Origin of the sequence: Streptomyces sp. NPDC059696, assembly GCF_042733745.1 — a bacterium.
Classification (GTDB): Bacteria; Actinomycetota; Actinomycetes; order Streptomycetales; family Streptomycetaceae; genus Streptomyces.
Map to the genome: position 1 here is coordinate 54,220 of NZ_JBHWFG010000029.1, position 56,370 is coordinate 110,589.

A 56,370-nucleotide genomic window follows, 5' to 3' on the forward strand; every position below is an offset into this window, starting at 1 on the left:
CGCGGCCGCCGCGGCCCCCGGGGGTCGGGGGGCCCCCGCGGGGGCCCCCGCCCCAGACCTCGCCCCCCCCCACACCCCGGGGGGGGCGGGCCCCCCGCCCGGGGGCCGCCCCCCCCCGGCCGCCACCCACACCGGACGAGGCCGTCAGGGGGCGCGAGGAGGTCCGGTGCGGCTCACCGCCGCACCGGCCCGATTCCCTCCAGCGTCGGCACCACCGGCTTGATGGTGCCGTCGGCCGCGAACTCCATGCGGTCGACGGTCGTCTCGCGGTGCATGCCGTCGCCGCCCGGCCGACCCGGGCCGTTGAGGGCGAAGCGGTGGTAGACCAGGTACCAGTCGTCCGTGCCGGGGGCGTTCACCACCGAGTGGTGACCGGTGCCGAGGATGCCGTACTCCGGCCGCTTCTCGAGGATCGTCCCGCGCTTGGTCCACGGGCCGAGCGGGGACGGCCCCGTCGCGTACGCCACGTGGTAGTTCTCGCTGCGGGTGTCGTCCTCCGACCACATGAAGTAGTACGTGCCCTTCCGCTTGATCACGAAGGAGCCCTCGCGGAAGCCGTCCGGGGTGATGTCCTTCACCTTGGACGCGTCGAAGGACACCATGTCGTCGTTCAGCGGCACCACATAGCCGTGCCCGTTGCCCCAGTACAGATAGGCCTGGCCGTCGTCGTCCGTGAAGACCGCCGGGTCGATCATCTGACCCTTCAGCGAACCGCCCTTGGCGACCAGCGGCTTGCCGAGCGAGTCCTTGAAGGGGCCCGCGGGGGAGTCGGCCACTGCCACCCCGATCTGCTGCTCGGCGCAGAAGTAGAAGTAGTACTTGCCGTTGCGCTCGGCGATCGCGGGTGCCCAGGCGTTCTTGTCGGCCCAGCTCACGTCGGGGCCGAGGTCGAGGATGACGCCGTGGTCCTTCCAGTCGACCAGGTTCTTCGACGAGTACGCCGTGAACTTCGTCCCGCTCCAGCCCTGGAAGCCGTCCGTCGTCGGGTAGATCCAGTACCGGCCGTTCAGGTAGTGCACGTCGGGGTCGGCGTTCAGGCCCGGCAGCAGGGGACTGCGGGTGGGCACCGCCTCGACCGTCCAGGTGCGCCTGCTGCCGTCGGCGGCCGTCACCGTGTACTTCTGCGGTGTGCGGAAGTCGCGCCGGGTGCCGGACTTCGGGCTCAGCCGCGCGCCCTCACCGACCCACAGCTTCGGGGCGAGGCTGCGCAGAGCCGCGCCCGGCTTCATCGGCAGGACGACCTTCGCGGCGCTGTCCGTGACGATGGCATAGCCCTTCTGGTGCTCGGCCGTCGCGTCCACGACCGAGGTGGGGGCGGAGGGGTACGCGGCCAGCAGGCGGTCGTACTCCTGCTGCGTCACCGGCAGCACGGTGCCGTGCCGGGGGCTCGCCGGGAGCTGGTAGTTCGTGGACGGGGTCCATCTGCCGGAGGCGAGGTCGGTGGTCTCGAAGGGCACGTAGCCGCGGCCCCCGTACTCGTCGATGAACAGGTACCACTTCTTCTCGGTGTTCGACTTGAACACCGTCGGGCCCTCACCGCGGTCCATCGCGCCCCTGCCGATGCAGTCGGCCACGAAGTCGTACCTCGTCGAGGTCAGCGACCGGGACGTCTCGCCGGTGATGAACTTCGAGCAGGGGCTGGAGGAACTCGGGTCCCGCTCGTCCTTGGTGTAGCGGTAGTACTGGTCCCGGTACTTCACGACCGTGGAGTCGATCACCGAGTAGCCCGGGTCGTTCCAGACCTTCGGCTCGCTGAAGGTGCGGAAGTCCTTCGTGGTCGCGTACAGCATCTTGTTGTACGTGTCGCCCTTGTGGTCGGGGTCGTCGTCGGCGTACAGCTTCGACGCCCAGAAGACGACGTACGCGTCGAGCTCGTCGTCCCAGTAGGCCTCCGGGGCCCAGGTGTTGCCCGCGTTGCCGGGGGAGACCTTCACCAGGCGCTGGTCGGTCCAGTGGACCAGGTCGGTGGACTCCCAGACCATGATCGACCGGCTGCCGTGCCGCTGCACCTGGTCCCAGCTGCCGCTGGAGTTCTGGTACATCCGCAGGTCGGTGGCGATCAGATAGAACCTGTCGCCCTCGGGGGAGCGGATGACGAACGGGTCGCGCAGGCCCTTCTCGCCGATCGTCGACGTCAGCACCGGCTTGCCGGCGTTCAGCTCCCGCCAGTGCAGCGGATCGTTGCCGCGGCTGAGGGCGTAGCGGATCTGCTCGCCGTCGGCGGTGCCCTCACCGGTGAAGTAGGCGAAGAGGTAACCGGCGTACGTGCTGTGCTTGCTGTGCTTCACGGGTGGGGCTCCGGGGTCCGCGATGCTGGGCGGTGCCGTGAGGAAGGCCAGGAGGAGGCCGGCCAGGGCCAGGAACGGGAGCAGGAGCGTGCGGGCGATGCGGGGGCGCATGACACTTCCTGTCGGAGTGTGGGGGATTCTGTTTGATAGTGGCTCTCGGAGTTTCACCGGAGGGACGCGGAGCGTCAACGGGTGTGCGTGAGGCCGGTGTTTCCGAAACTTTCGGAGCGTCCGGGCAGCGCGCCGCGTACAACGCCTGCGGCGGCCACCGGGTGCGCCGACCGGGGGCGGATACGGCGACGCCCCCGCCGGTGCGTATCGGCGGGGGCGCCTTGCCGGCCGGCCGAGGGGGGCTCGGCCGATACCGTCCGGCCGTCCGGAGGGGGGCTCCGGCGGACCGAGGTGCCGGGGTGTCCGACTGGGGGGTCGGGCACCCGGCGGTTCCGGTCGGCCCAAGGGGGGACGAGGGCCGGCCGGAGTCACTGGGGCCGAGGGCCTACTGGCAGCAGATGTCGGAGGCCGTGAACCTGCAGCTCTTGCAGGAGCGGACCGGCTTGCCGGCGTTGCGCACCTGGAAGCCCGACACGTTCGGCGTGCCGGCGCCGTTGCCCTCGCCGACGTCCGTCCACCACAGGTTCTGCAGCGTGCAACTGCCCCTGCAGTGCACGCCGTCCGCCGCCGGAGTGCCGATGACGACGTTCTTCAGGACCGCGCCGTCGGCCGATTCGAAGAACGGGTCCTGGCCATCGTCCTGGCTGCCGCCGCCGAGAGCGGTCACCGCGGCGACCGCCGTCCGCCGCCTGGTGGCGCTGCGGCGATGGCGGACGCGCTGTTCTGCTGGTGCGGTCATGTACCGGATCCTCGGATGGGGGTGGCTCTTGCGCCCAGGTGTCGCCACCGGTGCGGAAAGGGTTGCCGCCACCGCGGGATTTCCTCACGAGCCGTCGCCGCCGTCGTCCACGGCGGCGAAGCCCCCGCCCACCGACAGGTGCCGCGCACCGGCGGCGGCCGTCACGGCATAGGTGTCCCCGCCCGCGTCCCGCCCGCCGCGGGAGTGGTCGTACTGGCCGGCGAACACCCACTCACCCGCCGGGACCGTGCGCCCTTCTCTGAGGGTCCAGGTGTAGACGAGGAAGCCGTCCCGCTCGGCGACCGTCAGGGTGAAGTCGTTCTCCGGCAGGGAGCGCCAGGCACCCGCGTCGGAGATCCCGCCGGTCTGCGCGACCTTCAACCGCACGGTCAGCGCGGTCAGTTGCTCACGCACCTTGAGCGTGATGTTGCTCTGCGCCCAGAAGTCGTTGCTGTGCGGGTCGACCGAGCCGTCCGACCACAACGGGCCGTCCTCGACGGTGGTGCGCACCCGCTCGCCGGACGGGGCGCTCGGCGTCCTCGACGGCGGGGGGCCGGACGGACGGCGCTCGGGCGACCGGCTCGGCGACGGCCGCACCGGCGACGGCGCCGGAGGCTCGGGGGCCCGGCTCGTCTTCTCGGGGGACGGCGCGGGCGTCGGCGACGTCGCCACTTCACGCTGCCGCGGGGCGGCCTCGTCCCGCACCGCGGACGCCACCGCGTAGCCCCCCACCACCAGGACACCGGCGACCGCGGCGCTCGCGCCGGCCACCCGCATCCAGCCGAACACCGGCGGACGCGTGGCCCGATGGCCGTGGGCGGCCTGTCCGGCCATGCCGCGTTCGACCCGGGCCAGCATGCGCTCCCGGTCGGGCTCGTGCGCCCCGGCCGCCTCGCGCAACCGGGCGCGCACCTCCTCGTGCACGTCCCGCGTGCTCATCGGTCCCGCCCTCCGCCCTCTGAGGTGCGCACGCCCTCCATGGCCGGCGCGCAGCGGGGAGCACCCAGCGCCGCGTGCATCCGCTGCGGCACTCCCTGCGTCCCCAGCAGCCGGTGCAGTTCGGCCATTCCCTTCGAGGTCTGGCTCTTCACCGTACCCACCGACACACCCAGTGCCAGCGCGGTGTCCTTCTCCGACAGGTCGAACGCGTGCCGCAGCACCACACAGGCCCGTTTGCGGAACGGCAGCCGGCGCAACGCCTCCCGCACGTCGACCACGCCGGCGACGTCCGGGTTCTCGGTGTTCTCCTCGCGCTGGGACCAGAACAGGGCGATGCGCCGCCGCTCGCGCACCGCGCTGCGGATGCGGGTACGGGCCAGGTTGGCGACCACACCGCGCGCGTACGCCGCCGGATGATCCGCCGCGCGCACCCGGTCCCAGCGGTGCCACAGCGCCAGCAGCGCGTCCGCGGCCAGGTCGTCCGCGGTGTCGGCCTCACCGGTCAGCAGGTGGGCGAGGCGGGACAGTTCGGCGTAGTGGCGCTCGAAGAAGGCGTGGAACTCCACGGAGGCGGCGTCGTCGACGACCGTGCCCACGGGCGACCTCTCCTCCAGCGGCTGCGGGCGCTCCGGGCCGGCGCACCCTGTGGCTGTCATGTAGATGACATGTGAGCGCCCGGGGGAGGTCCGGACGCGATCGGGAAGCGTAGCAGCGATCGTCGAACAGTTCGTACGGGGCTTCGAACGGCGTATGGCGGGCCGGACTTCGATTTCGTAACACGAAGAACACCTGAACGTGGTTCAACGCGACGACAATCCAGCCAGCATCCGCACACCGATCACCCAGGCACCGAGGAGTACGCGCCATGTCCGAATCGCAGAAGGTGGCCGACCGGTCCGACGCCGCGCCACCGGCAGCGAACAGTGTCGACCGGTTCTTCAAGATCTCCGAGCGGGGCTCCACCCTCGGCCGGGAGATCCGCGGCGGCTTCGCCACCTTCTTCACGATGGCCTACATCCTTGTCCTGAATCCCATCATCCTGGGCAGCGCCAAGGACAAGTTCGGACACCAGCTGGACGCCGTCCAACTCACCACCGCCACCGCCCTGGTGGCCGCCGTCATGACCATCGTCATGGGCGTCGGCGGCAACCTGCCCCTCGCCCTCGCCGCCGGCCTCGGCCTGAACGCCGTGGTCGCCTTCCAGATCGCCCCGCTGATGAGCTGGGACGACGCGATGGGCCTGATCGTCCTCGAAGGCCTGCTGATCTGCGTCCTGGTGGTGACCGGTCTGCGCGAGGCCGTCATGCACGCGATACCCCAGCCGCTCAAGCAGGCGATCAGCGTCGGCATCGGCCTGTTCATCGCCTTCATCGGCTTCGTCGACGCCGGGTTCGTCAGCCGCATCCCGGACGCCGCCAACACCACCGTGCCCGTTCAGCTGGGCGGCACCGGCACCCTCGCCGGCTGGCCGATGCTGGTCTTCTGCCTGGGCGTGCTGCTGACGATCGGGCTGCTCGCCCGCAAGGTCAAGGGCGCCATCCTGATCAGCATCGTCACCATGACCGCACTGGCGGTGGTGATCGACTCCCTCGCCGACATCAAGTCCTGGGGCCTGACCACCCCCGCCTGGCCGGACCGGCTCGTCGGCGCCCCCGACTTCGGGCTCATCGGCGACTTCGACCTGTTCGGTGCCTTCAGCGCCCCCGGCGTCGGCGTCATCACCGTCGTCCTGCTGATCTTCACCCTGATCCTGTCCGACTTCTTCGACACCATGGGCACGGTCGTCGGTATCAGCGCCGAGGCCGGCCTGCTCGACGAGGACGGCGAGGTCCCGAACCTCGGCCGGGTGCTGCTCATCGACGGTGCCGCCGCGGTCGCCGGCGGTGCGGCCTCCGCCTCCTCGGCGACCTCCTACATCGAATCCGCCGCCGGTGTCGGGGAGGGCGCGCGCACCGGCTTCTCCAACCTCGTCACCGGCGGCCTGTTCGGCCTCGCGCTGTTCCTCACCCCGCTGCTCACGATCGTCCCGCTCCAGGCGGCCGCCCCGGCCCTGATCGCCGTCGGTTTCCTGATGATGACCCAGGTCAAGCACATCGACTGGGACCGCTACGACATCGCTGTCCCGGCCTTCCTCACCATCGCCGTGATGCCGTTCACCTACTCCATCACCAACGGCATCGGCGCCGGTTTCCTCGCCTACGTCGTCATCAAGACCGTGCTCGGCAAGGCCAAGGAGGTGCACTGGCTGCTGTGGGGGACCTCGGCGCTGTTCCTGGTGTACTTCGCGATCGACCCGATCGAGCAGCTGCTGGGCGCGAAGTGACGCCGGACGCGCCGTGACACGAGGACGGGCCGCCCCCGGGGGGAAGGGGGCGGCCCGTCTCGTCCGTACAGACGGCGGATCGGCGGCGGAGGTTCAGTGGGGGAGCCTCAGTCCTTCAGCGCCGCCTGCATCATGGCCTTGGCGACCGGCGCCGCGAGGCCGTTGCCGCTGACCTCCGAGCGGGCCGCGTCCGACTGCTCGACCATGACCGCGACGGCGACCTCCTTGCCCGACGAGTCGGACGTGCCGTACGAGGTGAACCAGGCGTACGGCACCTGGCTGTTGTTCTCGCCGTGCTGGGCCGTGCCCGTCTTGCCGCCCACGGTCGCGCCCGGGACCTGCGCGTTCGTGCCCGTGCCCGTGCTGACGACCGTCTCCATCGCCGACCGCAACTGCTCGGCGGTCGAGGAGCTGACGATCTCCTTCGAGCCGGCGTCGTCGTCGTAGTCCCGCAGCACATCGCCCCCGCTGTCGGTGATCTGCGAGACCATGTGCGGCGACACCAGCTTGCCGCCGTTGGCGAGGGCCGCCGACACCATGGCCATCTGCAGCGGCGTGGCCGTGACGTCGAACTGGCCGATGCCCGTCAGGGCCGTCTGCGCCGGGTCCATGTCCGACGGGTACACGCTCGGGTAGGCCCGGACCGGCACGTCCAGCCTGTCGTCGTTGAAGCCGAACTTCTCGGCCATCGCCTTCACCTTGTCCTGGCCCAGCTTCACGGCCATCTTGGCGAAGACGTTGTTGCACGAGTACTCCAGCGCCGTACGGATGGTCGCGTTCGTGCAGGGCGCGTTCGGGTTCTCGTTCGTCAGGTCCCGGCTGGTGCCCGGCAGCGTGTACGGGTCCGGGCTGTCCGTCCGCTCGTCCACCGACGAGTACAGCCCGTCCTCCAGCGCGGCCGCCGCCACGACCAGCTTGAACGTCGAACCAGGCGGCAGCGGCTGCCGCAGCGCGCGGTTGACCAGCGGCTTGTCCGGGTCGGTGGTGAGCTTCTGCCAGGCCGCCCCCGCCGTGTTGGCGTCGGTCAGCGAGGAGGGGTCGTACGACGGCGTCGACACGACCGCGAGGATCCTCCCCGTCTTCGGGTCGACCGCGACGGCACCGCCCTTCTTGTCGCCGAGCGCCTCGTAGGCCGCCTTCTGCACGTCCGGGTCGATGGTCGTGACCACGTTGCCCGGCTCGGCCCGCTGGTTGGTGAGCGTGTCCATCACGGACTTGAGCCGGCTGTCCGTGCCGTTGAGCAGATCGGTGTAGATGCCCTCCAGCTGGGTCGGGGCGTACGCCTGCGACGCGAAACCCGTCACCGCCGCGTACAACGGGCCGTCCGTGTACGTCCGCTTGTACCTCAGGTCGCCCGTCTTCGTCGGCGCCGAGCCGGTGACCGACCGGCCGCCCACGATGATGTTGCCGAGCGGCGCCGAGTACGTCGCGATCGCGTTCCGCCGGTTGTCCTTGTCGTCTGCCAGCGCCCGGCCCTCGTAGAACTGCACCCAGGTCGCCCTGACCAGCAGAGCGAGCACCAGGAGCAGCGAGAAGACCGAAGCGCGCCTGATCGTCTTGTTCATTCCGAACAGGAGGACGAGCCACACCGGGCGGATCGTTCCCGTCCGTCCCGGTTTCTCATCCGGAGGGCCGGTTTTCTCATCCGCCGTTCAGAAAGCCGGCCTCGTACGCGGCGATCACCGCCTGCGTCCGGTCCCGGGTGCCGGTCTTGGCCAGGACCGCCGCGACGTGGGATTTCACCGTGGCCGGGCCGACCTCCATCCGGCGGGCGATCTCCGCGTTGGTCAGCCCCCGGGCCATGTGCCGCAGCACCTCCCCCTCGCGTCCCGTGAGGTTCGCCACCCACGCCGGGGGCGCCGGGTGCGCACGGGCGTGCTCGGTCGCGAGGGCGCGCACCGCCGCCGGGAACAGCAGGCTGTCGCTGCGCGCCACCAGCCGGACCGCCTGCACCAGCGCGTCGGCGTCCGCCCGCTTCAGCAGGAACCCGGCGGCCCCCGCGCGCAGCGCGTCGTACACGTAGGAGTCGTTCTCGAACGTCGTCACGACGACGATCCTGGGCGGCTCGTCCAGCGTGGCCAGTATCTGCTCGGTGGCGCGGATCCCGTCGGTCTCCGGCATCCGGACGTCCATGAGGACGACGTCCGGCCGCAGCTCCCGCACGACCGCCACCGCCTGCGCGCCGGTGGCTGCCTCGCCCACCACGGCCAGGTCCGGCTCGGCGGAGAGGATGGCGCGCAGCGCGGTGCGCACCATGCGCTCGTCGTCGGCGAGGACGACACGGATCGGGGCCGGGCGGGTCATGCGGGTCCTCTCGTCGGCGGTCGTGTCAGGGGCAGTCGTGCGTGCAGCCGCCAGGTCCGCGCCGGGGTGGCTCCCGCCGTCGCGGTGCCGCCCAGCAGCCTCGCCCGGTCCGCGATGCCCCGCAGACCGTGGCCGCCGCCGGTGCGGGAGGGGGCCGGACCGCTCACCGGGTTCTCCACGGTGATCTCCAGCTCCCCGCCCGCCGCGGCGATCCGCACCGTCACGGCGGCCCGTTGACCGGCGTGCTTGAGGGCGTTGCTCAGCCCCTCCTGCACGATGCGGTAGGCCTCACGGGACAGCAGCGGCGGCAGCGCCTCCGGGTCGGCGTCCACGGTGGCGCTCACCCGCTGCCCGCCCGCCCGGGTGCGCCGCAGCAGACCGTCCAGGTCGGCGGCGAGGGTGGGCCCCGGGGCCGTGCCGGGGGCGTCGCCCTCGCGCAACACACCGAGCACGGCGTCGAGTTCACCGACCGTACGGCGGGTCGTGTCCTCGATCGCGGCGAGGGCCTCCCGGACGAACTCCGGGTCGGAGTCCAGGACCCGGCGGGCCGCGCTCGCCTGCAGGGTGACCGCGCTCAGGGCGTGCCCGACCGAGTCGTGCAGCTCCCGCGCCAGCCGGTTGCGCACGGCGAGGTCGGCCGCCCGCGCCTCGGCCGCCGCGAGCCGCTCCCGGGGCGTGGGGCCGAGCAGCAGGGGCGCCCAGCGGGCCAGCAGCGCACCGCAACCGGCCGCGCAGCCGGCGAGGGCCACCAGCGAGAGCGCCCCCACGACCGGGGCGAGCGCCAGGACCCAGGCGTGGTCGAAGACGCCGGGCAGCCCGAGCCGGTCGCCGCGCACCCCCACGAGGACCGGCAGCACGATCAGCGTGACGGCGAACGGCGGCAGTGCCAGCGACATCCCCGCGATGATTCCGCCGAACCCCAGATGCAGCGTGAACCACGCGGCCGTACGCCCCTTCTCGCCTCGCGTGCGCGCCGGACCGGAGGCGAGCCGGTCCGCGTCCACCCCGCACAGCCAGCGCACGGTGCCCGACTCCAGCGGCCGGGTCAGCGGGAACAGCGAGGTGACGGCCGCGAGCGGCAGACCCAGGCCGAACGAGGCGAGTTGCAGGGGGAGGGAGCCGAAGACGTCGTCGGAGCCGATGGCCGGGCCGACGACCACCGAGCCCACCAGGACGTACGGCATGGCCAGCGCACCGCCGAGGATCAGATGGATCCAGCGCAGGCGCGCCCGTCGGCCGAACAGCAGCCGGGCGACCGCGCTCACGCCGCCCGCCGCGCGGCCCCGGCCGAGCGCTCCGCGCAGTGGTAGGCGCCGAGGGCGGCGACCAGGAGGCCGACGAGCATCTGGCCACAGTAGGCGAGGTTCATCAGTGGCGTGGCACGGTCGGCCAGGTCCGCCGGGCCGCTGAGGGAGGCCAGCGTCAGCCAGCCGCCCCAGCAGGCCACGGCCCCCGAACCGACCCAGGCGAGCGCGAGCGGCACCGCCACGGGCAGGGCCCGGCCGCGCCGGAAGGCCAGCAGCACGGCCCCGGTGACCGCCGCGAGCAGGAACACGACGTACAGGGCCTCCAGCACGTGGAACTCCCCGCCCCGGCCCGCGGCCCCGCCCTCGCCGAGCCCGGCCGAGATGCCGCAGGCCCACAGGGCGTGGAGGGTGAACGGCGGCAGAGCGAGCACGGCGGCGGCCACGGCGAGGGCCCGGTGGGCCGGCCCGACGGCGCCGGCCGGCAGGTCCCACACCCGCCCGCGCCACAGGTGCCCCCAGCGGTCACGCGCGTACAGCACGAAAAGGCCGCCGAGGGCGAGCCCCTGCGCGATGAACCCCGTGTACACGACGCTGAACACCCACTCGTCCAGGAAGGCCTCCCGGCCCGCCGACGAGGCGCCGCCCCCGCCGGACGCCCGCACCACCAGCTGCGCCGGGAACCCGGCCATGACGGGCGCGAGCAGCCCGGTGGCGACCCACACGGGGAACGCGAGCAGCCACGCGGGGACCTTCCGCCCCCACGGCCGCGTCAGCACCAGCGCCAGCACGATCACCGCGCTGTCCAGCAGGACCGAGAGGCCGTTGATCACTGCCATGGTGAGACGGTCGTCGAGCAGCGGGCTGCCCTCGGGTATCCCGACGCGACTCCCGGCGATCCAGGCGGCCTTGAGGGCGAGGTAGGGCACGCAGGAGACGACGGCGACGGCACAGAGGATCCGCCGGGCGCGGCCGGGACCGGAGGCCGGGCGCGCGGCGGTGAGCGGAGCGGGCGACTGCGTCATGCGAACAGGCTCCCGCGCGGGCGGCCTCGGGCGCCTCATGCCCGGCGACGATCCGTCTCCGCCGGGCGGGGGAGAGACCCTCGGCGCCTCAGCCCTCCAGGACGAGCACCGTTTCGTCGATCTCGGCGCCCCGGGCCGGGGCGTACCCGCGGGCCGCCGCCGTCGCCCGGAACCCGCACTTCTCCAGCACGCGCAGCGACCCCGCGTTGTCCGACGCGGCCCGCGCGTAGAGCGGGCGCTCGGGCACCTCGGCGAGCAGCGCCCGCAGGGCCTCGGTCGCGATTCCCTTCCCCCAGTACGCGCGGTCGACCCAGTACGTCACCTCGCGCTCGCCCGGCACCCCGTACACCCCCGCGCTGCCGACCACGTCCCCGTCGGCGAGGACCGTACGGACGACGACGTCGGGCGAGGAACGCATCCGGGACCAGCGGGTGTCGAAGGCGGCCCGGTCGGACGGATCCTCCGGGGTGAAGGCCGCCATGCTCAGGGACTCGGGGTCGTTCATCTGCCGGAAGAAGACCGGCAGATCGCTGTCGTGGACCGGGCGCAGCTCGACGTTCATGCCTCAGAGCCTACGGGTGGCCAGTGTCAGCCGGTCCCGCGCGTCGAAGAGGGCGTCCTTGACCAGCTGTTCGTGCGCCGGGGTCAGCCGAGCCACCGGCACCGAGCAGCTGATCGCGTCGCGCGCCGGGGTGCGGTACGGGATCGCCACGCCGAAGCAGCGCAGCCCCAGCGTGTTCTCCTCGCGGTCCACGGCGAAGCCCTGCTCCCGCACCTGGCGCAGCTCCTCGATGAGCTTCTCGCGGTCGGTGATGGTGTGCTCGGTCAGCGCGGGCAGCGTCTCCGGGAGCATCTTGCGGACCTGCTCGTCCGAGTACGTGCTCAGCAGGGCCTTGCCGAGGGACGTCGAGTGCGCGGGCAGCCGGCGGCCGACCCGGGTGAAGGGGCGCAGGTAGTGCTGTGACTGGCGGGTGGCGAGGTAGACGACGTTCGTGCCGTCGAGGCGGGCGAGGTGGATCGTCTCGGTCGTGTCGTCCGAGAGCCGGTCCAGCGTCGGTCGGGCGGCTGCCACGACCTCGTCACCGTCGATGTACGACGTGCCCACGAGCAGCGCCCGCACGCCGATGCCGTACCGCGTGCCCGTCGCGTCCGTCTCCACCCAGCCCAGTTCGACCAGGGTGCGCAGCAGCATGTAGAGGCTGGACTTGGGATATCCGACGGCCTCCTGGACCGCCGCGAGGCTGTGCATGCCGGGGCGTCCGGCGAAGTATTCGAGCAGTTCAACCGTTCGCACCGCGGACTTGACCTGCGCCCCGCCGCCCGTCTCGCCAGCCGACATCGCCCTTGACCCCTTCGTTGGACGGGAAATAGTCTCCACAGCATATTCATCATCAGAGACAGCGTTCAGTATATCGAACATGCCTGGTGGATGACCCCGTACTGCGGCATGACATGTGTGGAGGGACCCGCGGTGGCAGCAGCACCAGTCTGGAGTGTCGACCCCCGAACCGGGAAGCAGCGTGAACAGGTTGCGGTGGAGGCCACAGCCCAGGAGGTGGACGCCGCCGTCCGTGCCGCGCACGAGGCCCGCGGGGCGCTGGCCGACCGCACGGTCCGCGCGGCCTTCCTCCGCGCGGCCGCGGACGAACTGGAGGCGGCCCGGGACGGCCTGGTCGAGACCGCCGACGCCGAGACCGCGCTCGGCCCGGTCCGGCTGACCGGCGAACTCGCCCGCACCTGCTACCAGCTGCGCGCCTTCGCGGACATCGTCGACGAGGGCGCGTTCCTCGACGTCGTCATCGACCACCCCGACGACACCGCGACCCCGCCCATCCCCGACCTGCGCCGCTACAAGGTGCCCCTCGGTGTCGTCGCCGTCTACTCCGCGTCGAACTTCCCCTTCGCCTTCTCGGTCGCCGGCGGCGACACCGCGAGCGCCCTCGCGGCCGGCTGCCCGGTCGTCGTCAAGTCCCACCCGGACCACCCGGCCCTGTCCGAGTACGTGGCCAAGCTGCTGCGCCGCGCCGCCGCCCGGCACGACATCCCCGAGGGCGTCGTCGGTCTGGTCCACGGCTTCGAGGCGGGCGTCGAGCTGATCAAGCACCCGCTGGTCGCGGCGGCCGGTTTCACCGGTTCCGTGCGCGGCGGCCGGGCGCTGTTCGATGCGGCGGCGGCCCGCCCCGTCCCCATCCCCTTCCACGGCGAGCTGGGCTCCCTGAACCCGGTCGTCGTCACCGAGGCCGCGGCGGCCGAGCGGGCCGAGGCGATCGGCGCCGGTCTCGCCGGTTCCATGACCCTGGGTGTCGGCCAGTTCTGCGTGAAGCCGGGCCTCGTCCTGGCACCGGCCGGATCCGCGGGCGACGCCCTGCTGAAGTCCCTGACGGACGCCGTCAGCGACACCGACGCGGGAGTCCTGCTCGACCACCGCATGCGGGACAACTTCGTGGCCGGTGTCGCCGAGCGGGCCGAACTGCCCGACGTCGACACCCCGGTCACCCCCGGCGCGGGCGGTGAGCACACCGTCAGCGCCGGCTTCCTCACGGTGCCGGCGAGCAGGCTGGCCCAGGAGGGCGAGCACGACCTGCTGCTGGAGGAGTGCTTCGGACCGGTCACCGTGGTGGCCCGCTACGAGGACGAGGACGAGGTCAAGGCCGTGCTGTCGCGGCTGCCGGGCAACCTGACGGCGACCGTGCAGCTGTCCGAGGAGGAGGCCTCCGGGCAGGGCCGCGGTGCGGAGATCCTCGCGGAGCTGACGCCGCTGGCGGGACGCGTGCTGGTCAACGGCTGGCCGACGGGTGTCGCCGTCGCGCCGGCGCAGCACCACGGGGGGCCGTACCCGGCCACGACGTCGACGTCCACGTCGGTGGGCGGGACGGCGATCGAGCGGTGGATGCGGCCTGTTGCGTATCAGAACGCGCCTTCTGCTTTGCTCCCCGCCGAGTTGAGGGACGAGAACCCGCTGGGGCTGCCTCGTAGGTTCAACGGGCGTCTGGAGCGTTAGCGCCGTGGGGGTGCGGTGGATTGCGGGCTGCCGGTTCGTCGTGGTTGATCGCGCAGTTCCCCGCGCCCCTGAAGGCCGGAGCTGAAAGACTCGGTTGAATGGATCTGGAATTTCCCGAACTTCCCTTCGGCTTGCGTACGTACGGGCCCGACGGTCACTGGTCCTACGAGGACGGGGTGCTCACCGGGTGGGCCGGGGCGCGGCAGGATCGGTTCGTGCCGCCCACCGGGGAAGGGCTGGACCCCGCCTCCGACGCGCCCCGGCTGCTCGGGGCTCCCGAAGGGGACTTCCAGCTGATCGCCAAGGTCACCGTCGGGTTCGGCGCGGCCTTCGACGCCGGGGTGCTCTACGTGCACGTGGGGGAGCGGGCCTGGGCCAAGCTCTGCCTGGAGTACTCCCCGGACGTGCCCACCGTCTGCACGGTGGTCACCCGGGGGCACTCCGACGACGCCAACTCCTTCACCGTGGACGGCAGTTCCGTCTGGCTCCGGGTGAGCCGCACCGGCCGGGCCTTCGCCTTCCACGCCTCCCGTGACGGCGAACGGTGGACCTTCGTGCGCCTGTTCACCCTCGCCGGCGAGAAGGAGACGGACGCGGCCCTGGTCGGCTTCATGACCCAGTCCCCGATGGGCGAGGGCTGCGTGGTGACGTACGACCACATCGAGTTCAGGCCGAGCTGGCCGGACGATCTGCGCGACGGCAGCTGAGGGGCGGCCGGGAACCGCGTCCCGGCCCGCTCTCGTCCTCCGTTCCATGATCAGCAACCGAGTGGTTCCGGGCCGTGTGATCCGTACCGTCCTGCCCGCCGAGGTGGCGGACGTCGTCGCGCTGCACGCCCGGGCCCGGGCGACCTACTACCCCGGCGGTGTCCCCCAGGACGGCACCGACTGGACCGAGGCCTGGCGCGGTGCCCTCACCCGGCCGGACGGGCGGGTGCTGTGCGTGGTGGAGGCGGGGCGCATGATCGGCCTCGCCTCCTTCCGCACGCCCGAGGAAGCCCCGGCGGACGAGGTGAAGCTGTTCCAGTTCCACGTCGACCCCGGTCACTGGCGCCGCGGTGTCGGCACCGCGCTGCACGCCGCCTGCGTCGAGGAGTGGCAGGGCGACGGCAGGCGGACCGCCGTGCTCGACGTGCATGTCGGCAACCTGCGGGCGCAGGCGTTCTACCGGCGGCAGGGGTGGGTCCCGGAACCGGCCGGGCCGGGGGACCACCACCTGCGGATGCGGTGCGCGGTGCCCGGGGAATGAAGCCCGCTGCTTGAACGTTCATCCACCTGGCGGAGGGAGTCTCCGTACCCGTACGACCTGGAGAGAGCCGAGACATGCGCGTCGAGATCTGGAGCGACATCGCCTGCCCCTGGTGCTACGTGGGCAAGGCCCGCTTCGAGAAGGCGCTGCGGGACTTCCCGCACCGCGACGACGTCGAGGTGGTGCACCGCTCCTTCGAGCTGGACCCGGGACGCGCCAAGGACGACATCCAGCCCGTGATCACGATGCTCACCAAAAAGTACGGGATGAGCGCCGCACAGGCCGAGGCCGGGGAGGACAACCTCGGGGCCCAGGCCGCCGCCGAGGGCCTCGACTACCGCACCCGCGGCCGCGACCACGGCAGCACCTTCGACATGCACCGCCTGCTGCACTTCGCCAAGGAGCAGGGCCGCCAGGACCAGCTGCTCGACGCGCTGTACCGGGCCAACTTCGCCGAGGAGCGCTCCGTCTTCAACGACGACGAGCGGCTGGTGGACCTCGCCGTGGCCGCCGGGCTGGACGCCCGGGCCGTGCGCACGGTGCTCGCCGACCCGGACGCGTACGCCGCCGAGGTCCGCGCCGACGAGCGTGAGGCCGCGCAGCTCGGGGCGAACGGCGTGCCCTTCTTCGTGCTCGACCGGAAGTACGGCGTCTCCGGCGCCCAGCCCGCCGAGGTCTTCGCCCGGGCCCTGGCCCAGGCGTACGGCGAGCGCCCGGCCCTGCGGATCGTCGACGGCGACGCGGACGCGGACGCCTGCGGCCCGGACGGCTGTGCCGTGCCCCAGCACTGAAACGCCCAGCTCGGAGCGCATGCATAAGCGTTCCTTGGCGGCATCACGCAGAAAACGGCAATGGACGGGGAGATCCCGGGGACGCAGAGTGGTCCCATGGAGACCTTCGAGAACCTCGTCCGTGCCGAGTTCACCCCGAAGCACACCTACCTCAACACCGCGAGCAACGGGCTCCTGCCCGCCCGTACCGTCAGCGCCGTACAGCGGGCGGTGCGGATGCGGGCCGAGGGCACACCCCTGGGTCCCCTGTACGAGGACGTGGAGTCCGCCCGGGCGTCCTTCGCCCGGCTGGCCGGCGTTCCGGCCGAGCGGGTCGCGACCGGTGCGTCGGTCGCCGAGTACGGCGGCCTGATCGCCGCCTCGCTGCCCGCCGGTGCCGAAGTCCTCACGGCTGAGGCCGACTTCTCCTCGCTGGTGAACCCGTTCCACACGCGCGGCGACCTCAAGGTACGGGCCGTTCCCCTGGAGCGGCTCGCCGAGTCCGTCCGCCCCGGCACCGCGCTCGTCGCGGTCAGCGCCGCGCAGTCCGCCGACGGCCGTCTCGCCGACCTGCCCGCCGTGCGGGAGGCGGCCCGGGCGCACGGCGCCCGCACCTACGTCGACGCCTCCCAGTCGGCCGGCTGGCTGCCGATGGACGCCGACGCCGACGACTTCCTCGCCGCCGTCGGATTCAAATGGCTTCTGGGCCCGCACGGGGCCGCCTTCTTCGTCGCCCCGCCGGACTTCGGCGGACTCACCCCGCTGCTCGCCGGCTGGGTGGCCGGCGAGGTCCCCTGGGACAGCTGCTACGGCCCCGTCGAGGAACTCGCCCACTCCGCACGGCGGTTCGACGTCAGCCCCGCCCTGTTCACGTACGCGGGGCTGCGCGCGTCCCTGGAACTGCTGGAGGAGATCGGGGTGGACGCCGTGCACGCCCACGACGTCGGCCTCGCGGACCGCTTCCGCACCGGACTCGCCCGGCTGGGGCACGAGCCGGTGGCGGCGCCGGGCTCGGCGATCGTGTCGGTGCCGGGGCTCGGGCACCGGCAGGGTGAGCTGAGCCGGTCGGGCATCGAGGTCTCCGACCGGGCCGGGAACCTGCGGGCCGCGTTCCACCTCTACAACACGGCGGCGGACGTGGACCGGCTCCTGGACGCGCTCGCGGCATGACAAAACCGGGTGGGGCCTCCCGTCCCACACGAGGAGGCCCCACCCGGCAGCTCTGTCACACAGCCGTCCCGCCGGTGACCGGGTCACCGCCGACACCCGTTACTTCACCGGCGTGAAGTCCCGCGCACCGATGCCGTGTCTTCCCGGGGGCCACCCCCCGGACCCCCGGCCGGAAAGCATCTACCGGACGGGCGTGAAGTCCCGCGCACCGATGAACTCCGGGCGGCGGATCGGGGCCGCGAAGGGCTCCACGGCCGTGTTCTCCACGCTGTTGAACACGATGAAGACGTTGCTGCGCGGGAACGGCGTGATGTTGTCGCCGGAACCGTGCATGGCGTTGCAGTCGAACCAGGTCGCCGATCCGGCCTTGCCGGTGAACAGCCTGATGCCGTGCTGCGTGGCCATCTGGGTCAGCGCCTCGTCGGACGGCGTGCCCGCGTCCTGCATCTGCAGCGACTTCTTGTAGTTGTCCTTCGGCGTCTCACCCGCACACCCGAGGAACGTCTTGTGCGACCCCGGCATGATCATGAGACCGCCGTTGGTGTCGTAGTTCTCGGTCAGCGCGATCGAGACCGACACCGTGCGCATCCGCGGCAGTCCGTCCTCCGCGTGCCACGTCTCGAAGTCCGAGTGCCAGTAGAAACCACTGGCGCCGAACCCCGGCTTGACGTTGATCCGCGACTGGTGGACGTACACGTCCGAGCCGAGGATCTGCCGGGCGCGGCCGACGACCCGCTCGTCACTGACCAGTTTGGCGAACACCTCACTGATGCGGTGCACCTCGAAGACCGAGCGGATCTCCTTGGACTGCGGCTCGACGATCGACCGCTCGTCGGCCCGGATGTCCGGGTCGTTGACCAGCCGGTTCAGCTCGTTGCGGTAGACGGCGACCTCGTCGTCCGTGATCAGCTGATCGATGGCGAGGAAACCGTCGCGCTCGAAGGACAGCAGGTCGCCGGGCACGATCGGCCCGGGCGCGTCGGGCGCGCCCCAGACGACCGGGTCCTGCCGCGGGGTGGGCACCTCGGTGGCACCGCGGGTGGGGTAGAGGTCCGGGATACCGGCGGTGGTGGTCGTGTCGGTGGTGGCGGTCATGGAAACGTCACACCTCCTCGGTGAGCAGCGGGTAGACGCCGTTCTCGTCGTGGTCCTCCCGTCCGGTCACGGGCGGGTTGAACACGCAGAGGCAGCGGAAGTCCTGCTTGACCCGCAGCGTGTGCCTCTCGTGCCCGTCCAGGAGGTACATCGTGCCGGGCGTGATCGTGTGGGTCAGCCCGGTCTCGTGGTCGGTCAGCTCGGCCTCGCCCTCCACACAGACGACGGCCTCGATGTGGTTCGCGTACCACATCGACGTCTCCGTACCCGCGTACAGGATGGTCTCGTGCAGGGAGAAACCGACCTTCTCCTTGGCGAGGACGATGCGCTTGCTCTCCCACGTACCGGACGCCGCCTTCACGTGCCGGTCGGTACCTTCGATCTCCTTGAACGAACGGACAATCACGGTGCTGCGATGCCTCCTAGATGAATGGTGCTCTTGGTTCGGTGTCAGGCGGTCTCTCGGACGGCGCGGGCCAGCACACTGAGGCCCTCGTCCAGCTCCTCGGGCGTGATGGTGAGCGCGGGAAGCAGCTTCACGACCTCGCTCTCCGGGCCGGAGGTCTCGATGAGCAGCCCGAGTTCGAAGGCGCGCTTGGCGACCTTGCCGGCACGGGCCTTGTCGTGGAACTCCATGCCCCACACCAGGCCGCGGCCCCGGTACTCCTTCACGTCGGCCAGGTTCTCCTCGGTGATGGAGATCAGCGCCTGCTCGACCTGCTCACCGCGCTTGCGGGTCTGCTTCTCCATCGCGGAACCGTCGGCCCAGTAGGTCTCCAGGGTCGCGGTGGCCGTGACGAACGCCGGGTTGTTGCCGCGGAACGTGCCGTTGTGCTCGCCCGGCTCCCAGACGTCGAGCTCGGGCTTGAACAGGCACAGCGACATGGGCAGGCCGTAACCGCTGATCGACTTCGAGACGGTGACGATGTCCGGCACGATGCCCGCCTCCTCGAAGGAGAAGAACGCGCCGGTACGGCCGCAGCCCATCTGGATGTCGTCGACGATCAGCAGCATGTCCTGCCGCTCGCACAGCTCGGACAGGGCGCGCAGCCACTCGGCCCGGGCCACGTTGATGCCGCCCTCGCCCTGCACGGTCTCGACGATCACCGCGGCGGGCTTGTTGAGGCCCGAGCCCTGGTCCTCCAGCAGCCGCTCGAACCACAGGAAGTCCTCGACGGTGCCGTCGAAGTAGTTGTCGAACGGCATGGGCGTGCCGTGCACCAGCGGGATGCCGGCCCCGGCCCGCTTGAAGGCGTTGCCGGTCACGGCCAGCGAGCCCAGCGACATGCCGTGGAAGGCGTTGGTGAAGGACACGATCGACTCGCGCCCCTTCACCTTGCGCGCCAGCTTCAGCGCGGCCTCCACGGCGTTGGTGCCGGTCGGGCCCGGGAACATGACCTTGTACGGCAGGTCGCGCGGGCGCAGCAGCAGGTTCTGGAAGGCCTCCAGGAACGTGCGCTTCGCGGTGGTCGACATGTCGAGCCCGTGCGTGACGCCGTCGCGCTCCAGGTAGTCGATCAGCGCGCGTTTCAGGACCGGGTTGTTGTGCCCGTAGTTCAGTGACCCGGCTCCGGCGAAGAAGTCGAGGTACTCATGACCGTCCTCGTCGTACATGCGGCTGCCCACCGCACGGTCGAAGACGGTGGGCCAGCCGCGGCAGTAGCTGCGCACCTCGGACTCGACGGTCTCGAAGACGCTCAGGTCCGGCTGGGTGATGGTCACGACGAATCGCTCCTCGGTACGTGGGGGAAGTCTGTGGGACGGGAGTGGGGTGGGACGGGAAGTCTCAGTGGGGCAGCGGGCCGATGCGGTAGAGCACCTCGGGGTCGTGCGGCCCGTCGGGGAACACGGCCGTGTCGAAGAGCACCTCGCGCTCCAGCGGCGCGCCGTGACGCTCGGCGAACGACGTGAACAGACGCTCCGAGGCGGTGTTGCCCGGGGTGATGGTGGTCTCCACCGTCGTCACCCCGCGCTCGGCCGCGGTCCGGGCGACCAGGCCGTCGAGCAGCGCGGCGGCCAGTCCGCGCCCGCGGTGGGCCTCGTCCACCGCCACCTGCCAGACCAGCAGGGTGTGCGGGCTGTCCGGCCGCACGTACCCGGTGATGAAACCCATCGGCTCACCCTGCTCGTCGCGGGCGACGGCCGTGGTGGCGGCGAAATCCCGGCACCACAGCAGATAGCTGTAGGACGAGTTCAGGTCGAGAACCTTCGAGTCCTTCGCCATCCGCCAGAGTGCGGCTCCGTCGGCCACGGTGGGGCGGTCGATTTGCGGATCTGCTTGTACGGCGGTCATGCAAATCGAACTTACCCAGCGAAATTCAAAATTGCATCGTCGATCGGGGTTACATATAGGGCTCGTCTGTGTTATCGCGCGAGCGCGAGGACGCGGGCGACGAGGCGGGTGTATGCCCGATATTGTCCCGGAAATACCGGGCATAATGGTCACGATGTGTAACGCGTCACAACCATGTAAGCCCCCCGGAGTCCGCCGGGATTTCCCCTCCGAGTGTCCTCAAAATCTGCGCGTTTAGGACCAGGAAAAGCGGGCAGAAGAATACGGGAAGCTTTTCTTGAGGGAATTCTTTAATTGTGTGCCAGCTTACATGCGGGACGCCGCGGAAAGAACGTGGAATTCAGGCCCCGGTCACTCCGTCGATACGCTCCCGCAGGAGATCGGCGTGACCGTTGTGCCGCGCGTACTCCTCGATCATGTGGATCAGCACCCAGCGCAGGCTGACCTCCATGCCGGGCACCGGCCCCTCTTCGACCCGCCCGATGTGGTCCAGCGGCAGCCCCGCGCACAGCTCCCGCCCCCGCGCGATCTCCCGCCGCCAGATCCCGAGCGCCTCCTCCAGACCGCGCGCCGGATCCAGCGCGTAGCCGGTCGCGTCCTCGAACAACGGTGGTGCGGCATGCCCGACGGCGACCCGCTGGAACCAGTTCCGCTCGACCTCGGCGAGGTGCTGCACCAGCCCGAGCAGGGTCAGCGACGACGGCTCGGCCGCCGCGATCCGCACCTGGGCGTCGTCCAGCCCGGCGCACTTCAGCTCCAGCGTCGCCCGGTGGAAGTCCAGCCAGCTCTCCAGCATGGCCCGCTCGTCGCCCGTGAGACGCGGGACGGGACGGCCGTCGGGCAGGACGGACGGGGTGTCGGCAGGTGTGGCGGCAGGTGTGTCGGCAGTCATACGGGGAGCATGGCACGGGGCACTGACAACGGTGTCCCGGCAGGCGGCAGCCGACGGTTACCGCCACGCCCCCTCGACGGCGCGCAGTGCCGCCTCCACGTCCACCGGCAGCCGACGGCTACCGCCACGCCCCCTCGACGGCGCGCAGTGCCGCCTCCACGTCCACCGGCAGCCCCTGCTCGGAGAGCGCCACCCCCAGGGCGGCCAGACTCGCCCGCACCGCACCGGGCGTCGCGTCCGCGCCGTAGTGGTTGACCCGGATCATCTCCTTGGCCAGCGCACCGCCGCCGGCCGCGAGCGGCACCGCCGGATCCGCCTCCAGCGCCCGCCGGACCAGCTCCGACGCCACCACCTGGGACGGTGCCCGCAGCGTCGTGGCCACCGGCGCCGCGTCCCGCGCCTCGTACACGTACGGCTCCAGCCCGCCGCCCAGCGCGACGGCTCCGGCCCGGGTCGCCGCCGCGGCGGCCGCGTGCCGGGCCGTCACGGCGTCGAGACCGGCGGCCTCGATCCGCTCCACGCAGGCCTCCAGCGCCAGCATCTCCAACTGCGCGGGCGCGTGCAGCAGCGCCTTGCGGCCGGCGTCGATCCACCGCTCCTTCCAGTCCAGGAGCGACAGGTACGACCGGCGCGGCGCCTTCGGGTTGGCCGCCATCCGCGCCCAGGCCCGCTCGCTCACCGACACCGCCGAGACACCCGCCGGACCGCCCATCGCCTTCTGCGCCCCGATCACGCACAGGTCCACGCCCCAGGCGTCCGGCAGCACCGGCTCGGCCCCGATCGACGCCACGGCGTCCAGGTAGAACAGCGCCCCGTGTGCCCGGACGACCTCGCCGATCTCCGCGACCGGGTTGGTGTTGCCCGTCGCCGCCTCCGCGTGCACCAGGGACACGAAGTCGATCTGCGGGTGCTCGGCGAAGGCCTGCCGGATCTGCTCGGCCGTGACCGCCGTGTGGAAGGGCACCGCCAGGTCGATCACCGTGGCCCCGCAGTCCCGCAGCCAGTCGCCGAAGGTCTGGCCGTACGGCCCCGTGATCACGTTCAGGGCCGTCGTGCCCGGGCCGGCGGCGGCTCGGATCGCGCCCTCCAGCGGCAGCAGCGCCTCACCCTGCATGATCACGACGTCCTGCCGGGTGCTCAGCAGCCGCGCCACGCGGTCCTCGATCGCGGCGAAGCGGTCCGCGCCGAGCGGGGCCAGGTCCAGAAACGGGTGCGTCACGGCAATGCTCTCTTCACTCACAGCAGGATCGACCGCATCGAGAGTAACCGGCGGCCACCGGCCCCCCGCGCGGCGAGTCCCGCCCACACCGGCCCCCGTCGATCGGCCGCGCCCGGCTCACTAAGGTGCGGTGCATGAGCGATCAGGTGGTGCTGCACGTGAAGGGGCGGGTGCTCGTCGGCCCGGAGGACGTCCGGGACGAGCTGTGGGTGGTCGACGGCCGCGTCTCCTACGACCGTCCCGCCGGCGCCCGCGACATCCGCACGGTCGTCGGCTGGGCCCTGCCCGGACTGGTCGACGCGCACTGCCACGTCGGACTCGACCGGCACGGCCCGGTCCCCGCGGACGTCGCCGAGAAACAGGCCCTGACGGACCGGGACGCCGGCACCCTGCTCATCCGCGACGCCGGGTCGCCCTCCGACACCCGCTGGATCGACGACCGGGAGGACCTGCCCAAGATCATCCGTGCCGGGCGGCACATCGCCCGGACCCGGCGCTACATCCGCAACTACGCCTGGGAGATCGAGCCGGAGGACCTGGTCGCCCATGTCGCGCAGGAGGCCCGCCGCGGGGACGGCTGGGTCAAGCTGGTCGGCGACTGGATCGACCGCGACCTCGGCGACCTGTCGGCGTGCTGGCCGCGCGAGGCGGTGGAGGCGGCGATCGCCGAGGCTCACCGCCTGGGCGCCCGCGTGACCGCGCACTGTTTCGCCGAGGACTCCCTGCGGGACCTCGTCGAGGCGGGCATCGACTGCATCGAGCACGCCACGGGCCTCACCGAGGACCTCATCCCGCTGTTCGCGCAGCGCGGTGTCGCCATCGTCCCGACCCTGGTCAACATCGCGACGTTCCCGCAGCTCGCGGACGGCGGCGAGAGCAAGTTCCCCCGCTGGTCCGCCCATATGCGCCGGCTCCACGAACGCCGCTACGACACCGTGCGCGGCGCCTACGACGCCGGGATCCCCGTCTTCGTCGGCACCGACGCCGGCGGCAGCCTCGCCCACGGTCTGGCCGCCGCCGAGGTCGGTGAACTCGTCACGGCCGGCATCCCGCCCGTCGCGGCCCTCGCCGCGGGCACCTGGACGGCCCGCGCCTGGCTCGGCCGCCCCGGCCTGGACGAGGGCGCCCCGGCCGACCTCGTCGTCTACGACGAGGATCCGCGGGCCGACGTACGGGTACTGGCATCGCCGCGCCGGGTGGTGCTGAACGGGCGCGTGGTCGGCTAGCCGCGAGCGGGACGGCCGGGCGGCCGTGAGAGTGGGGGCTCGCGGGACCGCGAAGGGGGGCTGCCGACTGCGAGCGGGAGGGCCGGGCGGCCGTGAGGGGGCGCGGGACCGCGAAGGGGGGCTGCCGACTGCGAGCGGGAGGGCCGGGCGGCCGTGAGGGTGGGGGTTCGGGGGACCTCGAACGGGGGCTGCCGACTGTGAGCGGGAGGCCGTGAGGGTGAGGGTGGGGAACGCCTGTGCCGAGGGAATCGAATGGATCCTCGGTGTCGCCACGTTGGAGTGAAGCGGCGTCGGATCGCTGACGCCGTGCGCGCGGTGCGGCGATTCTTTCCGGGTCCCGAGCCTGTCTCCCCAGGAGTCCCACCGTGAACAGCCCTTCCTTCCGCATGCCCGCCCGCCGACTGGCGACCGTCGCGACCGCCACGGCCCTCGCCGCCGGGCCCGTGGCACTGACCGGCGTGAGCCCGGCGCACGCCACCGGCGACCACGGCCGCGCGAGCGCCGTCGTGCTGCGCACCGGCCTGGACGTCTCCCTGCTGAACAAGTCGGTCAACGTCCCTCTCGCCGTCTCCCTCAACGACGTCTCGGCGCCGCGCAGCGCCGACAAGACCTCCCTGACGGCCACCCTCGACGCGGTGGACGGCGGCCGGCCCTTCAACGTGCTGAGCGCGAAGGTGGCCGAGGCGAGAGCCACGACGTCCGCCACCGAGGCCGAGGGCAGCAGCACCCTGGCCCACGCCCGCCTGCACGTCCCCGGGCTGCCGCTGCCGTCGGTCATCGAGGTCGACCAGGTCACCGCGAAGGCCACCTGCGCGGTGGGAAAGAAGCCGTCCGCCACGACCCGACTGCCCGGCTCGGTGACCGTGCTGGGCAAGCGCGTGACCCTGACCGCCGGCGGACCGACGGACGTCAAGGTGCCGGGCGTCGGCGAGGTGCGCCTGGACCTGGCCCGGACCCGCACGACCACCCGGGACGCCGCCGCCACCGCCCTCGAACTCAAGGTGTCCGTCAACCCGTTGAAGCTGAACGTGGCCGAGGTGGACGGCACCCTCACACTGGCCGAGGCGACCTGCCGCACACCGAAGACCGAGCCCGCCGCCCAGCCCCCGGCCGAACCGTCGGCCGCACCGGCCGACGTCAAGCCGCAGGGGGAACCCGCCCAGGCGGGCCTGGCCGAGACCGGCGGCGGCTCGACGACGCCGTACGCCGTGGCCGGCGCACTCGTCCTGCTCGCGGCGGGAGGAGGGGCGGTGGCCCTGTCCCGCCGCCGCGGCTGACCCCGCGGGCAGGACGCCACGTGGTGCTCTCAGGCCTCCAGCGCCTGCTCCAGGGCCCGGAGGAACCCGTCGGTCGTGGCGCGGTCCCGTACCGCCAGCCGTAGCCACTCCTCGTTCAGGCCGGGGAACGTGTCGCCGCGGCGGACGGCCCAGCCGAGGTCGCGCAGACGCCGGCGGACCGCGGTCGCGCGGGGCAGGCGGATCAGGACGAACGGGCCCTGCGCGGGGCCTGCCACGCGCAGCCCGGCCGGGGTGAAGCGGGCGAGGCCGGTCAGCAGGTGCGCACGGTCCGCCGCCACGCGGTGCGCCGCGTGAGCCGCCTCCGCCACCGCACGCGGCCCCACGCACGCCTCGGCCGCGGCCAGCGCCGGGGTCGACACCGGCCACAGGGGCTGCGCACGCTCCAGCTCCTCTATGGTCTCCGGCGCCGCCAGCACGTAGCCGATCCGCAGCCCGGCCAGTCCCCACGTCTTGGTCAGGCTGCGCAGCACCACGAGGCCCGGCACGTCGACCCGCCCGGCCAGGGCCTCGCGCTCGCCCGGCACCGCGTCCATGAACGCCTCGTCCACCACCAGCACCCGCCCGGGCCGGGCGAGTGAGGCGAGCGTGTCCGCCGGGTGCAGCACCGACGTCGGGTTCGTCGGGTTGCCGATCACCACCAGGTCCGCGTCCTCGGGGACCGCCGCCGGGTCCAGCCGGAAACCGTCCTCCTCCCGCAGCAGCACCCGGCCGACCGTGTGCCCCGCGTCCCGCAGCGCCGCCTCCGGCTCCGTGAACTGGGGGTGCACGACGACCGGCCGCCGCACCTTCAGCGCCCGCGCCAGCAGCACGAACGCCTCCGCCGCGCCCGCCGTCAGCAGCACCCGCTCCACCGGCAGCCCGTGCCGCGCGGCCACCGCCGCCCGCGCGGCCCGCCCGTCCGGGTAGGCCGCGAGCCCGTCCAGGGACGCGGCGATGTGCTCCCGCAGCCAGGCGGGCGGCGTGTCCGCGCGGACGTTCACGGCGAGGTCGACGAGCGAACCGCCGTCGTCCCGGACCTCCGCGTCCCCGTGGTGGCGCAGATCGTGCCCGTGCTCAGTGCGCATGCGAGTGAGCGCCGTGGTGGTGCCCGTGCCCGTGGTGGTGGTCGTCGTCGTCCGGGTGGAAGTGCGGCTGCTGCGGCATGCCCACCTTGTCCTCGAAGCCCGGCAGCGCGATGCGGTAGACGCAGGAGTCGCAGTTCATCCGCAGATCGCCCTTGACGGCCTCCTCGTACCGCTCCCACACCAGGTCGAGCAGCTCCGGCTCCGGCCCGATGACGTCGGCCGACAGCACCTCGGCCTCCGGATGCGCGGCGGCCCAGCCCTCCGTCTGGTGCCGCACCCGGTCCGGCAGGATGCCCGTGAACAGGAAGTAGGGCAGGACCACGATCCGCCGCGCGCCCAGCCGCACACAGCGGTCGAGCCCGCTCGGCACGTCCGGCGCCGCCAGCGACACGAACGCCGTCTCGACACCCGCGTAGCCGCGCCCCTCCCACAGCAGCCGGGCCGCCTTGTGCACCTCGGCGTTGGCGTCCGGGTCCGTGGAGCCGCGCCCCACCAGCAGCACCGTCACGTCGGACCGGTCGCCCGGCGAGCGGTCCGACGAGCCCAGGGCCTCGTCCAGCCGCCGCTCCAGCACGTTCAGCAGCGCCGGGTGCGGGCCGAGCGGACGCCCGTACGTGTACGAGATGCCCGGGTGCCGCTCCTTCTCGCGGGCCAGGGCCGCCGGGATGTCGCCCTTGGCGTGCCCGGCGGACACCAGCATCAGCGGGACGGCGGCGAAGCGCCGTACGCCCTGCTCGACCAGTTCGGTGACGGCTTCGCCGAGCGGCGGCGGGGACAGCTCGATGAAGCCGCCCGCGACGGGCAATTCGGGGTGCCGGGCCCCCAGCTGCCGTACGAAGTCGCGGAACGCCTCGGCTCCGGCGTCGTCCCGGGTGCCGTGGCCGGCGATGAGCAGGGCGGGCGGGGTGGTCACAGTTTCTCCTCGGCGGAAGTGGGGTGGTACAGCAGGGCGTTGAGCGCGGCGGCGGCGACCGCCGACCCGCCCTTCTCGGACACGTTGCTCACGGCGGGCAGTCCGCTCTCGCGCAGCGCGGCCTTCGATTCGACCGCTCCGACGAAACCGACGGGCAGGCCGATGACGAGCGCGGGGTCGGCGTCGAGCGTCAGCAGTTCCTCCAGTGCGGTCGGCGCGTTGCCGATCACCCAGAGGGCGCCGGGCCCGACCTGTTCGTAGGCGAGCCGGATGGCGTGCGCGGACCGGGTCAGACCGGGCCCGGACTCGGCGTCCTTCAGACGGCAGACGGTCTCGCGCCGGGTGATGCCGGCGCCGACCATCTCCACGTCGACGACCACGGGAGCCCCGGCGTGCAGCGCCGCGTGCGCCTTCTCCAGGGCGGCCTCGTCCATGACGAGGTCGCCGGCGTAGTCGAGGTCGGCGGCGGAGTGGATGACCCGCTCCACGACCGCCCGGGTCAGCGGCGGGAAGTGCGAGGTGTCCAGCCGGGCCCGCAGACGCCGGTAGGACTCCACCTCGATGGGATGGACGACGCGGTTCACTCGGCACCCTCCTGCGCTGTCTGCCAGCGGTAGCCGCGCGGCGTCACCATGCGCCCCGCGATGTCCCGGGTCGCGGTGTTGCCCACGGTCACGACCGTCATCATGTCGACCGTCGCCGGGTCGAGGGAGCCCAGCGTGGTGAGCCGGCTGGACTCGTCCGGCCGCGAGGCGTTGCGCACGACACCGACGGGCGTCACCGGGGACCGGTGCTCGGCGAGGATGCCCAGCGCCTTGGGGAGCTGCCAGTCACGGCCGCGTGAACGGGGGTTGTAGAAGGTGACCACGATGTCCGCCTCGGCCGCCGCCCGCACCCGCCGTTCGATGACCTCCCACGGCGTGTGCAGGTCGGACAGGCTGATCGACACGTGGTCGTGGCCCAGCGGCGCGCCCAGGATGGCACCGGCCGCGAGTGCGGCCGTCACCCCGGGCACACCGACCACGTCGATGTCGTCGGAGGCCTCGGCCAGGGCGGGGGAGGCCATGGCGTAGACGCCCGCGTCCCCACTGCCGATCAGTGCGACGGCCTGACCCTTGCGGGCCTCCTCGACGGCCGTGCGGGCCCGCTCCTCCTCGGCACCGAGCCCCGACTCCAGGATGCGGGTGCCGGGCCGCAGCAGATCACGGATCTGGTCGACGTACTGGTCGAGCCCCACGAGCACGGACGCGCGCCGCAGTTCGGCCTGCGCGCGCGGCGTCAGCAGGTCCCGGGCGCCCGGCCCGAGCCCGACCACCGCGAGCCGCCCGCGCCCCGGCCGCCGTACGACGGCACAGGTCGCCATCGCCGGGCTCGCGGCCGACTTCCGCTTGGGGACGAGCAGTTCGCCCCCGCCGACGAGCGCGGCGGCCTCCGCGACGGAGGGGGTCCCGACGGCGGCGAGCGGCGCGTCGGACGGGTTGGGCACGTCGACGCCGGCCAGCTTCTCGGCCGAGTGCGTCACCAGGGGCACCCCGAGCCGTTCCGCGGCCTCGACGATGCCCTGCTCCCCGGCCTTGGCGTCGACGGTGGCGAGTTCGGCGACGGACGCCCCCGACAGACCGGCCTCCCGCAGGGCGGCCTCGACCAGCCCGAGGATCTCCTCCGCCGGCGCGCCCTTGGACGCCCCGACCCCGACCACCAGGGTCGGCGGACGCAGCACCACCTCGCGCTCGGCCGCCTCGACGAGCCGGTCGGTCAACCGGATCGCGTACGACCCCGCCTCGGCGACCGGCAGCGGCGGCAGGGACCAGGCCACCTCGGCCCGCAGTTCCACCGCCTCACCGTCCAGCAGCGCCCGCGACACCGCGGCGACATCGCCCTCCACGGGCAGGCCGAGGGTGTCCAGACCCGGCAGGTCCACGGCGTCCGTGGCCGTCGTCACCACCGGCTCGGCACCGAGCAGGTCACCCACCTCACGGGCCAGTTCGTTGGCGCCGCCCGCGTGCCCGCCCAGCAGGGACACGGCGAACCGCCCGCCCTCGTCGACGCACACCACGCCCGGGTCCTCGGTCTTGCCGGACAGCAGCGGTGCCACCAGCCGCACCACAGCCCCCGTCGCCAGGAAGCACACGAGCTGCTCGCACTGCGCGAACGCGGTCCGTACGGCGTCCCCGACGGGACCCTCGTACACCCGGGTGCGGTCCGGCCACGCGGCGGCCAGCCGGTCCCGCGCGGCAGCTCCCGCCGCCGTGGCGGAAATGAGGCCGATCACTGAGCGACTCCTTCTTCGACGGCTGCCGGGGGCCGGACGCCCCACAGCAGGAAAACGGGGTTGGTCGCCGCGAGCCGGGTCACGTCCCCGGGCAGCGGCGCGAGCCGCGACGACTGCAACAGCACGCCGTCGCAGCTGAGACCGGCGCTCGCCAGGGCCTCGCGCGCGGCCGGCACCCGGTCGAGCGCCGCCATGGCGACGACCACCGTGCGCCGGGCACGCCGTGCGCACGCGGCGACGATCGAAGGCAGTTCGCGCCCGCCGCCCCCCACGAACACGGCGTCCGGGATCTCGGCGAGCTCCGCGAGCGCCTCCGGTGCCGCGCCCCGCACCACCCGCACGTCCACACCGTGCGCGGCGGCGTTGGCGCGGACCCGGTCCGCGCCGTCCGCGGTCTTCTCCACGGCGGTCACGGCCGCACCGAGCCGCGCGCACTCCACGGCCACGGACCCCGAGCCCGCGCCCACGTCCCACACCAGGTCACCCGGGCGCGGTCCCAGCCGGGCCAGGGCCAGGGCCCGCACCTCGAACTTGGTGATCATCGAGTCCCGGTGGGCGAACTCCGCCTCCTCCAGGGCCCAGCCGGCGGGCCGCTCCCCGGGCCCCGCGACCGTCCGCACGGGGCCGAGCGCCCGCGCCCGGTCCAGGCACAGCACCACGTTCACCGCCGTGCCCCAGTCCCGGGCGGCGGCCTCGGCGGGCGTCACCCGCTCCACGCGCTCCGCGTCCGAGCCGAGCCCGGAGGCGACGACCAGCACCCGTGCCGTGTCCCGCAACGCGGCACCCAGCTCCGCCGGACCCGCGCCCGGCCCGGTCAGCACGGCCGTCTTCGCCTGCGCCCGGCACACGTTGACGGCCGTGCGCAGCTCCCGCCCGTGGGCGCTCACCACCACGGCGTCGTCCCACGGCAGCCCGATCCGCGCGAACGCGGCCGCGACGGACGACACCCCGGGCCGCACGTCCAGCCGCTCCGGCCCGAACCGCTCGGCCAGCACCCGCACGATCCCGAAGAACCCGGGGTCGCCGGAGGCCAGCACCACGACGGGACGGTCCTTCGCGAGGTACTCGCCGACGGTGTCCAGGGCCGGGGCGAGCGGCCCGAGCACGACCCGCTCGGCCGTCTCCGGCAGCCGGGCGGCGTCGAGATGCCGCCGCCCGCCCACGACCAGCTCGGCATCGGCGAGGACGTCGTCGGAAGGCGCCGCCCCCGTCCCCGTGCCGACCACCGTGATCACGTACTCGCCCCCCGCTCGCGCAGCGCCCGCCGGGCCTCCGGGTCGGCCTTGCGGTAGCCGTGGAAGTGACCCGGGTGGTACAGGTGCGAGCGCGTGCCGTGCGCGTCGAGCGCCGGTCCGACCAGGAACAGGGTGTGCTTCCAGAGCTTGTGCTCCTTGACCGTCTCCTCCAGCGTGCCGATCGTGCACTTCACGACCAGCTCCTCCGGCCAGGTCGCCTGGTACGCCACCACGACCGGCGTCGTCGTCGGGTAGCCGCCCTCCAGCAGCTCCCGCACGAGCTGCCCGCTGCGGGCGGCCGAGAGGAACACCGCCATGGTGGTGCCGTGCTTGGCGAACTCCCGGACCTCCTCCCCGGGCGGCATCGGCGTCTTGCCGCCGCCCAGCCGGGTCAGCACCACCGACTGCGCCACCTCCGGGATGGTCAGCTCGCGCTGCGCGAGGGCCGCGACGGCCGAGAAGGAGGACACCCCGGGCACGATCTCGGTCGCGATGCCGATCTCGGCACAGCGGTCGACCTGCTCCTGCGTGCCGCCCCACAGGGCCGGGTCGCCGGAATGGATCCTGGCCACCTTCAGCCCCTCGCCGCGGGCCCGCTCGTACACGGCGACGACGTCCTCCAGGGACATGGTCGCCGAGTCGAGGATCTCCGCGTCCTCGCGGGCGTGTTCGAGGACCTCCTCCTGGACCAGGCTGGCCGCCCAGATCACGACGTCGGCCTCGGCGATGGCGCGGGCGGCACGGAACGTCAGCAGGTCGGCGGCGCCGGGGCCGGCACCGACGAAGGTCACTTTGCCGGCAGGGGCGTCGGCCATGGGATGGGTCCTCTCGTACAGGGGGTGGAACGGGGGAGGGGCGGCGGTGGGCGGACGGGTCAGAGCTTTCCGCCCCGGCCGCCGTCGCGCCGGGCGGGTGCGATGAGCGTCGACAGGTAGGGAAGGGGCGCGTCGTCGAGGTCGGCGGCCCGGCGCACGGACTCCTCCGGCAGCCCGAGCGCCGATCCCCACACGGCGTCGGCGAGCCGCCCGGTCTCCCGCAGCGCCTCGGCGACCTCGTGCGCCTGCCGCCCGAACTTGTAGGCGACCACGGTCCCCGGCCCGGCCAGCGCGTCCTTCAGCACGCCCGACCCGGCGGTGACCGGCACGAGCGTGAGCGGCTCGGTTCCCTCGGTCAGCACGGCACCCGACCGGGCGGCCAGGTCCTGCATGGCGGTGATCCCGGGCACCGTCGAGACGACCGTCCCCGGCACCAGTTCGGTGATGGTCTGCGCGAGGTAGGTGAACGTCGAGTAGACGTTGGGGTCCCCGATCGTCGCGAAGGCCACCGACGCGTGCCGCCGCAGCAGCTCGGCGACCCGCTCGCCGGCCGCGTCCCAGGCCGCCTCGCGCCGCGCCCGGTCGCTGCGCTCGTTCAGCGCGAACACGACCCGGACGACCTTCTCCCCGGGCACGTAGTGCAGGACGGTCGCCTCGGCCCGTCCGGGCTCGCCGCCGTCCCGCCCGTCGGGAGCAGCCATCACGGGCACCACCACGACATCCGCCGCGCGCAGGGCGTTGACTCCCTTGACGGTCACCAGCTCCGGATCCCCGGGCCCCACCCCGACTCCGACCAGCCTGCTGCTCATGACGTCCGGCACCTCTCGACGAACCGACGGGCGACACCGGGCTCGGACGCCCAGTGCGTGTGCAGATAGCTCGCGTGCACACCGCGCTGTACAAAACCCTCGACCCGCGGCCGGGGGCTGCGGACCCCCCAGGCGGGCTCCGCCCCCGAGCCGGGCTCCGCCCCCGAGCCGGGCGCTACGGCGGTCCGGTGGAACTCGTGCCCGCGCATCCGCGTCCCGGCCGCCGCGAGCACGCTGTCGCTCACGGCCACGGCGTCCCGGTAGCCCAGCGTGAGCCGCTCGGTCATCCGCGCCGAGGCGTCCAGTACGCCGCACATCGGCAGCCCGTCCAGCTCCCGGCACAGATACAGCAACCCGGCGCACTCGGCGGCCACGGGAGCGCCGCTCGCCGCGAGGTCGGCAACGGCCTTGCGCAGGGGTTCGTTGGCGGACAGCTCGGCGGCATACACCTCGGGAAACCCGCCCCCGATCACCAACCCGGCGGTCCCCTCGGGCAGCTCCTCGTCCCGCAGCGGATCGAAGGTGACGACCTCCGCGCCGGCGGCGGTGAGCAGTTCGGTGTGCTCGGCGTAGGAGAAGGTGAACGCGGACCCACCGGCAACAGCGACGACGGGCGCCCGCGTCGCATCCGACCGCGTCGGGCCGCCGGGGGTGCTGCCCCAGGTGTCCGACCGCGTCGAGCCGATGGGAGTGGCTAGCGTTTCGTCCGACCGCGTCGGGCCGTCGGGGAGAGGGCCCCGTGCGTCCGGCCGCGTCGGGCCTGCAGGGGCCTGACGTCTGTCATCCGACCGTGTCGGGTGGTGGGCGGGCGAGGCGGGGGTCCAGGGGGCGGAGCCCCCTGGCACGGCCCCGGCTGCACGTGCCAGGGCTTCCAACGCCCCCAGGTCACAACCGTCCACGACCTGCGCGGCCATCGCGGCAACGGCCTCGACCGCCGCCCCCCGCCGCTCAGCCACAGGAACCAGACCAAGATGCCGCGACGGCGTGTCCACCTGCGGAGCCCGCCGCAACACCCCCAGCACCGGCACCCCCGCCTGCTCCAGCGCCTCCCGCAGCAGCTCCTCGTGCCGGTCCGAGGCGACCTTGTTCAGGATCACGCCCCCGACCCGCATCTGCGGGTCCCAGGAGGCGAACCCGTGCACCAGTGCCGCCACCGACCGTGACTGCGACGACGCGTCCACGACCAGCACCACCGGCGCCCCGAGCAGCTTCGCGACATGCGCCGTGGACGCGAGTTCTCCCTCGCCCGCGGCCCCGTCGTACAGCCCCATCACGCCCTCGACGACGGCGATGTCACACCCCCGCGCCCCGTGCAGGAACAGCGGCCCGACCAGCTCGGGCCCGCACAGGTACGCATCCAGGTTCCGTCCCACTCGCCCGGTCGCGAGCGCGTGGTACCCGGGGTCGATGTAGTCCGGCCCGACCTTGTGCGGGGACACGGCGAGCCCCCGCGCGGCGAACGCGGCCATCAGCCCCGTGGCGACGGTGGTCTTGCCGCTGCCCGAGGAGGGCGCGGCGATGACCAGCCGTGGGACGGAAGCACTCACCACTCGATGCCCCTCTGGCCCTTCTGGCCCGCGTCCATGGGGTGCTTGACCTTGGACATGTCGGTCACGAGGTCGGCGAAGTCCACGAGCTTCCCGGGCGCGTTCCGCCCGGTGATGACGACGTGCTGGGTCCCGGGCCGGTCCCGCAGCACCGAGATCACCTCGTCCGTGTCCACCCAGCCCCAGTGCATCGGGTAGGCGAACTCGTCGAGCACGTACAGCTTGTACGTCTCGGCCGCCAGGTCCCGCTTGACCTGCTCCCAGCCCTCCCGGGCCTTCTCCTCGTTGTCCATCTGCTGATCGCGCTGCACCCACGACCAGCCCTCGCCCATCTTGTGCCAGTCGACGGACCCGCCCTCGCCGGAGGCGCCGAGCACCCGCAGCGCGTTCTCCTCGCCGACCTTCCACTTCGCCGACTTGACGAACTGGAACACCCCGATGGGCCACCCCTGGTTCCAGGCGCGCAGCGCGAGCCCGAAGGCGGCGGTGGACTTGCCCTTGCCGACGCCCGTGTGGACGACGACCAGCGGCCGGTTCCGGCGCTGCCGGGTCGTCAGCCCGTCGTCGGGCACCACACTCGGCTGTCCCTGCGGCATTACGCGGCCCTCCTCTGCACGTCCTTCACCAGCCCGGCGATGCTGTCCGCCCGCAGCTCGCCCAATGTCACGGCCGTACCGCCCAGTTCACCCGCGAGCTGCCCGGCGAGTCCGAGCCGCACCGGCCCCGACTCGCAGTCCACGACGACGGAGGCGACCCCGTCGGCCGCGAACAGCCGCGCCGCACGCCCGGCCAGGGCGACCGGCTCCGGGCCGCCGGTGGCCCGCCCGTCCGTCACCACGACGACCAGCGGCCGCCGCGCGGGATCGCGCAGCCGCTCCACACGCAGCACGTCGTGCGCGCGCAGCAGCCCCGCCGCGAGCGGTGTGCGCCCGCCCGTCGGCAGCGTCTCCAGGCGGGCCGCCGCCGCGTCCACCGACGAGGTCGGGGGCAGCGCCACGTCCGCGTCCGTGCCGCGGAAGGTCACCAGGCCCACCTTGTCGCGCCGTTGGTAGGCGTCGAGCAGCAGCGACAGCACGGCGCCCTTCACGGCGCTCATCCGCTGCCGTGCCGCCATCGACCCGGAGGCGTCCACGACGAACAGCACGAGATTGCCCTCGCGCCCCTCGCGGGTGGCCTGCCGCAGATCGTCCCGGCGCACCACCAGGCCCGGCCCGGACCGTCCGCGCGCCCGCTGGTGCGGGGCCGCCGCCTGCACGGTCGCCGCCAGGTGCAGTTTGGTCAGGGCGCCCCGGGGCCGCCGGGCCCCGGTCGTCCGCCCGTGCTCGGTGCGCGCCCGCGAGCGCCGCCCGGCCGCACCCTCGCCGATCCCGGGCACACTCAGCACCTTGGTGCGAAACGGCTCCGACGCCCGCACGGCCGACTGCTCGCCGCCGCCCGAGGGCTGCGGCTGCCCGCCCTCGCCGGCCTCGGGCCGGGCCGCGGTGTCGCCGTCGCCCTGGGGCGCGTCGTCGGGTTCCGGCTGTCCGCCGCCCCCGCCGGGCCCGTCCGGGCCGCCGTCCGGGTCCGGGTCGTCGTCGTCCGAGCCGCCGAACTCCTCCAGGGTCTCGTCGAGCTTGTCCTCGTCGAGCCCCGGCGCGTCGAAGGGGTTGCGCCGCCGCCGGTGCGGCAGCGCCAGCAGCGCCGCCTGCCGGACGTCCTCCGCGAGCACGTCCGTGCGCCCGGCCCAGGCCGCCAGCGCCGTGGCGGTCCGCGCCATCACGATGTCGGCGCGCATGCCGTCCACCTCGAAGGCCGCGCAGGTCGCCGCGATCTGCCGCAGCGCCCCGTCGCCCAGCCGCACGGACGGCAGCAGCTCCCGCGCGGCGACGATCCGCGCCCGTACGGCGGCCTCCTCCTCGGCCCAGCGCGCGGCGAAGGCGGCCGGGTCCTCGTCGTAGGCCAGCCGCCGCCGGACCACCTCCACCCGCTGGTCCGGCTCCCGCGAGGCCGCGACCTCGACGGTCAGCCCGAACCGGTCGAGCAACTGCGGCCGCAGTTCGCCCTCCTCGGGGTTCATGGTGCCGACGAGCAGGAAGCGGGCCGCGTGCCGCACGGAGACGCCCTCGCGCTCGACGTACGAGGCGCCCATCGCGGCCGCGTCCAGCAGCAGGTCGACCAGGTGGTCGTGGAGGAGGTTGACCTCGTCGACGTAGAGGATCCCGCGGTGCGCGTCGGCCAGCAGGCCCGGCTCGAAGGCCTTCACGCCCTCCGCGAGCGCCCGCTCGATGTCCAGCGCGCCGACCAGCCGGTCCTCGGAGGCGCCGACGGGCAGTTCGACCATGCGGGCGGGCCGCTCGGCACCGCCGCCGGTCTCGTGGGGCCCGTCCGGGCACCCCGGGTCGGGGGAGGCGGGGTCGCAGGAGAAGCGGCAGCCGGGGACGACCGGGACCTCAGGCAGCAGCGCCGACAGCGCCCGCACCGCCGTCGACTTGGCCGTGCCCTTCTCGCCGCGCACCAGCACACCGCCGACCGCCGGGGACACGGCGTTCAGCAGCAGCGCGAGCCGCAGGTCGTCCTGGCCGACGACGGCCGTGAACGGAAAGGGGGTGCTCACTTCTCGTCGCCCTCCAGGTCGCCTTCGAGTTCCAGGTAGGTGGTGCGCAGCCGTTCCAGCGTCTCCGCGTCCGGCTCGGCCCACAGTCCGCGCTCCGCGGCCTCCAGCAGCCGCTCGGTGATGCCGCGCAGCGCCCAGGGGTTGGACTTCTTCATGAAGTCCCGGTTCTCCGGGTCGAAGACGTACTCGGCGCTGAGCTTCTCGTACATCCAGTCGTCGACCACGCCCGCAGTGGCGTCGTAGCCGAAGAGGTAGTCGACGGTCGCCGCCATCTCGAAGGCGCCCTTGTAGCCGTGCCGCCGCATGGCCGCCATCCAGCGCGGGTTGACCACCCGGGCGCGGAAGACGCGGTGCGTCTCCTCGCCGAGCGTGCGGGTCTTCACCTGGTCCGGGGTGGCCGAGTCGCCGACGTACGCCTCGGGGCTCGCGCCCGTCAGGTGCCGCACCATGGCGACCATGCCGCCGTGGTACTGGAAGTAGTCGTCGGCGTCGACGAGGTCGTGCTCGCGGGTGTCGACGTTCTTCGCGGCGACGGCGATCCGCTTGAACGCCGTCTCCATGTCCCCGCGCGCGGCCCGCCCGTCGAGCCCCCGCCCGTAGGCGTAGCCGCCCCACACCGCGTACACCTCGGCGAGGTCCGCGTCGGAGCGCCAGTTGCGGGCGTCGATCAGCGGCAGCAGACCGGCCCCGTAGGCGCCCGGCTTGGAGCCGAAGATGCGGGCCGTGGCCCGGCGGCGGTCGCCGTGCTCGGCGGTGTCCTGGTCGGCGTGTGCCCGGACGAAGTTGGACTCCGCCGGCTCGTCCAGCTCGGCGACCGTGCGCACCGCGTCGTCGATCAGGCCCACGACGTGCGGGAACGCGTCCCGGAAGAAGCCCGAGATGCGGACCGTCACGTCGATGCGCGGCCGGCCGAGCTCCGCGAGCGGGATCACCTCGCACCCGGTCACCCGGCGCGAGGCGTCGTCCCACACCGGCCGGCAGCCCAGCAGCGCCAGGATCTCGGCGATGTCGTCGCCCTGGGTGCGCATCGCCGAGGTGCCCCACACCGTCAGGCCGACGGACGTCGGGTACTCACCGGTGTCCTGCAGATACCGCTGCACCAGCGAGTCCGCGAGCGACTGCCCGACCTCCCAGCTCAGCCGGGACGGAATGGCCTTGGGGTCGACGGAGTAGAAGTTGCGGCCCGTCGGCAGGACGTTGACGAGCCCACGGGTCGGCGAACCGGAGGGGCCGGCCGGGACGTAACCGCCCCGCAGTGCCCGCAGGATGTGCCCGATCTCGTCGGTGGTCTTCTCCAGCCGGGGCACGACCTCGGTGCAGGCGAACTCCAGCACGGCGACGGCGTCGGGGAGTTCGGTGCCGAGGACCTCCCGGACCAGCGGCGCGCTCGCCTCGACCGCCCAGCCGCGCTCCTCCATGCCCTCGGCGATCCGCCGGCACAACTGCTCCAGCAGGTCGATCGCGTCGGCGGCGCTGCGGGCCGGGCCGTCCACCAGGTCCGTCAGCTCGACGGGCACCTTCACCGGAGCGCCCGGCTCGGCCAGCAGCTCCTTCTCCACCAGCCCGAAGTGCTCCGCCAGCGACGCCCGCAGGCCCGGCAGCGCGTTGGCCTGTCCGCCCCACACCTGCGAGGCGCGCAGCACGGCCAGCACGAGGTTCACGCGCGGCTCGCCGACCGGACCGCCGCCCAGGATGTGCAGGCCGTCGCGGATCTGCACGTCCTTGATCTCGCACAGATAGCCGTCGATGTGCATGACGAACTCGTCGAACTCCTCGTCGTCCGGCTGCTCGTCGACATGCAGGTCGTGGTGGAGTTCGGCGGCCTTGACCAGCGTCCAGATCTGGGCGCGCACGGTCGGGGCCTTCGCCGGGTCCAGATCGGAGACGAGGGCGTACTCGTCGAGGAGCTGCTCCAGCTTGGCCAGGTCGCCGTAGGTGTCGGCGCGGGCCATCGGCGGCACGAGGTGGTCGACGACCGTGGCGTGCCCGCGGCGCTTGGCCTGGGTGCCCTCGCCCGGGTCGTTGACGATGAACGGGTAGACCAGCGGCAGGTCCCCGAGGACCGCGTCCGGCGCGCAGCCGCCGCTGAGCCCGAGCCCCTTGCCGGGCAGCCACTCCATGGTGCCGTGCTTGCCCATGTGGACGATCGCGTCGGCGCCGAAACTGTTCTCCAGCCACCGGTAGGCCGCCATGTAGTGGTGGGACGGCGGCATGTCCGGGTCGTGGTAGATCGCGATCGGGTTCTCGCCGAAGCCGCGCGGCGGCTGGATCAGCACCACGACGTTCCCGAACTGCAGGGACGCCAGCACGATGTCGTCGCCGTCGACGTAGAGGCTGCCCGGCGGCTCGCCCCACGCCTCGGTCATGGCGTCCCTCAACTCCGGGTCGAGCTTCTCGAACCACGCCCGGTAGTCCGCCAGCGGCACCCGCGCGGGCGCGGCGGCCAGCTGCTCCTCCGTCAGCCACTCCACGTCGTGCCCGCCGGCGTTGATGAGCCGGTGGATCAGCTCGTCGCCCTCGTCCGGATGCCCCTCGACGACGTACCCGGCGTCCCGCAGCGCGTCCAGCACCCGCACCGCCGAGGCCGGGGTGTCGAGACCGACCGCGTTGCCGACCCGCGAGTGCTTGGTCGGGTAGGCGGTGAAGACCAGCGCGAGCTTCTTCTCGGCGTTCTCCTTGTGCCGCAGCCGCGCGTGCCGTACGGCGATGCCGGCGACGCGCCCCGCCCGCTCCGGGTCGGCGACGTAGACGGGCACGTCGTCCGGGCCCTGCTCCTTGAAGGAGAACGGCACGGTGATCAGCCGTCCGTCGAACTCCGGGATGGCCACCTGCATCGCGGCGTCCATGGGGGAGAGGGCGGCGTCCGAGTCCGACCAGGCCTGCCGCGACGACGTCAGGCACAGGCCCTGCAGCACGGGGATGTCGAGCTCGGCGAGGGCGCCGATGTCCCAGGCCTCCTCGTCGCCGCCCGCCGAGGCCTGCGAGGCGTGCGTGCCGCCCGCGGCGAGGACGGTCGCGACCAGGGCGTCGGCCTGCCTGAGGATCTCGTACAGCCCCGCGTCCGCGCCGCGCAGCGAACCGCAGTACACGGGCAGCGCGTTGGCGCCGCGCGCCTCGATCGCGTCGCACAGGGTGTCCACGAAGGCGGTGTTGCCGCTCAGTTCGTGGGCCCGGTAGAAGAGCACGCCGACGGTCGGGCGGCCCGGCACGAGCTCACGCTCGCCGTGGACGCCGTACTCGGGCATCTTCCGAGGCTCGTCGAAGCCCTCGCCCGTCAGCAGCACGGTGTCCGAGAGGAACCGGGCGAGTTCGGTCAGGTTGTCCGGGCCGCCCTCCACGAGGTACCTGAGCGCCTCGGCGACGACACCGGCCGGGACGGACGACTCGGCCATCAGCTCCGCGTCCGGCACGGCCTCGCCGCCCAGCAGCACGGTCGGGATGCCGGACGCCTTCAGCGCGGCGAGCCCGTCCTCCCAGGCCCGCTTGCCGCCGAGCAGCCGGACGACGGCGATGCCGGCCCCGTCCAGCAGGGCCGGAAGCTCCTCCCGGACGTCCACGCGGGTCGGGTTGCCGATCCGGTAGTCGGCACCTGAGGCGGCCCGGGCCGCCAGCAGGTCCGTGTCGGCGGTCGACAACAACAACACAGTGCTCATGCGGGTGCTCCCGGTGGAATGAAGGGCAGTCCTTGCGGCGCGCCGGACTCGATGAGCCGCCACAGCGCGTCGGTGTCCGCGTGCTGTTCGATCAGGTCGCCGAGCCGGTCGAGCTGCTCCTCGCGCAGCGCGGCGAACGAGGTGTCCGGCGCGGGCACGAAGCGGCGGCCCGCGGCGGCCGCCACCTCGCGCAGAAAGGCCCGCCGGAAGCCGTCCGACTCCAGTGAGCCGTGCCAGTGCGTGCCCCAGGTCTGGCCGACCCGGCAGCCGTCCAGGAAGGGGTCTCCGCCGGTGACGTCGGCGACCCCGTGGTGGATCTCGTAACCCTCGACGTGCTCCCCGAGGGCCTCCCCGGACGGCCGGGTGAGGGTCTTCTCGCGGGCGAACCGCACCCGTACGGGCAGCATCCCGAGCCCGTCGACGTGGCCCCGGCGGCTCTCCACGTCGTCCTCGATGTGCTCGCCGAGGATCTGGAAGCCGCCGCAGATGCCGAGCACGGGCCGCTGCTCGGCGGCCCTGCGGACCAGGGCGTCGGCCAGCCCGCGCTCGCGCAGCCACTCCAGCGCCCGGACCGTCCCGCGGGTGCCGGGCACGATGACGAGGTCGGCGTCGGACAGCTCCTCCGGCCGGTCCACGAACCGCACCACGACGCCCGGTTCGGCGGCCAGGGCGTCCACGTCGGTGAAGTTGGACATCAGCGGCACGGCGCAGACCGCGACGCGCAGCACGTCCTCGCCGACCGGCGGGGCGACGACGGACTCCCGCACCACCCCCCGCAGGGAGACCCTGAGGCCGTCCTCCTCGTCGATCCCGAGCCCGTGCCGGAACGGCAGCACGCCGTACGTCCTGCGCCCCGTGAGGCCGTGCAGCATCTCCAGACCCGGCTCCAGCAGGGAGACGTCCCCGCGGAACTTGTTGACGAGGAACCCGGCGACACAGGCCTGGTCCTCGGGCGACAGCAGCGCCACCGTCCCGAAGAACGAGGCGAACACCCCGCCCCGATCGATGTCGCCGACGACGAGCACGGGCAGCCCGGCGTTCCGGGCGATCCCCATGTTCACGATGTCCGTCCGCCGCAGATTGATCTCGGCGGGAGAACCGGCCCCCTCACAGATCACCGCGTCATACGTGCCCCGCAACTGCTCCAGGCAGTCCAGCACCGTCCCGAGCAGCCGCTGTTGGCGTCCGCCGTGGTAGCCACGCGCGCTCATCTCCCCGACCGGCTTGCCCAGCAGCACGACCTGACTGCTCTGCTCGCCGCCGGGCTTGAGCAGCACCGGGTTCATCAGCGCGGTCGGCTCGACGCGGCAGGCCTGCGCCTGCATGGCCTGGGCCCGTCCGATCTCGGCCCCCTCCGTCGTCACGAAGGAGTTCAGGGACATGTTCTGTGCCTTGAAGGGCGCGACCTTGACGCCTTGGCGCACCAGCCACCGGCAGATACCGGCGGTCACGACGCTCTTGCCGGCGTCGGAGGTGGTGCCGGCAACGAGAAGCCCACCGCTCATGTCATTTCCCCCACTTCAGCGACCACGGGCCCCGGAGCGACGGCGCACTCCCGAGCAACCGCGCACTCCCGAGCAACCGCGCATTCCCGAGCAACCGCGCATTCCCGAGCGACCGCGCGCTCCTGGACGACGGCGCACTACTGGACGACCGCGTACTCATCAGCAACCGCGCGCCCGCGCACACCCCGAGCGCGAGCCATGTCACGCGCTGCGACAGCCGCACGGCCCGTTCGACGTCCTGCGTACCGACGGCACGCCCCCGCGTGTTCAGCACGGGACGGTGCTCCACCCGCCCGCCGTACGAGAGCGTCCCGCCGAGCCGCACCCCGAGCGCCCCGGCGAACGAGGCCTCCACGGGCCCCGCGTTGGGACTCGGATGCCTGTCCGCGTCGGCCCGCCAGGCCCGCACGGCCCCCCGCGGATCCGGCCCGGCCAGAGCGGCGAGCACGGCGGTCAGCCGCGCTCCCGGCCACCCCGCGAGGTCGTCCAGCCGCGCGGAGGCCCACCCGTAGCGGCGGTAGCGGGCCGACTTGTGCCCGACCATGGCGTCCAGGGTGTTGACGGCCCGGAACCCCAGCAGCCCCGGCACCCCGCCGACGGCCCCCCACACCAGCGCCCCCACCACCGCGTCGGAGGTGTTCTCGGCGACGGACTCGACCACGGCCCGGGCCATGCCGTCGGCGTCGAGGGCCTGCGGATCGCGGCCGCACAGGTGCGGCAGCCGCGCCCGGGCCGCCTCGACGTCCCCGGCCTCCAGCGCCTGCCCGATGGTGCGCGCCTCCCGGGCGAGTGAAGTCCCCCCGACGACGGCCCAGGTGGCGGCAGCGGTCAGCGCCGCGGAGGCGGCGGGGGAGGTGCGCACGGCACGCGCGGCGACGGACCCGAGGGCGACGGCCCCGCCGGCACACACGGCGGTGTGCAGCGCGCCCCACCCGCGGTGGTCCCGCCACAACACCCGTTCCACGGCACCCGCGGCCCGTCCGAACGCGGCGACCGGATGCCCCCGGCGAGGATCACCGAGCAGCAGGTCACCGATCAGACCGGCGGCGGCGCCGTACGCGAAGACGCGACCGGCACCCATGGGCTCAGCCGGCCAGGAGGGCGGGCAGGGGTGGGGTGGTGAACCTCGATCGGCAGCCGCGCATGGCGATATGTGTCCTCACTCAGGGTGTCCACGCCCTGGTTCGACGAGATCGGCGGTGAGAGTTCCTGGCTCCCGGGGATTGCTACCCCGGTGACAGTGGCGGGACCGCGCCGGACTTTCACCGGCTTCCTCTCCTGCCGCCGTACTGGCCCCGGCAGTCCACCACGGCCGGGAACGGCCGTCAACTTGCCGTTGACCTGCGAGGGGAGAGTGTGGAGAACCCCACATCGCCCCCTGCCCCCACACGACGACCGGGCGGCACAGGACCTCAAGTCCCGTGCCGCCCGGCGGACACGATGTGCGGTGCGGCGCTCAGGCCACGATCAGGTAGATCCCGTACCCCACGGCCACCGCACACGCCGCGAAGCACGCGTACGCGCCGGTGACCGCGAGACTCGCGGACCCGCCCTCGGCGACCGCCCGCTCGCGGCGCGAGAGACCGGTGATGCCGAGGGTGAACAGGCCGACGAGGGCCACGGTGACCACGAGGCTGACGCCGAAGACGGAGCCGAGGGCCGCCCAGTCGATCTTCATATCCGAGACTCTTCCTTGTAACCGGTGGCGGTCAGACCGTGGTGGTCGTGGTCGGCGTGCGCTCGGCGGTGGCCTGCGCCGGGAACGAGGGGACCGGGTCCTCCGACGCCGGGGCCGTGCCGCCCACCGGCGGCGGCGTCACCGCGGCGATCGCGGTGGTCACCACACCGGCAGGCTCGGCGTCAGCGGTGTCGTTGACGTTGGTGTGGTCGACCACCTCACGCCGCGACAGCTTCCAGATCGCCGCGCTGGAGGCGATGAGGAAGACGGCCACCACCGCGGTGCCCCAGCTGCCGAAGCCGGTGACGTACTCGGCGAGCGCGCCCACCAGGGCCGCGGCCGGCAGGGTCAGACCCCACGCGACGAACATCCGCGTCGCGGTGGACCAGCGGACCACGCCGCCCTTGCGGCCGAGCCCGGCACCCATCACCGAACCGGACACGGAGTGCGTCGTGGAGAGGGAGAAACCGAGGTGCGAGGAGGCCAGGATGACCGTGGCCGCGGAGGTCTGGGCGGCGAAGCCCTGCTGCGGCTGGAGGTCGGTCAGTCCCTTGCCCATGGTGCGGATGATGCGCCAGCCGCCCAGGTAGGTGCCGAGCGCGATGGCGAGACCCGCCGAGAGGATGACCCACATGGGCGGGTCCGAGTCGGGCGCCACGGCGCCGCCGGCGACCAGCGCGAGGGTGATGATGCCCATCGTCTTCTGGGCGTCGTTGGTGCCGTGGGCCAGGGAGACCAGGCCGGCGGAGGCGATCTGACCGGTCCGGTAGCCCTTCTTGGACGCCTGGCTCTCGGCCTTGCTGCCGAGGGAGTACGTCAGCCGCGTGGCGAGCATCGCCGCGATGCCCGCGACCAGCGGGGCGGCGATCGCCGGAATCAGCACCTTGGTGACCAGCACGTCTCCGTGCACCGCGCCGATGCCCGCCGAGGCGATCGTGGCACCGATCAGACCGCCCATGAGGGCGTGGGAGGAGCTGGAGGGCAGACCGACGAGCCAGGTCAGCAGGTTCCAGAGGATCGCGCCGACCAGTGCGGCGAAGATGACCTCGGGCCGGATGCCGGCCTCGTCGACGAGGCCCTTGGAGATCGTGTTGGCGACTTCGACGGACAGGAAGGCGCCGACCAGGTTGAGGACCGCGGACATGGCCACAGCGACCTTGGGCTTCATGGCGCCCGTGGAAATGGTCGTGGCCATCGCGTTCGCGGTGTCGTGGAAACCGTTCGTGAAATCGAACGCGAGTGCGGTTACCACCACAATCGCGAGGATCAGCGAGAAGCTTTCCATTTACCCAGGCAATCGTTCGAGGTCATTGGCGCGACGAACGTAGGCAACCTGAGTGAACGGAAGATGAACTGAGAGGGGCGCAGGGGTGACCGCAAGAGGGGGTTCGGGGTTCCGCCCGGCACGGCCGCCCGGCGCCCCGGCGGCCGACCGCCGGGAGTGTTCCATTTCACCCGGATGAGTGACCCGTCGAACGGATCCCGATCACACGCCACGGTCACACGCCACGGTGTCACCGCGGTCGTGTACGACGCATGCCCTGAAGCGCGCCCCGAAGTCCCCCGCACCGCAGCGCTGCGAGCGCCCGCCTGGCAGGATCGCGGCATGGCTGAGCGGCGAGGCGACGGGCGGGGCACAGCGGACGTACCGGACGCACCGGACGCGACGGCCGTGACGGACCCGACGGACGTGACGGACCCGACGGACGTGACGGACGTGACGGACGTACCGGGGGGCGGGGCGGATGCGGGGGAGCCGCGCCGCGGGTCCGTGCGCCCCGAGGAGGCACGCGCCTGGGGCGACCTCGTCGCGACGGCCCGCCGGACGGTGGCGGAGGGCCTCGTCGTCGGCACGTCCGGCAACGTCTCGGTGCGCGTCGGGGACACCGTCCTGGTCACCCCGTCGGGCGTTCCCTACGACCGGCTGACGCCCGACGACGTGACGGGCGTCGACCTGGACGGCCGGCAGGTCCTCGGTACCCTCGTCCCGACCAGCGAGCTGCCCATGCATCTCGCCGTCTACCGCACGACCGGCGCCCGGGCCGTCGTCCACACCCACGCCGTGCACGCCACGGCCGTCTCGACGCTCGTGACCGAGCTGCCGCTGATCCACTACATGGCCGCCGCGCTCGGCGGCCCCGTCCGCGTCGCCCCCTACGCCACCTACGGCAGCGACGAGTTGGCCGAGAACATGCTCCACGCCCTCACCGGCCGCTCCGGCTGCCTGCTCCAGAACCACGGCACCCTCACCCACGGCACCACCCTCGCCCAGGCCTACGACCGCACCGCCCAGCTGGAGTGGATGTGCCGCCTGTGGCTCACCGCCTCCTCGGTGCCCGGCCTGGCCCCGAGCCTGCTGTCCCGCGAGCAGCTGACGGAGGTCGCGGAGCGCCTGCGCGGCTACGGCCAGCGCGACTGAGCCACCCGCCAGCCCGCCACCGAGACCACCGAACACCCCACCGCCAGCACCACCGCACACCCCGCTGCCAGCCCGTCACCGAGACCACCGGACACCCCGCCGCCAGCCCGTCACCGTCACCACCGCACGCCCGCCGCCCCCCGTCACCACCGCACACCCCGCCGCCAGCCCGCCACCGTCACCACCGCGCCCCCCGCACGCTCGCCGCGGGCACCACCGCACCACCGCACCACCCCGCCGCTCCGTCCCACTGGTCGGCTGCCCGGTCCGCCGGGACACTTGGAGGCGTGCGCACTGTCAGAGCGACGGCCGCTGCCGTCACCGCCGTGATCGGGGCCGGTGCCGCCGCGGTGGCCGCCGGCCGGCTCGCCAGCGACGCCGCGCTCAAGGCACCCCCCGGCAGGCCCCTGCCGACCGAACCGCGGCTCACCGTGCACGGCACCGCCGCCGGGCAGATCAGCCTCACCCGGGACCTCGCCGCCCTGCGCCCCGGCCGCTACGGACTCTCCGGCGACGGCTCCCACGCCGTCGTCGGCCCCGTCCTGACCGGCGTCCGGCATCCCGCCGACACCGTCGTGCGCCGCCTGGAGAGCGTCACCCACGGCACGCTGACATCCGGTGACAAGGTCTGGCTCACCCCGAACGTGTACGTCGGCAACCCCGGCACCGCCCTCGGACTCGAACACGCCGACATCGACGTCCCCGGCGAACTCGGCCCTCTGCCCGCGTGGTTCGTACCGGGCAAGCGGGACACCTGGGTGATCGCCGTGCACGGTCTGGGCACCACCCGGGAACTCGCCATGAACGTCATGGGGTTCCTGCACCGCAGCCACATCCCGGTGCTCGCCCTCGCCTACCGCGGCGACCTGGGCGCACCCCGCCCGCCCGACGGCCTGAACCACCTCGGCGAGACCGAGTGGCGCGACCTCGACGCGGCCATCCGCTACGCCGTGCGCTACGGCGCCCGGCAGGTCGTCCTGCACGGCTGGTCGACCGGCGCCACCATGGCCCTGCGCGCCGCCGCGCACTCGGGGCTGCGCGACCGCGTCGCCGGGCTGGTCCTCGACTCCCCGGTGCTCAGCTGGGAGACCACCCTGCGTGCCCTCGCCTCGGCCCGCCGCACCCCCGGCGCGCTGCTGCCCCTCGCGGTCCGCGCCGCCCAGGGCCGCACCGGACTGACCGGCGACCGCGCCGCCGACAAGGACCCCTCGCACGGACTGCGCGTCCCGGTCCTGCTCTTCCACGGCCCGGACGACACCGTCGCCCCCTGGGGGCTGTCCCGCCGGTTCGCCGACGCCCGGCCCGACCTGGTGGCCCTGCGCACCGTCGCCCACGCCCCGCACGGAGCCCTGTGGAACGCCGACCCGGAGGCCTACGAGGAGGCGCTCCGGCGCTTCCTCACGCCCTTGATGTGACCCGGCCGCGGCCCGCCCCGTGACGCCCCGCTCGCGGCGGCGTTTCCACACCCCCCGTTCACGCCCCCTTCGCCCGGCCGCAACCACGTCCCGTCCCGCCCCGCGCCGACCGGTCGCCACCCTTCCGTTTAGTGCCGTACCACTGGCCAGTTCCCGGCCCTCGACCACTCCCGCGGGCCGGTGCGTTGGCCATCCCCGTCGCCCGCGGTGACATTCCGTTTGGGTTTTCGGACCGTCAACCGGAAGACTGCCCCCGTGACGTCCCGTATCCCGCGCGACTCCAGGCTCCGACTCGTCCGCCCGCGACCCCTGGCCGCCGCCCCACCACCGATGAACCAGCGGCGCTCGCGCCGCCCCGCGCCGCGCCCCCCGGAGGGCACCCCGGCACCGGCGGAACTGGCCAGAATGGCACGCTCAGGTCTCGCCGCCGCGGCCCGCGTGGCCCGCTGGGCGGACAGGACGCTCGGCCCCGGCCGGGACAGCGCCACCGACGACGGCAAGGCCACCCTCTCCGACGCGACCGCCGAACGGGCCGCCCGCGATCTGGGCCTGACCCCGGCTCAGGTCAGAGCCGACTGGGACACCGCCCGCCTCGCCGGACTCATCGAGGTGCACGGCGACACCGCACGCCCCGGCTGGCGGCTGCGCGCCTGGGACCGCGACGACAGCGCCGTGCTGCGCGGCTGGGTCGCCCTCTTCGACGCCTGGTCGCTCGCCTACCCGGAGCCCGAGGGCCACGAGCCCGCCGCCGTCGCCGAGGTCGTCTCCGCCATCCCGCAGACGCTGACCTTCCTCCAGCTGTCCGCCGGCCCGGTCCCCGTGGAGCAGCTCCTCGATCTCCTGGAGCAGCGCGTCACCGAGCTGCGCACCGCCCGCTGCGAGATCCCCTACGGACCCCAGCCCGAGCCGCAGGCCGAACCGGAGCCCTCCGACGCCCCGCTCGCCCCGCTGCTCGACTGGGCCCTGCGCGCCCTCGCCTCCGTCGGAGCCCTCACCTACGGCGACGGCCAGGCCACCCTCACCCCCCTCGGCAACTGGGCCGTCTGGGTCAAGCTGGAGCAGATCTGCGTCGCCGCGCAGAGCCCCGCCGGGAACATCGAGCAGGCCGCCGAGGACATGCTCCGCGGCTGCGCCCAGCTGCGCCCCAACGCGGCCCGCGCCGAGTACCGCGCCTGGCTCGCCGCCCGGCCCGTCGGCAGCGCCGTCACCGAGCTGCTCGGCGCCGCCCGCGGCGAGGACGCCCTGCTGCGCGGCCTCGCCTTCGAGGCGCTGCGCGTGGTCGGCGCTCCCGCCGAGCCGGACGTCCGCGGCGTGCTGGACGAGCCCACGCTCAGGCCGTACGCGCTGCTGTGGCTGGCCGAGCACGACGGCGCGGACCCCGAGGACGCCCATGAGGTCCTCACCCGCGCGGAGGCCACCTGGCTGTGGGTGGACACCGCCGCCGCCGTCGCCGACCACGGTGAGGCGCCGCTGCTGGTGCGCCACTTGGAGTCGGCCGTGCAGCCGACCGTCCCGATGCTGCTGGACGAGGTGCGCGCCGTGGGCCACCCGCGCACGGTGCAGGTCCTGGTCGCCCTCGCCGCCGCACACCCCGACCCGGCCCTGGCCAAGGCGGTCCGCCGCGCCGCCTTCCAGGTGCACACCGGCGGCAGCTAGGGCCACTCGGGCCGGACGGCGCCCGGCGCGGTGCTAGACCGCCGTCTCGGGCGCGTAGGTCCCGAAGCTCCAGACGTTGCCCTCGACGTCCCGGGCCATGTAGTCCCGGGAGCCGTAGTCCTGGTCCGTCGGGGGCATGAGGATCTCCACGCCGTGGTCCACGGCGTGGCGGTGGTGCGCGTCGACGTCGTCCACCACCACGTACACCCCGGTGGTGCCGGCGTCCTTCATGGCCGCGTCGAACACACCGCCCCGGCCCTTGGAGCCGATCATCACCGCCCCGTTGCCCTGCGCCAGCTCGGCGTGCAGCACCGAGCCGTCCTCGCCCTCGTACACCGACAGCTCCGTGAAGCCGAGGGCCTCCGTGAGCTGCCGGATCGCCGCCTTGGCGTCCGCGTACAGCAGCGTCGGGTAGATGCTCGGACGCCCGCCGGACGTACCTGCCATGGCGATCACTTCCTCGTGTCTCGCGGGGCTGTACCGCCCAGTGTTCCACCGCACACCGACAACGGCCCGGCCACCGACAACGGCCCGGCCACCGGCGACGGCCCGCCGTCCGGCCGCCGTTGATCGAACACCCGCACACAGAAAAAGTGGTTGCACGCCCCCGTTAGACTGTCCCCCATGGCCATTCTCCTCGCGCATTAGACGGCGGGAACGCCCGCCCGTCGCCCGCCACCGCCCTTCCAACGGCGCGCCACGCGCGGCACCCCCTGATCCGTCCATCCCGCCCCCGTATCCGCCCTGGAGTCTGTCCGTGATCTCCGCCTCCGGTATCGAGCTGCGCGCCGGTGCCCGCGTCCTCATCGAAAACGCCTCGTTCCGCATCGCCAAGGGCGACCGCATCGGCCTGGTCGGCCGCAACGGCGCGGGGAAGACCACCCTCACCAAGTGCCTCGCGGGCGAGGGCATGCCCGCCGGCGGCACCATCACCCGCTCCGGCGAGGTCGGCTACCTCCCGCAGGACCCCCGCACCGGCGACCTCGACATCCTCGCCCGCGACCGCATCCTGTCCGCGCGCGGCCTGGACGTGCTGATCCGCAAGATGCGCGACAACGAACAGCGCATCGCCAACGGCACGGGCGCCACCCGCGACAAGGCGCTCAAGCAGTACGAGCGCCAGGAGACGGAGTTCCTCACCAAGGGCGGGTACGCCGCCGAGGCCGAGGCCGCCACCATCGCCGCCGCGCTCAACCTGCCCGACCGGGTGCTCGGGCAGCCCCTGCACACCCTCTCCGGCGGTCAGCGCCGCCGCATCGAGCTGGCCCGGATCCTCTTCTCCGACGCGGACACCCTGCTGCTCGACGAGCCCACGAACCACCTCGACGCCGACTCGATCGTCTGGCTGCGCGACTACCTGAAGACCTACCGCGGCGGCTTCATCGTGATCTCCCACGACGTCGACCTCGTGGAGACGGTCGTCAACAAGGTGTTCTACCTGGACGCCAACCGGGCCCAGATCGACATCTACAACATGGGCTGGAAGCTCTACCAGCAGCAGCGCGAGGCCGACGAGAAGCGCCGCAAGCGCGAGCGGCAGAACGCCGAGAAGAAGGCCTCCGCGCTGCACTCGCAGGCCGACAAGATGCGGGCCAAGGCCACCAAGACGGTCGCCGCGCAGAACATGGCCCGCCGTGCGGACAAGCTGCTGGCCGGCCTGGAGGCCGAGCGCAAGTCCGACAAGGTCGCCAGGCTGCGCTTCCCCGAGCCCTCCCCTTGCGGCAAGACCCCGCTCATGGCCGAGGGGCTCTCGAAATCGTACGGCTCGCTGGAGATCTTCACCGACGTCGACCTGGCCATCGACAAGGGCTCGCGCGTCGTCATCCTCGGCCTCAACGGCGCCGGCAAGACGACCCTGCTCCGCCTCCTCGGCGGCGCGGAGGAGCCCGACACCGGCAAGGTCATCCAGGGCCACGGCCTCAAGCTCGGCTACTACGCCCAGGAGCACGAGACGCTCGACCCCGAGCGCACGGTCCTGGAGAACATGCGCTCGGCCGCCCCCGACCTGGACCTGGTCGACGTCCGCAAGACGCTCGGCTCGTTCCTGTTCTCCGGCGACGACGTCGACAAGCCGGCCGGGGTGCTCTCCGGCGGCGAGAAGACCCGCCTCGCGCTGGCCACCCTCGTGGTGTCGTCGGCCAACGTGCTGCTCCTCGACGAGCCGACCAACAACCTCGACCCGGCCAGCCGGGAGGAGATCCTCGGCGCGCTGCGCACCTACAAGGGCGCGGTCGTCCTCGTCACGCACGACGAGGGCGCGGTCGAGGCGCTCCAGCCGGAGCGGATCATCCTGCTGCCGGACGGCGTCGAGGACCTGTGGGGCGCCGACTACGCGGACCTCGTCGCCCTGGCCTGAGCGGCACCTCGCTTGATCGAATGCGTGATCAACGGCGTATGGATCATTCGGCCCAGCGGTGATCCATCATCTGTGTGAGATCTCCTCGTACCGAGGTGTGTCCTACATCGATTTCGCGGCCGAGTCCCCGATTCTTCGGGGCTCGGCCGCGGCGCCTTTCTGACCTGGCCTTTTCTCTTGCCATCCGTTCGGGCGTACGGACACCGCCCGTCGGAATTCCACATTCCGCATGTGGGGACGCGCTCCCGTCGTCACAACCTTGTCTCACGGACCTTGCCGAATGGGTGGCCATGAGGGCCCGGAGGGGTGATCATGAGGAGACCAGAGCGCACTTCCCATGAGGAGGCACGGGTGGCCGAGACTCTGAAGAAGGGCAGCCGGGTGACCGGCGCCGCGCGCGACAAGCTCGCGGCAGACCTGAAGAAGAAGTACGACGCCGGTGCGAGCATCCGGGCGTTGGCCGAGGAGACCGGCCGCTCGTATGGCTTTGTGCACCGCATGCTCAGTGAGTCGGGCGTCACGCTGCGAGGGCGTGGCGGGGCGACCCGGGGCAAAAAGGCCACGGCCTGACCCCGGGTGGCCCCACGGCTCCGATGGTGGCCACCCGGTCGGTCGACTGATCGCCCGGGTGGTTACTGTGCAGTCACTTAAGCGTGCCTGCCCACGGCGGTTCCGCCGTCGTACGGGCACGTAAGACCGCACACATCGGAGGCGTCCCATGGCTTCGCCCGACAAGGACTTCGTTCCCGTACTCGACAAGGACGGCGTACGGCTCACCGTCGACGACGCGATCGCCACGGTGACGCTGACCAACCCGGACAAGCGCAACGCGCAGAGCCCCGCTCTGTGGCGGGCGCTGGCCGAGGCCGGTCGGCAGTTGCCGGGCTCCGTCCGTGTCGTGGTGCTGCGGGCCGAGGGCAAGTCCTTCTCGGCCGGGCTCGACCGGCAGGCGTTCACGCCCGAGGGCTTCGACGGGGAACCGTCGTTCATCGACCTCGCGCGCGGCTCCGACACCGAGTTGGACGCGACCATCGCCGAATACCAGGAGGCGTTCACCTGGTGGCGGCGCAGCGACATCGTCTCCGTCGCCGCTGTCCAGGGGCATGCCATCGGGGCGGGCTTCCAGCTCGCCCTCGCCTGCGACCTGCGCGTCGTCGCCGACGACGTGCAGTTCGCCATGCGCGAGACCAGCCTCGGACTGGTGCCCGACCTGACGGGCACTCATCCGCTGGTGGGGCTCGTCGGCTACGCCCGCGCGCTGGAGATCTGCGTGACCGGGCGCTTCGTCGCGGCCGAGGAGGCCGTGAACACCGGCCTCGCCAACCTCGCCGTGCCTGCCGGGCAGCTGGACGACACGGTCCGCGACCTCGTCTCGGCCGTGCTGGCCGCGCCCCGCGACGCCGTCATCGAGACCAAGGCCCTGCTGCGCGGCGCGCAGGACCGCACGTACGAGGAGCAGCGCGCGGCCGAGCGCCAGTCCCAGGCCCGCAGGCTGCGGGACCTCGCGGGCGTCGAGGCCTGAGCCACGCCGACAAGCCCCCCGGACGCACGACCGGCCCCAAGCGGCCCGCCACAGGCCTCCCGTTCCACCACCGATGACGAGCGCTCACCACGACCGCCACGGTCGGCGGTCCGCGGGGGCACCGGTCAGGCGAGGGCCACTGACGACGGCCGTCACGGTCGGCTGACCGGGGAACGCCGGTGAGGCGAGGGCACTCACCACGACCCCCACCGTCGGCTGTCCGCGGGGGCACTTGTCAGGCGAGGGCGCTCACGACGACCGCCACGGTCGGCTGTCCGCGGGGGCACCGGTCACGCGAGGGCACTCACGACGGCCGCCACGGTCGGCTGTCCGTGTGAAAACCGGTCAGGCGACGGCACTCACCACGACCGCCACCGTCGGCTGTCCGAGGGAGCACCGGTCAGGCGATCGCGCTCACCACGACCGCCACCGTCGGGTGATCCGACAGCGTCCGCCTGACCGCTGTCCGGACCTCGCGGGCCACGTCCCTGGCCCGCCGGTCCGCGCTCACCGCCAGCTCCAGCCGGACATGGCGGTGGGGCAGTGCCGCACCCTCGGGGAACAGCAGCTCGATGTGCACGGGGTGGCCCAGTGTGCCGGTCAGACGCAGGACACCCGGCACGCCGAGCGCGGCGTCGGCCACCCGGGCCTCGTCGTCGCCCTCGGCCCGCGCGGTGGCCGGGGGCTCGGGCAGGGCGGCGGCGGGTCCGCGGTCCGCCGGTTCCGCCTCGTCCAGCAGTCCCGTCACCCGCAGATCCACCTCCGTCACCGTCAGCCCGAGCCGCCGGTCCGCCGCGGCCGCCAGCGCCTCCCGCAGCGCCGCTGCCGTCGCCGGCAGGGGCCGCGAGGCCGTCGCGGCGATCTCCGCCGTCACCCGCAGCGGCCCCGGCGGCAGCGCACTCGGCGGAGCCGGTACCACCGGCTCGGCGGTGTCCGCCGCGTCGGCGACCGCGACGCGGAGCGCGTCGAGGCGCACGCCCGGCGCGTCCCGTGCCGCACTCCGCAGCACCGCCTCCACCGCCCGCTCCGTGATCCACGCGCCGTCCCGCGCGTCACCCAGCGGCAGGAGCCTGCCGATTCCCAGCTGATGTCTCACTGCCTGCGTCCATCGGTCGGCCGTCATTCCTCCAGCCTGCCGCATCAGAGGCGCGCTCCCACGCAACCGTGCTTACGGTGGTCCCAGGACGACGACCGAAAAGGACGTGCGGCGATGACTGACATGACCGAGAACCGGGGCGGGGAGTCCGAGACGGCGGCGGCGCGCAGGAGCCCGCTGGTCAAGCGCGGGGGAGGGGACCCGGGTTCCCGGGGCCGGACGACCATCGCGGACGGCGTGGTGGAGAAGATCGCCGGGCTCGCCGCACGCGACGTCGACGGCGTGCACGCCATGGGCAGCGGTCTGTCCCGCACCTTCGGCGCCGTGCGCGACCGGGTGCCCGGCGGCGCCAAGTCGGTGACGCGCGGGGTGAAGGCGGAGGTCGGCGAGGTCCAGGCCGCCCTCGACCTGGAGATCGTCGTCGAATACGGCGTGTCGATCGCCGATGTGGCCCGGGGCGTGCGGGAGAACGTCATCAACGCCGTGGAGCGGATGACCGGTCTCGAGGTCGTCGAGGTCAACATCGCGGTGAGCGACGTGAAGCTGCCGGACGAGGAGGAAGAGGAACCGGAGCGCCGGATCCAGTGAGGCACGGGCCAACGGACAACACAGCGGCTAGGGAGCTGAGAAGCGCATGAGCATGGCCGTGGTCGGCATGATCGCCGGCATGGCGCTGGCCTTCGCCGGATACTTCGGCGGATTCGGTGCCTTCGTGCTGGTGGCGGCATTGGGCGCCGTCGGCTTCGTCGTCGGCCGGTTCCTGGACGGGGACATGGACTTCGGGGACTTCTTCCGCGTCCGTGAACGGCGGCGGTGACGCCCGTGAGCACGGGGGCCGGTGCACTCGACAGACCACTGCCCGTGGTCCCGCCGGGCGAGCGCGGCGGGACGCGGATCGCCGACCGGGTCGTCGCGAAGATCGCCTCGCAGGCGGCCCGCGAGGCCGTCGGCACGCTGCCACCCGGCGCCGGACGGCCCTCCGCGTCCGTCGTCGTGCACCACGAAGTCGCCCACGTCCGGGTCAACGTCGAACTCGACTACCCCTGCGACATCGGCGCCCGCTGCCGCAGCGTGCGGCACCGGGTCGTCGAGCGGGTGGAGGCCCTGGTGGGCATGCAGGTGCCGGAGGTCGTCGTCCAGGTGGAGCGGCTGCACCTGGTCGCGGCGCTCGGCACGGTTCAGGGGAGGACGCGATGAGCGAACCCGGGGACCGGGAACAACCGCCCGAGGGCACCACGCGGCGACTGCCCGTCCTGGACGAGCGGGAGCCGCACGACGGCGGCGAACCCGGCACGACCGACGCGTCGGACGCCCAGGAGCCACCGGCCGAAACCGGTGAGGACGGCGGCCGCGAAAGCCGCTTCTGGTCGGCGCGCCGCGTCCCCGCGGCCGTCGTCGCCCTGCTGCTCCTGGGCCTGATCGGGCTGTTCCTCTACGACATCGTCTCCGTGCGCGCGGGCCGGCCCGGTATGTACTGGCGCAAGGAGCTGGCCCGGCAGCTGGCCGAACGGCCCCTCGACGACACCTGGGTGCTTGTCGGTGCCGGTGTCACCGCCGTCCTCGGCCTGTGGCTGCTGGTCCTCGCCGCCACACCCGGCCTGCGGGCCGTGCTCCCCATGCGGCGCAGACACCCCGAGGTCCGTGCCGGACTGCACCGGGACGCCGCCGCCACCGCGCTGCGCGACCGGGCCATGGAAGTGGCCGGTGTGCAGTCGGCACGCGTGCGGGTGCGCCGCAGACGGGCGGACGTGCGCGCGGTGGCGCACTTCAGGGAAGTGGACGACGTACGGACCGATCTGGACGCCGTGCTCGCCGACGCGGTCAAGGGGCTGGGGCTGTCCCGTACGCCCTCGCTGTCGGTGCGCGTCCGGCGGCCCGGCCGGAAGGGGTGAGCGAGCGTGCTCCCGATCGTCAACCGCGTGGTCCTCGGCCTGGTGGGCCTGGTCCTGCTGGTGCTGGGCGGCTCCGTCCTCGCCGTCGGCCTGGGCGCCCCCGTGCCCTCGTGGTGGATCCACGACAGCAAGCACGACGTGCTGCTGAGCAACGCCGAGCGCACCCGCTGGCAGGACGAGAGCTGGTGGTGGCCGGTCGTCATCGCCGTCCTGGCGGTCCTGCTGCTGCTCGCCCTGTGGTGGCTCGTCGCGGTCCTGCGCCGGCGCAGGACCGCCGAGGTCCTCGTCGACACCGGCGACGGCGACGGAGCCCTGCTGCGCGGCCGGGCCCTGGAGGACGTCCTCACCCAGGAGGCGGCCCGTATCGACGGCGTGGACGGAGCCCACGCCCACCTGAAGGGACGCCGCAGCAGCCCCGAGGCCCACGTACGCCTCGCACTGGAGCCGCACGTGGACCCGGGGACGGCGTTGACCGACTTCACGACCGGCGCCCTGGCCCACGCGAAGACATCGGCGGGTCTCGACTCCCTTCCGGCCGAGCTACGCCTGCGGGGCGTCAAGCACGGCGCGGAGAGGGTGAGTTGACGCCCCACCACCGCCGGCGCGCACCCGGGGCGCGCGGGGCGGGACCGCGGTGCGGCTCCGCCGCGGGGGGGCCGCCCCCCCCCCCCCCCCCCGCGGGCGGCGACGGGCAGAACCCCAGGCGGGCGGCACCGGCGACAGGCACCCAAAAACCCCGAAGATA

At 73.1% G+C, this 56,370-nt stretch carries 51 protein-coding genes, 1 pseudogene and 1 riboswitch; of the genes and pseudogenes, 19 read left to right on the plus strand and 33 right to left on the minus strand.

The genetic code is table 11. The features are described from left to right. Positions 1-173: 173 nt before the first annotated feature. From ACFV20_RS27630 to ACFV20_RS27645, 4 genes and pseudogenes are all read right to left on the minus strand, one after another. Positions 174-2,399 (minus strand): family 43 glycosylhydrolase, encoded by a 2,226-nt coding sequence (locus ACFV20_RS27630; RefSeq protein WP_385660983.1) that lies wholly within the window; start codon positions 2,397-2,399, stop codon positions 174-176. A 415-nt stretch (positions 2,400-2,814) separates the two neighbouring features. After that, positions 2,815-3,138: pseudogene (locus ACFV20_RS27635) on the minus strand (pectate lyase); the annotation flags it as partial. A gap of 84 nt (positions 3,139-3,222) precedes the next feature. Next, positions 3,223-4,077 carry a hypothetical protein gene (locus ACFV20_RS27640; protein ID WP_385660986.1) on the minus strand — a complete coding sequence of 285 codons (855 nt, stop codon included), beginning with the start codon at positions 4,075-4,077 and terminating at the stop codon, positions 3,223-3,225. Then, positions 4,074-4,673 carry a SigE family RNA polymerase sigma factor gene (locus tag ACFV20_RS27645; protein WP_385661115.1) on the minus strand — a complete coding sequence of 200 codons (600 nt, stop codon included), beginning with the start codon at positions 4,671-4,673 and terminating at the stop codon, positions 4,074-4,076. The genes ACFV20_RS27640 and ACFV20_RS27645 overlap by 4 nt, the downstream gene beginning before the upstream one ends. A 269-nt stretch (positions 4,674-4,942) precedes the next feature. On the opposite strand from ACFV20_RS27645, the gene ACFV20_RS27650 reads away from it, so the two are divergent. Further along, positions 4,943-6,400 (plus strand): NCS2 family permease, encoded by a 1,458-nt coding sequence (locus ACFV20_RS27650; RefSeq protein ID WP_385660989.1) that lies wholly within the window; start codon positions 4,943-4,945, stop codon positions 6,398-6,400. 107 nt (positions 6,401-6,507) lie between these two features. Here ACFV20_RS27650 and ACFV20_RS27655 read toward each other — a convergent pair whose 3' ends face one another. The 6 genes from ACFV20_RS27655 to ACFV20_RS27680 form a co-directional block, all read right to left on the minus strand. After that, complete coding sequence (locus ACFV20_RS27655; RefSeq protein WP_385661118.1) at positions 6,508-7,965, minus strand: peptidoglycan D,D-transpeptidase FtsI family protein; 1,458 nt, start codon at positions 7,963-7,965, stop codon at positions 6,508-6,510. 76 nt (positions 7,966-8,041) lie between these two features. Then, positions 8,042-8,704 (minus strand): response regulator, encoded by a 663-nt coding sequence (locus ACFV20_RS27660; protein ID WP_385660992.1) that lies wholly within the window; start codon positions 8,702-8,704, stop codon positions 8,042-8,044. After that, positions 8,701-9,969 (minus strand): sensor histidine kinase, encoded by a 1,269-nt coding sequence (locus tag ACFV20_RS27665; RefSeq protein WP_385660995.1) that lies wholly within the window; start codon positions 9,967-9,969, stop codon positions 8,701-8,703. Before ACFV20_RS27665 ends, ACFV20_RS27660 begins: the two co-directional genes overlap by 4 nt. Further along, positions 9,966-10,973 (minus strand): hypothetical protein, encoded by a 1,008-nt coding sequence (locus tag ACFV20_RS27670; protein WP_385661000.1) that lies wholly within the window; start codon positions 10,971-10,973, stop codon positions 9,966-9,968. The genes ACFV20_RS27665 and ACFV20_RS27670 overlap by 4 nt, the downstream gene beginning before the upstream one ends. A gap of 88 nt (positions 10,974-11,061) precedes the next feature. Beyond that, positions 11,062-11,535, minus strand: coding sequence for a GNAT family N-acetyltransferase (locus tag ACFV20_RS27675; protein ID WP_385661003.1), 474 nt, complete (start codon positions 11,533-11,535; stop codon positions 11,062-11,064). Between the two features lie 3 nt (positions 11,536-11,538). Beyond that, positions 11,539-12,312 carry an IclR family transcriptional regulator gene (locus ACFV20_RS27680; protein ID WP_031109054.1) on the minus strand — a complete coding sequence of 258 codons (774 nt, stop codon included), beginning with the start codon at positions 12,310-12,312 and terminating at the stop codon, positions 11,539-11,541. Between the two features lie 132 nt (positions 12,313-12,444). Here ACFV20_RS27680 and ACFV20_RS27685 point away from each other — a divergent pair, with 132 nt between their 5' ends. From ACFV20_RS27685 to ACFV20_RS27705, 5 genes are all read left to right on the plus strand, one after another. Then, on the plus strand, positions 12,445-13,974 hold the full coding sequence (locus ACFV20_RS27685; RefSeq protein WP_385661008.1) for an aldehyde dehydrogenase (NADP(+)): 1,530 nt from the start codon (positions 12,445-12,447) through the stop codon (positions 13,972-13,974). Positions 13,975-14,072: 98 nt separating this feature from the next. Beyond that, the gene (locus tag ACFV20_RS27690; RefSeq protein WP_385661011.1) at positions 14,073-14,681 is read left to right on the plus strand and encodes a DUF1349 domain-containing protein; all 609 of its coding nucleotides are present in this window, start codon (positions 14,073-14,075) and stop codon (positions 14,679-14,681) included. Between the two features lie 46 nt (positions 14,682-14,727). Continuing rightward, the gene (locus ACFV20_RS27695; RefSeq protein ID WP_385661014.1) at positions 14,728-15,222 is read left to right on the plus strand and encodes a GNAT family N-acetyltransferase; all 495 of its coding nucleotides are present in this window, start codon (positions 14,728-14,730) and stop codon (positions 15,220-15,222) included. Between the two features lie 74 nt (positions 15,223-15,296). Beyond that, positions 15,297-16,013 (plus strand): DsbA family oxidoreductase, encoded by a 717-nt coding sequence (locus tag ACFV20_RS27700; protein WP_385661016.1) that lies wholly within the window; start codon positions 15,297-15,299, stop codon positions 16,011-16,013. Between the two features lie 96 nt (positions 16,014-16,109). Next, positions 16,110-17,162: an aminotransferase class V-fold PLP-dependent enzyme gene (locus ACFV20_RS27705; protein ID WP_385661018.1), complete on the plus strand. Its 1,053-nt coding sequence runs from the start codon at positions 16,110-16,112 to the stop codon at positions 17,160-17,162. Between the two features lie 180 nt (positions 17,163-17,342). Here ACFV20_RS27705 and thpD read toward each other — a convergent pair whose 3' ends face one another. The 6 genes from thpD to ACFV20_RS27735 form a co-directional block, all read right to left on the minus strand. Then, positions 17,343-18,257: an ectoine hydroxylase gene (gene thpD, locus ACFV20_RS27710; RefSeq protein WP_385661021.1), complete on the minus strand. Its 915-nt coding sequence runs from the start codon at positions 18,255-18,257 to the stop codon at positions 17,343-17,345. A gap of 7 nt (positions 18,258-18,264) precedes the next feature. Continuing rightward, complete coding sequence (locus tag ACFV20_RS27715) at positions 18,265-18,663, minus strand: ectoine synthase (RefSeq protein WP_234849536.1); 399 nt, start codon at positions 18,661-18,663, stop codon at positions 18,265-18,267. A gap of 44 nt (positions 18,664-18,707) precedes the next feature. Beyond that, positions 18,708-19,979 carry a diaminobutyrate--2-oxoglutarate transaminase gene (gene ectB / locus ACFV20_RS27720; RefSeq protein ID WP_385661024.1) on the minus strand — a complete coding sequence of 424 codons (1,272 nt, stop codon included), beginning with the start codon at positions 19,977-19,979 and terminating at the stop codon, positions 18,708-18,710. Positions 19,980-20,043: 64 nt separating this feature from the next. After that, positions 20,044-20,550: a diaminobutyrate acetyltransferase gene (gene ectA, locus ACFV20_RS27725; protein WP_385661026.1), complete on the minus strand. Its 507-nt coding sequence runs from the start codon at positions 20,548-20,550 to the stop codon at positions 20,044-20,046. A gap of 340 nt (positions 20,551-20,890) precedes the next feature. After that, positions 20,891-21,442, minus strand: coding sequence for a DinB family protein (locus ACFV20_RS27730; protein WP_385661028.1), 552 nt, complete (start codon positions 21,440-21,442; stop codon positions 20,891-20,893). Positions 21,443-21,560: 118 nt separating this feature from the next. After that, positions 21,561-22,661, minus strand: a complete 1,101-nt coding sequence (locus tag ACFV20_RS27735; RefSeq protein ID WP_385661031.1) for a pyridoxal-phosphate-dependent aminotransferase family protein — start codon at positions 22,659-22,661, stop codon at positions 21,561-21,563. Between the two features lie 134 nt (positions 22,662-22,795). Here ACFV20_RS27735 and ACFV20_RS27740 point away from each other — a divergent pair, with 134 nt between their 5' ends. After that, entirely contained in the window at positions 22,796-23,887 is a 1,092-nt protein-coding gene (locus ACFV20_RS27740) for an amidohydrolase family protein (RefSeq protein WP_385661034.1), read from the plus strand. A gap of 365 nt (positions 23,888-24,252) precedes the next feature. Beyond that, complete coding sequence (locus ACFV20_RS27745; RefSeq protein WP_385661037.1) at positions 24,253-25,164, plus strand: SCO1860 family LAETG-anchored protein; 912 nt, start codon at positions 24,253-24,255, stop codon at positions 25,162-25,164. A gap of 29 nt (positions 25,165-25,193) precedes the next feature. Here the strand turns inward: ACFV20_RS27745 and cobC are convergent, their stop codons facing one another. The 15 genes from cobC to ACFV20_RS27820 form a co-directional block, all read right to left on the minus strand. After that, positions 25,194-26,249, minus strand: coding sequence for an Rv2231c family pyridoxal phosphate-dependent protein CobC (cobC, locus tag ACFV20_RS27750; RefSeq protein WP_385661040.1), 1,056 nt, complete (start codon positions 26,247-26,249; stop codon positions 25,194-25,196). After that, positions 26,239-27,162: a sirohydrochlorin chelatase gene (locus ACFV20_RS27755; protein ID WP_385661043.1), complete on the minus strand. Its 924-nt coding sequence runs from the start codon at positions 27,160-27,162 to the stop codon at positions 26,239-26,241. Before ACFV20_RS27755 ends, cobC begins: the two co-directional genes overlap by 11 nt. Next, positions 27,159-27,746 (minus strand): precorrin-8X methylmutase, encoded by a 588-nt coding sequence (locus ACFV20_RS27760; protein ID WP_358954161.1) that lies wholly within the window; start codon positions 27,744-27,746, stop codon positions 27,159-27,161. The genes ACFV20_RS27755 and ACFV20_RS27760 overlap by 4 nt, the downstream gene beginning before the upstream one ends. Continuing rightward, positions 27,743-29,434 carry a precorrin-3B C(17)-methyltransferase gene (cobJ, locus tag ACFV20_RS27765; protein WP_385661048.1) on the minus strand — a complete coding sequence of 564 codons (1,692 nt, stop codon included), beginning with the start codon at positions 29,432-29,434 and terminating at the stop codon, positions 27,743-27,745. The genes ACFV20_RS27760 and cobJ overlap by 4 nt, the downstream gene beginning before the upstream one ends. Continuing rightward, positions 29,431-30,669 carry a precorrin-6y C5,15-methyltransferase (decarboxylating) subunit CbiE gene (cbiE, locus tag ACFV20_RS27770; protein ID WP_385661051.1) on the minus strand — a complete coding sequence of 413 codons (1,239 nt, stop codon included), beginning with the start codon at positions 30,667-30,669 and terminating at the stop codon, positions 29,431-29,433. The genes cobJ and cbiE overlap by 4 nt, the downstream gene beginning before the upstream one ends. Beyond that, a complete protein-coding gene (gene cobM / locus ACFV20_RS27775) occupies positions 30,666-31,484 on the minus strand; it encodes a precorrin-4 C(11)-methyltransferase (RefSeq protein ID WP_355832165.1) in 819 nt (272 codons plus the stop codon). Before cobM ends, cbiE begins: the two co-directional genes overlap by 4 nt. A 59-nt stretch (positions 31,485-31,543) precedes the next feature. Continuing rightward, a complete protein-coding gene (gene cobI, locus ACFV20_RS27780) occupies positions 31,544-32,293 on the minus strand; it encodes a precorrin-2 C(20)-methyltransferase (protein WP_385661054.1) in 750 nt (249 codons plus the stop codon). Further along, positions 32,290-33,840 (minus strand): cobyrinate a,c-diamide synthase, encoded by a 1,551-nt coding sequence (locus ACFV20_RS27785; RefSeq protein ID WP_385661058.1) that lies wholly within the window; start codon positions 33,838-33,840, stop codon positions 32,290-32,292. The genes cobI and ACFV20_RS27785 overlap by 4 nt, the downstream gene beginning before the upstream one ends. Further along, entirely contained in the window at positions 33,837-34,436 is a 600-nt protein-coding gene (cobO, locus tag ACFV20_RS27790; protein WP_053670752.1) for a cob(I)yrinic acid a,c-diamide adenosyltransferase, read from the minus strand. Before cobO ends, ACFV20_RS27785 begins: the two co-directional genes overlap by 4 nt. Further along, complete coding sequence (locus ACFV20_RS27795; protein ID WP_385661062.1) at positions 34,436-36,433, minus strand: putative cobaltochelatase; 1,998 nt, start codon at positions 36,431-36,433, stop codon at positions 34,436-34,438. Before ACFV20_RS27795 ends, cobO begins: the two co-directional genes overlap by 1 nt. Further along, a complete protein-coding gene (gene cobN / locus ACFV20_RS27800) occupies positions 36,430-40,086 on the minus strand; it encodes a cobaltochelatase subunit CobN (RefSeq protein ID WP_385661065.1) in 3,657 nt (1,218 codons plus the stop codon). Before cobN ends, ACFV20_RS27795 begins: the two co-directional genes overlap by 4 nt. Continuing rightward, positions 40,083-41,591, minus strand: coding sequence for a cobyric acid synthase (locus tag ACFV20_RS27805; protein ID WP_385661068.1), 1,509 nt, complete (start codon positions 41,589-41,591; stop codon positions 40,083-40,085). The genes cobN and ACFV20_RS27805 overlap by 4 nt, the downstream gene beginning before the upstream one ends. Before the next feature lies 1 nt (position 41,592). Next, positions 41,593-42,672, minus strand: coding sequence for a cobalamin biosynthesis protein (locus ACFV20_RS27810; RefSeq protein WP_385661071.1), 1,080 nt, complete (start codon positions 42,670-42,672; stop codon positions 41,593-41,595). 100 nt (positions 42,673-42,772) lie between these two features. Further along, positions 42,773-42,906: riboswitch (cobalamin riboswitch) on the minus strand. Positions 42,907-43,047: 141 nt separating this feature from the next. Beyond that, positions 43,048-43,269, minus strand: coding sequence for a hypothetical protein (locus tag ACFV20_RS27815; protein ID WP_385661074.1), 222 nt, complete (start codon positions 43,267-43,269; stop codon positions 43,048-43,050). Between the two features lie 31 nt (positions 43,270-43,300). After that, entirely contained in the window at positions 43,301-44,554 is a 1,254-nt protein-coding gene (locus ACFV20_RS27820) for an anion permease (RefSeq protein ID WP_385661077.1), read from the minus strand. 321 nt (positions 44,555-44,875) lie between these two features. On the opposite strand from ACFV20_RS27820, the gene ACFV20_RS27825 reads away from it, so the two are divergent. The 3 genes from ACFV20_RS27825 to ACFV20_RS27835 all read left to right on the plus strand — a co-directional run bounded on the left by ACFV20_RS27825 (position 44,876) and on the right by ACFV20_RS27835 (position 48,759). After that, positions 44,876-45,688: a class II aldolase/adducin family protein gene (locus tag ACFV20_RS27825; protein WP_385661080.1), complete on the plus strand. Its 813-nt coding sequence runs from the start codon at positions 44,876-44,878 to the stop codon at positions 45,686-45,688. Between the two features lie 287 nt (positions 45,689-45,975). Continuing rightward, complete coding sequence (locus ACFV20_RS27830) at positions 45,976-47,103, plus strand: alpha/beta hydrolase family protein (RefSeq protein WP_385661082.1); 1,128 nt, start codon at positions 45,976-45,978, stop codon at positions 47,101-47,103. Between the two features lie 405 nt (positions 47,104-47,508). Next, positions 47,509-48,759: a hypothetical protein gene (locus tag ACFV20_RS27835; RefSeq protein ID WP_385661085.1), complete on the plus strand. Its 1,251-nt coding sequence runs from the start codon at positions 47,509-47,511 to the stop codon at positions 48,757-48,759. Between the two features lie 33 nt (positions 48,760-48,792). Here ACFV20_RS27835 and ACFV20_RS27840 read toward each other — a convergent pair whose 3' ends face one another. Further along, positions 48,793-49,206 carry a VOC family protein gene (locus tag ACFV20_RS27840; RefSeq protein ID WP_385661088.1) on the minus strand — a complete coding sequence of 138 codons (414 nt, stop codon included), beginning with the start codon at positions 49,204-49,206 and terminating at the stop codon, positions 48,793-48,795. Positions 49,207-49,516: 310 nt separating this feature from the next. On the opposite strand from ACFV20_RS27840, the gene ACFV20_RS27845 reads away from it, so the two are divergent. The 3 genes from ACFV20_RS27845 to ACFV20_RS27855 all read left to right on the plus strand — a co-directional run bounded on the left by ACFV20_RS27845 (position 49,517) and on the right by ACFV20_RS27855 (position 52,637). Next, complete coding sequence (locus ACFV20_RS27845; protein WP_385661091.1) at positions 49,517-51,115, plus strand: ABC-F family ATP-binding cassette domain-containing protein; 1,599 nt, start codon at positions 49,517-49,519, stop codon at positions 51,113-51,115. A gap of 351 nt (positions 51,116-51,466) precedes the next feature. Then, positions 51,467-51,685, plus strand: coding sequence for a helix-turn-helix domain-containing protein (locus ACFV20_RS27850; RefSeq protein WP_010037790.1), 219 nt, complete (start codon positions 51,467-51,469; stop codon positions 51,683-51,685). A gap of 148 nt (positions 51,686-51,833) precedes the next feature. Next, complete coding sequence (locus ACFV20_RS27855; protein WP_385661094.1) at positions 51,834-52,637, plus strand: enoyl-CoA hydratase/isomerase family protein; 804 nt, start codon at positions 51,834-51,836, stop codon at positions 52,635-52,637. Positions 52,638-53,037: 400 nt separating this feature from the next. On the opposite strand, the gene ACFV20_RS27860 is transcribed toward ACFV20_RS27855, so the two are convergent. After that, positions 53,038-53,760 (minus strand): nucleopolyhedrovirus P10 family protein, encoded by a 723-nt coding sequence (locus ACFV20_RS27860; RefSeq protein WP_385661097.1) that lies wholly within the window; start codon positions 53,758-53,760, stop codon positions 53,038-53,040. 87 nt (positions 53,761-53,847) lie between these two features. Between ACFV20_RS27860 and ACFV20_RS27865 the strand changes: the two genes are divergently transcribed. Genes ACFV20_RS27865 through amaP form a run of 5 tightly spaced genes read left to right on the plus strand, consistent with a single transcriptional unit; the run spans position 53,848 to position 56,210 of the window. Then, on the plus strand, positions 53,848-54,321 hold the full coding sequence (locus ACFV20_RS27865; RefSeq protein ID WP_381112587.1) for an Asp23/Gls24 family envelope stress response protein: 474 nt from the start codon (positions 53,848-53,850) through the stop codon (positions 54,319-54,321). Between the two features lie 46 nt (positions 54,322-54,367). Then, a complete protein-coding gene (locus ACFV20_RS27870; RefSeq protein ID WP_033310926.1) occupies positions 54,368-54,550 on the plus strand; it encodes a hypothetical protein in 183 nt (60 codons plus the stop codon). Beyond that, positions 54,547-54,930, plus strand: coding sequence for a hypothetical protein (locus ACFV20_RS27875; RefSeq protein ID WP_385661101.1), 384 nt, complete (start codon positions 54,547-54,549; stop codon positions 54,928-54,930). The genes ACFV20_RS27870 and ACFV20_RS27875 overlap by 4 nt, the downstream gene beginning before the upstream one ends. Further along, positions 54,927-55,625, plus strand: coding sequence for a DUF6286 domain-containing protein (locus ACFV20_RS27880; protein WP_385661104.1), 699 nt, complete (start codon positions 54,927-54,929; stop codon positions 55,623-55,625). Before ACFV20_RS27875 ends, ACFV20_RS27880 begins: the two co-directional genes overlap by 4 nt. A gap of 6 nt (positions 55,626-55,631) precedes the next feature. Then, positions 55,632-56,210, plus strand: a complete 579-nt coding sequence (gene amaP, locus ACFV20_RS27885; protein ID WP_385661107.1) for an alkaline shock response membrane anchor protein AmaP — start codon at positions 55,632-55,634, stop codon at positions 56,208-56,210. The last annotated feature ends 160 nt before the right edge of the window (positions 56,211-56,370 follow it).

Bases quoted from the DNA above. Each gene is read 5' to 3' on its own strand.
- ACFV20_RS27630 (WP_385660983.1), bottom strand. From the start codon at position 2,399: ATGCGCCCCCGCATCGCCCGCACGCTCCTGCTCCCGTTCCTGGCCCTG.
- ACFV20_RS27640 (WP_385660986.1), bottom strand. From the start codon at position 4,077: ATGAGCACGCGGGACGTGCACGAGGAGGTGCGCGCCCGGTTGCGCGAG.
- ACFV20_RS27650 (WP_385660989.1), top strand. From the start codon at position 4,943: ATGTCCGAATCGCAGAAGGTGGCCGACCGGTCCGACGCCGCGCCACCG.
- ACFV20_RS27655 (WP_385661118.1), bottom strand. From the start codon at position 7,965: ATGAACAAGACGATCAGGCGCGCTTCGGTCTTCTCGCTGCTCCTGGTG.
- ACFV20_RS27660 (WP_385660992.1), bottom strand. From the start codon at position 8,704: ATGACCCGCCCGGCCCCGATCCGTGTCGTCCTCGCCGACGACGAGCGC.
- ACFV20_RS27670 (WP_385661000.1), bottom strand. From the start codon at position 10,973: ATGACGCAGTCGCCCGCTCCGCTCACCGCCGCGCGCCCGGCCTCCGGT.
- ACFV20_RS27675 (WP_385661003.1), bottom strand. From the start codon at position 11,535: ATGAACGTCGAGCTGCGCCCGGTCCACGACAGCGATCTGCCGGTCTTC.
- ACFV20_RS27680 (WP_031109054.1), bottom strand. From the start codon at position 12,312: ATGTCGGCTGGCGAGACGGGCGGCGGGGCGCAGGTCAAGTCCGCGGTG.
- ACFV20_RS27690 (WP_385661011.1), top strand. From the start codon at position 14,073: ATGGATCTGGAATTTCCCGAACTTCCCTTCGGCTTGCGTACGTACGGG.
- ACFV20_RS27695 (WP_385661014.1), top strand. From the start codon at position 14,728: ATGATCAGCAACCGAGTGGTTCCGGGCCGTGTGATCCGTACCGTCCTG.
- ACFV20_RS27700 (WP_385661016.1), top strand. From the start codon at position 15,297: ATGCGCGTCGAGATCTGGAGCGACATCGCCTGCCCCTGGTGCTACGTG.
- ACFV20_RS27705 (WP_385661018.1), top strand. From the start codon at position 16,110: ATGGAGACCTTCGAGAACCTCGTCCGTGCCGAGTTCACCCCGAAGCAC.
- thpD (WP_385661021.1), bottom strand. From the start codon at position 18,257: ATGACCGCCACCACCGACACGACCACCACCGCCGGTATCCCGGACCTC.
- ectA (WP_385661026.1), bottom strand. From the start codon at position 20,550: ATGACCGCCGTACAAGCAGATCCGCAAATCGACCGCCCCACCGTGGCC.
- ACFV20_RS27730 (WP_385661028.1), bottom strand. From the start codon at position 21,442: ATGACTGCCGACACACCTGCCGCCACACCTGCCGACACCCCGTCCGTC.
- ACFV20_RS27740 (WP_385661034.1), top strand. From the start codon at position 22,796: ATGAGCGATCAGGTGGTGCTGCACGTGAAGGGGCGGGTGCTCGTCGGC.
- cobC (WP_385661040.1), bottom strand. From the start codon at position 26,249: ATGCGCACTGAGCACGGGCACGATCTGCGCCACCACGGGGACGCGGAG.
- cobM (WP_355832165.1), bottom strand. From the start codon at position 31,484: ATGGCCGACGCCCCTGCCGGCAAAGTGACCTTCGTCGGTGCCGGCCCC.
- cobI (WP_385661054.1), bottom strand. From the start codon at position 32,293: ATGAGCAGCAGGCTGGTCGGAGTCGGGGTGGGGCCCGGGGATCCGGAG.
- cobO (WP_053670752.1), bottom strand. From the start codon at position 34,436: ATGCCGCAGGGACAGCCGAGTGTGGTGCCCGACGACGGGCTGACGACC.
- cobN (WP_385661065.1), bottom strand. From the start codon at position 40,086: ATGAGCACTGTGTTGTTGTTGTCGACCGCCGACACGGACCTGCTGGCG.
- ACFV20_RS27805 (WP_385661068.1), bottom strand. From the start codon at position 41,591: ATGAGCGGTGGGCTTCTCGTTGCCGGCACCACCTCCGACGCCGGCAAG.
- ACFV20_RS27810 (WP_385661071.1), bottom strand. From the start codon at position 42,672: ATGGGTGCCGGTCGCGTCTTCGCGTACGGCGCCGCCGCCGGTCTGATC.
- ACFV20_RS27815 (WP_385661074.1), bottom strand. From the start codon at position 43,269: ATGAAGATCGACTGGGCGGCCCTCGGCTCCGTCTTCGGCGTCAGCCTC.
- ACFV20_RS27820 (WP_385661077.1), bottom strand. From the start codon at position 44,554: ATGGAAAGCTTCTCGCTGATCCTCGCGATTGTGGTGGTAACCGCACTC.
- ACFV20_RS27825 (WP_385661080.1), top strand. From the start codon at position 44,876: ATGGCTGAGCGGCGAGGCGACGGGCGGGGCACAGCGGACGTACCGGAC.
- ACFV20_RS27835 (WP_385661085.1), top strand. From the start codon at position 47,509: ATGGCACGCTCAGGTCTCGCCGCCGCGGCCCGCGTGGCCCGCTGGGCG.
- ACFV20_RS27840 (WP_385661088.1), bottom strand. From the start codon at position 49,206: ATGGCAGGTACGTCCGGCGGGCGTCCGAGCATCTACCCGACGCTGCTG.
- ACFV20_RS27855 (WP_385661094.1), top strand. From the start codon at position 51,834: ATGGCTTCGCCCGACAAGGACTTCGTTCCCGTACTCGACAAGGACGGC.
- ACFV20_RS27860 (WP_385661097.1), bottom strand. From the start codon at position 53,760: ATGACGGCCGACCGATGGACGCAGGCAGTGAGACATCAGCTGGGAATC.
- ACFV20_RS27865 (WP_381112587.1), top strand. From the start codon at position 53,848: ATGACTGACATGACCGAGAACCGGGGCGGGGAGTCCGAGACGGCGGCG.
- ACFV20_RS27870 (WP_033310926.1), top strand. From the start codon at position 54,368: ATGAGCATGGCCGTGGTCGGCATGATCGCCGGCATGGCGCTGGCCTTC.
- ACFV20_RS27880 (WP_385661104.1), top strand. From the start codon at position 54,927: ATGAGCGAACCCGGGGACCGGGAACAACCGCCCGAGGGCACCACGCGG.